This is a genomic window from Haloferula luteola (assembly GCF_014201715.1).
In the GTDB taxonomy this organism is placed as follows: domain Bacteria; phylum Verrucomicrobiota; class Verrucomicrobiia; order Verrucomicrobiales; family Akkermansiaceae; genus Haloferula; species Haloferula luteola.
This window is the reverse complement of sequence record NZ_JACHFD010000013.1, coordinates 1-57,671: the sequence shown is the minus strand read 5'-3', so window position 1 is coordinate 57,671 and position 57,671 is coordinate 1. Positions and strand designations below refer to the sequence as shown.

At 58.9% G+C, this 57,671-nt stretch carries 42 protein-coding genes (1 of these 42 running past the window's edge); 27 read left to right on the top strand and 15 right to left on the bottom strand.

Annotated elements, in window-relative coordinates:
* From HNR46_RS13270 to HNR46_RS13250, 5 genes are all read left to right on the top strand, one after another.
* A protein-coding gene (locus HNR46_RS13270; RefSeq protein WP_184019588.1) for a PAS domain-containing protein crosses the window boundary here: on the top strand, positions 1-1,183 show its 3' portion. It extends 1,100 nt beyond the left edge of the window; the window shows 1,183 of its 2,283 coding nt (coding positions 1,101-2,283); the start codon falls outside the window, past its left edge; the stop codon is at positions 1,181-1,183.
* Between the two features lie 33 nt (positions 1,184-1,216).
* The gene (locus HNR46_RS13265; protein WP_184019587.1) at positions 1,217-1,606 is read left to right on the top strand and encodes a response regulator; all 390 of its coding nucleotides are present in this window, start codon (positions 1,217-1,219) and stop codon (positions 1,604-1,606) included.
* Positions 1,607-1,666: 60 nt separating this feature from the next.
* Complete coding sequence (locus HNR46_RS13260; protein ID WP_184019586.1) at positions 1,667-2,632, top strand: glycoside hydrolase family 43 protein; 966 nt, start codon at positions 1,667-1,669, stop codon at positions 2,630-2,632.
* A gap of 69 nt (positions 2,633-2,701) precedes the next feature.
* On the top strand, positions 2,702-4,621 hold the full coding sequence (locus HNR46_RS13255) for a fructose-bisphosphatase class III (protein ID WP_184019585.1): 1,920 nt from the start codon (positions 2,702-2,704) through the stop codon (positions 4,619-4,621).
* Positions 4,622-4,722: 101 nt separating this feature from the next.
* The gene (locus HNR46_RS13250) at positions 4,723-6,060 is read left to right on the top strand and encodes a sulfatase-like hydrolase/transferase (protein WP_184019584.1); all 1,338 of its coding nucleotides are present in this window, start codon (positions 4,723-4,725) and stop codon (positions 6,058-6,060) included.
* Here the strand turns inward: HNR46_RS13250 and HNR46_RS13245 are convergent.
* Positions 6,038-7,237, bottom strand: a complete 1,200-nt coding sequence (locus HNR46_RS13245; protein ID WP_184019583.1) for a hypothetical protein — start codon at positions 7,235-7,237, stop codon at positions 6,038-6,040. The genes HNR46_RS13250 and HNR46_RS13245 overlap by 23 nt on opposite strands.
* A 141-nt stretch (positions 7,238-7,378) precedes the next feature.
* Between HNR46_RS13245 and HNR46_RS13240 the strand changes: the two genes are divergently transcribed.
* Genes HNR46_RS13240 through HNR46_RS13230 form a run of 3 tightly spaced genes read left to right on the top strand, consistent with a single transcriptional unit; the run spans position 7,379 to position 10,229 of the window.
* Positions 7,379-7,903, top strand: coding sequence for a rhodanese-like domain-containing protein (locus HNR46_RS13240; protein ID WP_221285161.1), 525 nt, complete (start codon positions 7,379-7,381; stop codon positions 7,901-7,903).
* Complete coding sequence (locus tag HNR46_RS13235; protein WP_184019579.1) at positions 7,903-8,586, top strand: response regulator transcription factor; 684 nt, start codon at positions 7,903-7,905, stop codon at positions 8,584-8,586. Before HNR46_RS13240 ends, HNR46_RS13235 begins: the two co-directional genes overlap by 1 nt.
* Positions 8,587-8,612: 26 nt before the next feature.
* On the top strand, positions 8,613-10,229 hold the full coding sequence (locus HNR46_RS13230; protein ID WP_184019577.1) for a sensor histidine kinase: 1,617 nt from the start codon (positions 8,613-8,615) through the stop codon (positions 10,227-10,229).
* Positions 10,230-10,236: 7 nt separating this feature from the next.
* On the opposite strand, the gene HNR46_RS13225 is transcribed toward HNR46_RS13230, so the two are convergent.
* The 4 genes from HNR46_RS13225 to HNR46_RS13210 all read right to left on the bottom strand — a co-directional run bounded on the left by HNR46_RS13225 (position 10,237) and on the right by HNR46_RS13210 (position 24,584).
* The gene (locus HNR46_RS13225; protein ID WP_184019575.1) at positions 10,237-12,072 is read right to left on the bottom strand and encodes a family 43 glycosylhydrolase; all 1,836 of its coding nucleotides are present in this window, start codon (positions 12,070-12,072) and stop codon (positions 10,237-10,239) included.
* An 85-nt stretch (positions 12,073-12,157) separates the two neighbouring features.
* A complete protein-coding gene (locus HNR46_RS13220) occupies positions 12,158-15,562 on the bottom strand; it encodes a thrombospondin type 3 repeat-containing protein (RefSeq protein WP_184019573.1) in 3,405 nt (1,134 codons plus the stop codon).
* A gap of 12 nt (positions 15,563-15,574) precedes the next feature.
* Positions 15,575-18,964, bottom strand: a complete 3,390-nt coding sequence (locus HNR46_RS13215) for a fibronectin type III domain-containing protein (RefSeq protein ID WP_184019571.1) — start codon at positions 18,962-18,964, stop codon at positions 15,575-15,577.
* A 19-nt stretch (positions 18,965-18,983) separates the two neighbouring features.
* Positions 18,984-24,584 (bottom strand): hypothetical protein, encoded by a 5,601-nt coding sequence (locus HNR46_RS13210; protein WP_184019569.1) that lies wholly within the window; start codon positions 24,582-24,584, stop codon positions 18,984-18,986.
* A 226-nt stretch (positions 24,585-24,810) separates the two neighbouring features.
* Between HNR46_RS13210 and HNR46_RS13205 the strand changes: the two genes are divergently transcribed.
* The 3 genes from HNR46_RS13205 to HNR46_RS13195 all read left to right on the top strand — a co-directional run bounded on the left by HNR46_RS13205 (position 24,811) and on the right by HNR46_RS13195 (position 26,763).
* Entirely contained in the window at positions 24,811-25,440 is a 630-nt protein-coding gene (locus HNR46_RS13205; RefSeq protein WP_184019567.1) for a flagellar basal body-associated FliL family protein, read from the top strand.
* Between the two features lie 156 nt (positions 25,441-25,596).
* Positions 25,597-26,298, top strand: coding sequence for a hypothetical protein (locus tag HNR46_RS13200; protein ID WP_184019565.1), 702 nt, complete (start codon positions 25,597-25,599; stop codon positions 26,296-26,298).
* A gap of 75 nt (positions 26,299-26,373) precedes the next feature.
* Positions 26,374-26,763 (top strand): hypothetical protein, encoded by a 390-nt coding sequence (locus HNR46_RS13195; protein WP_184019563.1) that lies wholly within the window; start codon positions 26,374-26,376, stop codon positions 26,761-26,763.
* 236 nt (positions 26,764-26,999) lie between these two features.
* Here the strand turns inward: HNR46_RS13195 and HNR46_RS13190 are convergent, their stop codons facing one another.
* The 6 genes from HNR46_RS13190 to mce all read right to left on the bottom strand — a co-directional run bounded on the left by HNR46_RS13190 (position 27,000) and on the right by mce (position 32,872).
* Positions 27,000-28,493: a butyryl-CoA:acetate CoA transferase gene (locus tag HNR46_RS13190; RefSeq protein WP_184019561.1), complete on the bottom strand. Its 1,494-nt coding sequence runs from the start codon at positions 28,491-28,493 to the stop codon at positions 27,000-27,002.
* A gap of 32 nt (positions 28,494-28,525) precedes the next feature.
* Positions 28,526-29,989, bottom strand: a complete 1,464-nt coding sequence (locus HNR46_RS13185; RefSeq protein WP_184019737.1) for a sodium ion-translocating decarboxylase subunit beta — start codon at positions 29,987-29,989, stop codon at positions 28,526-28,528.
* Positions 29,990-30,092: 103 nt separating this feature from the next.
* Entirely contained in the window at positions 30,093-30,482 is a 390-nt protein-coding gene (locus tag HNR46_RS13180; RefSeq protein ID WP_184019559.1) for a biotin/lipoyl-containing protein, read from the bottom strand.
* 39 nt (positions 30,483-30,521) lie between these two features.
* Positions 30,522-30,884 (bottom strand): OadG family transporter subunit, encoded by a 363-nt coding sequence (locus tag HNR46_RS13175; protein WP_184019557.1) that lies wholly within the window; start codon positions 30,882-30,884, stop codon positions 30,522-30,524.
* Positions 30,885-30,890: 6 nt separating this feature from the next.
* A complete protein-coding gene (locus HNR46_RS13170) occupies positions 30,891-32,444 on the bottom strand; it encodes an acyl-CoA carboxylase subunit beta (protein ID WP_184019555.1) in 1,554 nt (517 codons plus the stop codon).
* A 20-nt stretch (positions 32,445-32,464) separates the two neighbouring features.
* Positions 32,465-32,872, bottom strand: coding sequence for a methylmalonyl-CoA epimerase (mce, locus tag HNR46_RS13165; RefSeq protein ID WP_184019553.1), 408 nt, complete (start codon positions 32,870-32,872; stop codon positions 32,465-32,467).
* A 470-nt stretch (positions 32,873-33,342) separates the two neighbouring features.
* Here mce and HNR46_RS13160 point away from each other — a divergent pair, with 470 nt between their 5' ends.
* The 5 genes from HNR46_RS13160 (at position 33,343) to HNR46_RS13140 (ending at position 41,023) form a co-directional block, all read left to right on the top strand.
* Positions 33,343-35,499, top strand: a complete 2,157-nt coding sequence (locus HNR46_RS13160) for a methylmalonyl-CoA mutase family protein (RefSeq protein ID WP_184019551.1) — start codon at positions 33,343-33,345, stop codon at positions 35,497-35,499.
* Between the two features lie 15 nt (positions 35,500-35,514).
* Positions 35,515-37,680, top strand: a complete 2,166-nt coding sequence (gene scpA / locus HNR46_RS13155; protein WP_184019549.1) for a methylmalonyl-CoA mutase — start codon at positions 35,515-35,517, stop codon at positions 37,678-37,680.
* A 4-nt stretch (positions 37,681-37,684) separates the two neighbouring features.
* On the top strand, positions 37,685-38,821 hold the full coding sequence (gene meaB, locus HNR46_RS13150) for a methylmalonyl Co-A mutase-associated GTPase MeaB (RefSeq protein WP_184019547.1): 1,137 nt from the start codon (positions 37,685-37,687) through the stop codon (positions 38,819-38,821).
* Between the two features lie 63 nt (positions 38,822-38,884).
* Positions 38,885-40,066 carry a substrate-binding domain-containing protein gene (locus HNR46_RS13145; protein ID WP_184019545.1) on the top strand — a complete coding sequence of 394 codons (1,182 nt, stop codon included), beginning with the start codon at positions 38,885-38,887 and terminating at the stop codon, positions 40,064-40,066.
* A 168-nt stretch (positions 40,067-40,234) separates the two neighbouring features.
* Entirely contained in the window at positions 40,235-41,023 is a 789-nt protein-coding gene (locus HNR46_RS13140; RefSeq protein WP_184019543.1) for a PEP-CTERM sorting domain-containing protein, read from the top strand.
* A gap of 117 nt (positions 41,024-41,140) precedes the next feature.
* On the opposite strand, the gene HNR46_RS13135 is transcribed toward HNR46_RS13140, so the two are convergent.
* Positions 41,141-41,707 carry a DUF4256 domain-containing protein gene (locus HNR46_RS13135; protein ID WP_184019541.1) on the bottom strand — a complete coding sequence of 189 codons (567 nt, stop codon included), beginning with the start codon at positions 41,705-41,707 and terminating at the stop codon, positions 41,141-41,143.
* 175 nt (positions 41,708-41,882) lie between these two features.
* Here HNR46_RS13135 and HNR46_RS13130 point away from each other — a divergent pair, with 175 nt between their 5' ends.
* The 3 genes from HNR46_RS13130 to HNR46_RS13120 all read left to right on the top strand — a co-directional run bounded on the left by HNR46_RS13130 (position 41,883) and on the right by HNR46_RS13120 (position 46,098).
* Entirely contained in the window at positions 41,883-42,590 is a 708-nt protein-coding gene (locus HNR46_RS13130) for a TlpA family protein disulfide reductase (RefSeq protein ID WP_184019539.1), read from the top strand.
* Between the two features lie 85 nt (positions 42,591-42,675).
* Positions 42,676-43,368: an RNA polymerase sigma factor gene (locus HNR46_RS13125; protein WP_221285159.1), complete on the top strand. Its 693-nt coding sequence runs from the start codon at positions 42,676-42,678 to the stop codon at positions 43,366-43,368.
* 117 nt (positions 43,369-43,485) lie between these two features.
* Positions 43,486-46,098, top strand: coding sequence for a protein kinase domain-containing protein (locus tag HNR46_RS13120; RefSeq protein ID WP_221285158.1), 2,613 nt, complete (start codon positions 43,486-43,488; stop codon positions 46,096-46,098).
* Between the two features lie 32 nt (positions 46,099-46,130).
* On the opposite strand, the gene HNR46_RS13115 is transcribed toward HNR46_RS13120, so the two are convergent.
* Positions 46,131-46,574 (bottom strand): hypothetical protein, encoded by a 444-nt coding sequence (locus tag HNR46_RS13115; protein WP_184019533.1) that lies wholly within the window; start codon positions 46,572-46,574, stop codon positions 46,131-46,133.
* 131 nt (positions 46,575-46,705) lie between these two features.
* On the opposite strand from HNR46_RS13115, the gene HNR46_RS13110 reads away from it, so the two are divergent.
* Positions 46,706-47,500 carry an ABC transporter ATP-binding protein gene (locus tag HNR46_RS13110; protein ID WP_184019531.1) on the top strand — a complete coding sequence of 265 codons (795 nt, stop codon included), beginning with the start codon at positions 46,706-46,708 and terminating at the stop codon, positions 47,498-47,500.
* 11 nt (positions 47,501-47,511) lie between these two features.
* Here HNR46_RS13110 and HNR46_RS13105 read toward each other — a convergent pair whose 3' ends face one another.
* A complete protein-coding gene (locus HNR46_RS13105) occupies positions 47,512-47,880 on the bottom strand; it encodes a hypothetical protein (RefSeq protein WP_184019529.1) in 369 nt (122 codons plus the stop codon).
* 83 nt (positions 47,881-47,963) lie between these two features.
* Between HNR46_RS13105 and HNR46_RS13100 the strand changes: the two genes are divergently transcribed.
* The 7 genes from HNR46_RS13100 to HNR46_RS13070 all read left to right on the top strand — a co-directional run bounded on the left by HNR46_RS13100 (position 47,964) and on the right by HNR46_RS13070 (position 57,189).
* Positions 47,964-48,872: a cation diffusion facilitator family transporter gene (locus HNR46_RS13100; protein ID WP_184019527.1), complete on the top strand. Its 909-nt coding sequence runs from the start codon at positions 47,964-47,966 to the stop codon at positions 48,870-48,872.
* A gap of 118 nt (positions 48,873-48,990) precedes the next feature.
* Positions 48,991-49,539, top strand: a complete 549-nt coding sequence (locus HNR46_RS13095) for a sigma-70 family RNA polymerase sigma factor (RefSeq protein WP_184019525.1) — start codon at positions 48,991-48,993, stop codon at positions 49,537-49,539.
* Positions 49,536-51,047: a LamG-like jellyroll fold domain-containing protein gene (locus HNR46_RS13090; RefSeq protein WP_184019523.1), complete on the top strand. Its 1,512-nt coding sequence runs from the start codon at positions 49,536-49,538 to the stop codon at positions 51,045-51,047. The genes HNR46_RS13095 and HNR46_RS13090 overlap by 4 nt, the downstream gene beginning before the upstream one ends.
* A 110-nt stretch (positions 51,048-51,157) precedes the next feature.
* Complete coding sequence (locus tag HNR46_RS13085; RefSeq protein WP_184019521.1) at positions 51,158-51,649, top strand: sigma-70 family RNA polymerase sigma factor; 492 nt, start codon at positions 51,158-51,160, stop codon at positions 51,647-51,649.
* A 22-nt stretch (positions 51,650-51,671) separates the two neighbouring features.
* The gene (locus tag HNR46_RS13080) at positions 51,672-53,570 is read left to right on the top strand and encodes a vWA domain-containing protein (RefSeq protein WP_184019519.1); all 1,899 of its coding nucleotides are present in this window, start codon (positions 51,672-51,674) and stop codon (positions 53,568-53,570) included.
* Positions 53,571-53,641: 71 nt separating this feature from the next.
* Positions 53,642-55,795: a GH92 family glycosyl hydrolase gene (locus tag HNR46_RS13075; RefSeq protein WP_221285157.1), complete on the top strand. Its 2,154-nt coding sequence runs from the start codon at positions 53,642-53,644 to the stop codon at positions 55,793-55,795.
* 89 nt (positions 55,796-55,884) lie between these two features.
* Positions 55,885-57,189 (top strand): glycosyltransferase family 4 protein, encoded by a 1,305-nt coding sequence (locus HNR46_RS13070; protein WP_184019515.1) that lies wholly within the window; start codon positions 55,885-55,887, stop codon positions 57,187-57,189.
* Positions 57,190-57,199: 10 nt separating this feature from the next.
* On the opposite strand, the gene HNR46_RS13065 is transcribed toward HNR46_RS13070, so the two are convergent.
* The gene (locus HNR46_RS13065; RefSeq protein ID WP_184019513.1) at positions 57,200-57,496 is read right to left on the bottom strand and encodes a hypothetical protein; all 297 of its coding nucleotides are present in this window, start codon (positions 57,494-57,496) and stop codon (positions 57,200-57,202) included.
* Positions 57,497-57,671: the final 175 nt, after the last annotated feature.

Here is a 57,671-nt window from a genome sequence, read left to right as displayed (position 1 = left end):
CAGCCCGGCAGTCGTTTCGATGAAAAGCCGGACGGGCACCTACTTGATGGTGAATCGCGGTTTTGAGGAAATGTTCGGGCTCGATCGCCAAGTGGTTCTGGGCAAAACCGATGAGGACGTGCTTGGGGACAAGGAAGTCGCCCAGGCATTTCGCGAACGCGACCGAGAGGTGCTCGAAAGTGGAGAAGTGTTGCCGCTCGACGAGAGGTTTTATGTGGATGGCCATCCTCGCTGGTATGCCACGGTGAGGTTTCCTCTGCGCGATGATCGAGGAGAGATTTATGCGGTGGGTGGTGTGTCGACAGACGTGACGGACCGCCGCGAGGCGGAGGACTCCATGCGACGGCTCAATGAGGATTTGGTGAAAGTGAATCAGGATTTGCAGAGAGCTCAGGAGCAACTGATTCAAGCGGAGAAGATGGAATCGATCGGGCGGCTCGCATCGGGGGTCGCCCATGAGGTGAAGAATCCGTTGGCGATGATTGGGATGGGTTTGGAATTGCTGGCTCGCAAGGTGCCGGAAGAGGACGAAACGGCGCGGGAAACGATCGAGCGGATGAAGCGCGGCATTGAACGTGCCAAACGGATCGTCCGGGGCCTGGTGGATTTTTCCTCAGCCCGCCAATTCAAGTTGGATCCTGCCTGTCCGAACTCGGTGGTGAAGGACGCGCTGTCCTTGGTGGAGTATCAGTTGCGCAAGGAAGGAGTCACGGTCGTCGAGGAGCTTGGGGAGACTTTACCTCAGGTTCAGATCGATTTGCCGAAGCTTGAGCAGGTGTTGGTGAACCTCCTCATCAACGCCCAGCAAGCCATGGAAAAGGGCGGGACGATCACGGTGCGGACCTACGAAACCCGGCTTTCTGATGTCAAACGAGACGAAGGTCTCCGCACCCGTAGCCACTTGAGGATGAACGATCATGTGGTGTGCATCGAGGTGCTGGATACCGGGCCGGGGATTCCAGAGGAGAATCTGAAGAAGATCTACGACCCATTTTTTACCACCAAACCGACTGGAGTCGGCACGGGGCTGGGCCTCGCCGTTTCACGGAAGATTGTCGAGCTGCATCAAGGGCGGCTAGAATTGCTGAATCGTGAGGACGGTCAGGGGGCTTTGGCGCGCATCACCTTGAATGCCTGCCCGCCCGTGGCGGGAGAAGTGCATGCTGGCGAAGCCGCCTCTTGAATCCCTCCGCAGAAAAGGTGATAGTGCAACATCATGAAATCGACACGCCTCCTCCTGATCGACGACGAACCGGATTTCACCGCCCTGCTCAAGGCCAACCTTGAAGCGGCGGGTGGATTTGAAGTTCGTGAAGTCAATGACTCCGCCAAAGCCATCGACGAAATCTGGTCCTTCAAGCCGGATCTTTGTTTGATTGATGTGGTCATGCCGGGAATGGATGGCGGCGATGTGGTGGCCAAGATCCGTCAAGACTCGGCCTTAGCGACCTTGCCGATTTTGATGCTGACTGCCCTGGTCGAAGAGAATCCCGATAGTGATGACGGCGAGACGCTCACGGGCGGGTTGCCATTTGTGAGCAAAACATCGGATTTCGAGAGGATTCTCGCCTGTATCGAGAAACATCTCGAAGAAGCGGGCGTTTAGTCCGATTTCGGCGGAATACCGGGCGGGAAAGGGCCGTAGTAGGGGCATCCCAAGATGAACATGAAATCCCTTTTCCAAGCCACTGGCTTGGCTGCGCTGTGGCTTGCGAGTCCAGCGGCGGCCAAGAATCCGGTTTTCAAAGGCCACTACGCCGACCCTGAGGCCCTGATCTTCGGGGACACCTGCTGGATTTTTCCTACCTATTCCGCTCCGTATGACGAGCAATTGTATTTTGATGCCTTTTCGTCTCAGGACCTGGTTCATTGGAAAAAGCACCGCCACGTTCTGACGAACAAAGAGGTCAAGTGGGCGAAGCGGGCGATGTGGGCTCCGTCAGTGATCGAAAAGGACGGCAAATACTACTTCTTCTTCGGAGCCAACGACATCCAGAATGACGACCAGCTCGGTGGTATCGGTGTGGCGGTGGCGGACCAGCCTGAGGGTCCCTATCAGGATCATCTCGGCAAGCCCCTGGTGGATCAATTCTATCATGGAGCTCAGCCGATCGACCAATTCGTTTTCAAGGATACCGACGGCACCTATTATCTGATCTACGGGGGTTGGCGTCACTGCAACATCGGCAAGTTGAACGACGACTTCAGCGGATTTGTGCCTTTCGAGGACGGCTCGACTTTCAAGGAAATCACTCCGCAGGACTACGTCGAAGGTCCGATCATGTTCGTGCGCGGTGGAAAGTACTACTTCATGTGGTCTGAAGGTGGATGGACGGGTCCGGATTACCGGGTGGCTTATGCGATCGGGGATTCACCCTTTGGGCCATTCGAGCGCATTGGCACCGTGTTGCAGCAGGACCCGGAAGTGGCCACTGGAGCTGGACATCACTCGGTGATTCAGGTTCCTGGCAAAGACGAATGGTTTGCCATCTATCACCGCCGTCCATTGGGAGAAACCGACGGCAATGCTCGGGTGACCTGCATCGACAAGATGGAGTTCGACGAAAATGGGCGAATTTTGCCGATCAAGATCACCTTTGAAGGAGTCGATGAAACCGACTTGGGTGGTTGATTTGCCGGATTCCCGACGGAGTCTCGATGAAGGCTTGGGTTTTGACCCCGCCTGACGTCATGCTGGGGCATGTCCGGATGGATCCATCGTGCCCTGGCAGAACGCTTTCCTACCATTGAGTCGGCGGTCTCTGAGATCGCCGCACTCAAAGCTCAGTTGGAATTGCCCAAAGGGGTGATCCACGTGATTTCAGATATCCACGGCGAGGCGAAGAAGCTTCGGCACGTGATCAACAATGCTTCGGGCCGGCTGCGACCTTTGGTGTCGGAGTTGTTCGAAGAGGACTTGGATCCACGGGAGTTTCGCGAGTTTCTCAACGTGCTGTATTATCCGGCAGAGATCCTCCAACTGAAAGAGGAGGAACTGAGGAATGATCAAGACCGTTTCGAGTGGGTTCTGGCAACCTTGAGATGGCAGTTCGATCTGATCCGCCGGATCATCAGCCAACGGCGAAGAAAAACGGTCAAGCAGCTGGCGCCCAAAGAACATCGCGAGCTTTTTGAAGTGTTGCTGAACTTTCCGGCTGGTGGGCACGATCCGGTTTTTCTGGAAGTGCAACTGCGGGAAATGGTGCGTCGCCGGCTCGATTTCTCCGCGATTCGCAGTGCGTCTCGATTCATCCGGAATCTGACAGTGGAAGAGACCATCGTCGCTGGGGATTTGGGTGACCGGGGTCCTCGGCTTGATCGGGTGGTCGACTATTTGATGCGGCAGCCGAATGTCTCGTTGATCTGGGGGAACCACGATGTGAGTTGGATGGGTGCCTGCCTAGGGAATGAGGCATTGATCGCCTTGGTGATGAGGATTTCGTTACGCTACCGCCGCCTCTATCAATTGGAGGAGGGTTATGGGCTGTTGACCAAAGCCCTCGAACAGTTGGCGGAAACCGCCTACCGCGACGATCCCGCGGAGCATTTTCTGTCGAAACGCAGTGGGGAGCGTGATCCGTGGTTGATCGCTCGGATGCACAAGGCCGCAGCGATTCTTGAGTTCAAGCTGCAAGGGAGGATGATCGAACGTCACCCGGAATGGGAGATGGATGATCGAAATCTGCTTCCTCAAATCGACTACGAACGGGGTACTTTGTTCGTGGGTGGGAAAGAGCACCGGTTGCGTGACACCTATTTGCCAACGATCCATCCGGCCGATCCCAACCGATTGTCGCCGGAGGAAGAACATTGCATGAGCCGGCTGAAGGAGTCTTTCACATCCTCACCGCGATTGTGGGAGCACATGAAGTGGATGGCAAATCGGGGGGGCATGGCCGTCGTTCGCGACAGGGCGGTGATCTTTCATGCCTGCTTGGCAGTGGATGAGGAGGGGCAGCCGCTGCCGCTGGAGATCGATGGAGTTGAGTACCGAGGCCCTGAGCAATTCTCGGCCTTGAATCGGGTGATCAAGCGTGCTTTCCGGGCGGGGGCGCAGGTTGAGCAGGAAGATCTCGACCGATTTTACTATCTATGGGCGGGCCCCAAGTCCCCGCTCTTTGGCAAGGACCGCATGGCGACTTTTGAAACGTATTTTATCGAAGACAAGGCGACCCATAAGGAGACGAAGAACCCATGGTTTCGGTGGATTCACGACTTTGAGTTTTGCGATCGCATTTGCAGGGAAATGGGAGTTCCTGAAGGCGGAATCATTGTGAATGGGCACGTGCCGGTGAAGGTCGAGGAAGGTGAGAGCCCAGTGAAAGGTGGCGGGAATGCGGTGACGATTGATGGCGCGTTTTCAGAAGCGTACGGAGATCGTGGATATACCTTCATTCTTGCACCTGAGGGAGAGGTGCTTGCGGAACATCATGCTTTTCCAGATCCCGTGGCGGCGGTTCGGGAAGGAGGAGATCTGATCCCGACCATGCAATGGGTGCGTGCCTATGATCGACCGAGAATGGTAGGGGATACAGAGCAGGGGAAGAGCCTTCGCGCTCAGATTCGAGCTTTGGAAGAGCTGGTCGAAGCTTACGAAGAAGGGGAAATCCAAGAACACTAGCCAAGGCAAGAAGGGGATAGTCCCCCGTTCCAGTGGGGAGCGGAGGCTTGCTGGAGGAGCGCCGACTTGGTAGGGCATAGCCCCATCAACCCTACCCGCCTGTGTCCCTACGTACTGTTTTCCTCTGCGTTTTCTCTGCTCTTGTTCCTGTTTCAGGTTTTGCGAAGCCGAATGTGATCGTGATTTTCACGGATGATCAAGGCAGCGTGGATGCGGGGTGCTACGGTGCGAAGGATGTTCAGACTCCTGCTATCGATCACTTGGCAGCGCAGGGATTGCGCTTCACTCAGTTCTATGCGGCTTCAGCAATTTGCTCTCCGAGCCGTGCTGGATTGCTGACGGGGCGATATCCTTGGAAAGCGGGGATGGAAGGGAATGGACCGGCAGCACCGCCGGAGAGCATCGACGATCTCACCGAAAGCAAGAGTCGCGGTGGGCTTCCTGGCAGCGAGGTGACGATGGCAGAGATGTTTCATCAGGCGGGCTATGCCACGGCTCACATTGGGAAATGGCACCTTGGCAGTGGTCAAGGATCCCGGCCCCTGGACCAAGGGTTTGACTACTCGTTCGGGCACATGAATGGCTGTATTGATAGTTGGTCTCACTTCGTCTACTGGGGCGGGCCCAATCGGCACGACCTGTGGGAGAACAATCAGCGGGTGCGGATGTCGGGTCGTTATTTCCCTGACTTGATGGTCGATAAGGCGATGGATTTCATCGAGGAGCATCGCGACGAACCGTTCTTCATGTACTTCGCAGTGAATCTACCCCATTATCCGTACCAAGGGGATTCCAAGTGGTTGGAAACGTATGAGTCGTTACCGTTTCCCCGCCGGCTCTATGCCGCGGCCCTATCGACCATCGACGAGCGAATTGGCCGACTGGTGGAGTATGTGGATCGCATTGGGTTGAGGGATCAAACGATCATCGTCTACCAATCCGATCAGGGGCACTCCACGGAGGAGCGAGCCCATGGAGGTGGTGGCAGTGCCGGGCCTTATCGTGGAGCCAAGTTCAGTTTGTTTGAGGGGGGCATCCGCGTGCCGGCGATCATTTCCTGGCCGTCGACCTTGGCGTCGGGAGAGACGCGGGATGCTTTGGCCCATGGGTGCGATTGGTTCCCGACCTTGGCGGGGCTGTGTGACATTCCATTGCCGGGGACTTCACTCGATGGCATGGATTTGGGTGCCGTTTTGAAGTCAGGAACTTTGCCTTCTCCTCACGATCATTTGGAATGGAAGATGGGAGATCAATGGGCCGTGCGCCAGGGGAACTGGAAGCTGATTCACCGGCCCAATCCGGTGGGGGGACCCGACCTCGAAGAAAAGGACAAAGAGTGGTTCCTTTCGAACGTCGTCGAGCACCCCTCCGAGCTTGAAAACGAGGTGCTCGACGAGCCTAAAGAGTTCGAAAAGCTTAAGGCTCTTCGAGGGGAGTGACGGAGCTTTGAGCGGAGGCAAGGAGCGAATCGATGCGGGCTTCATAGGCGGCGCCAAACCGGTCGATCTGAATCCGGTTCCACCATTCCTGTTGGAGTCGAGGATCGGTGGCGGTAGCCTGATGAAGCCAATCCCTTTCCTGGCGAGGGCGCAGAACTTCGGAGCGACCGACCAGGACGCGGACGACCTTATCGGGTGCGGGTCGTACTTCGAGGGGGAGGAGGGTTTCTGTCCGGCTTGGGGGCAGAACCCAGAAGACCCGCAGGCCGGGAGCTTCAAAGTAGCTTCTCCACCATGTTTGGACCATGGCCTCTGCTTCGGATGGAAGCAGCCCGAGTTCAGAGAGGTGAGAGGCGATCTCGCGGTAGAGGAGTTCATCGAAACCGGAAGGCCGGAGTTTCAGATCGCTCTCGGAAATGCTAAGGGTCTTGTTATGAGAAAGCGAGGGAGCGGCTTGATACCATCGGGAACCGCCGTCCGCGAGTCGTTCGAAGACGAGGAGATAAGGGATGTCTCCTCCTGTGAGGTTCTGCAGATGGAGGGTTTCATCCGTACTCACGGACGTGTGCAGACCGGGTTCAAACGATCCTAGTCCCCGATAGAAGAGGAAGCCTTCAGAGCTTCCGTCATCGGCTCTCACTCGATTGGCCTCGGGTACCCGGGCGCGCGTCCAGGTGAGCAGGTCATCAGGGTGGAACGAAATGGCCTGCTGGCTATCTTGAGGTGAAAGCACGTCGACGGACCATTCGATGGCTCCCTGATAAGGTTCAGCAAAGTCGAGCCATTGGCCCTCCTTCCCTTCGAACACCTCGCCACCGCTGCGTGAGGGATACCATTGGCTGATGGTTCCTCCCGAGAAGCCTACTTTGACTTCCGCTCGGAAGGCATCGGGAGAGTGGAAGTAGATCACGGGGGTTTCCATTTTGACCCGCACGTTTTTCACTGGGATAGCCACGCGTTTGAACCCGGGAAGCGTGAACGCAGACATTCGAGGGAGGTGCTTCACGTAGCTCGGCAACGGCTCTTCCTCCCGTTCAAGGCCGGTCAGCAGTTGTCCATCCGATCCGGCGACTGTTGTGAAGGTCCCCCATTCGTGAAGTTCGTAGGCCCTAACCGGAGGGGAGCAAGTGAGGCCTGCGGCCAAGCACACGGAAATCGATGCGAAGGATGTTTTCATATCATCCAGCAGCGTGGGGAGGGTCGGATGGGGGTGCAAGATTCGAGCGTTGCCTTGACTGAGAATTGACAGTGGCGGAATTGACGGAGTGTTGACGGACGTGGGAGGTTCCTTCGGGTAGGCTGGTGGTGGATGAAAGCGATGATTCTTCTTATCTCGATGTTCGGATTGGGCCGGTCTGCCATGGCAGATGAAGGCAATGAACGGATCGACTACCAGGGATTTCAGGAACTGGTCGAAAAGGTAGATGCGGTGCGCCAGAAGCAGCGCGTCGATGAAGAGGCGTTTCTGCGCATGGCCGCTGAAGAGGGCACGGTGATCTTGGACACTCGCAGTAAGGAGAAGTTCGATGCCCGGCATGTCAAAGGGGCTCTCCACCTGAATTTCTCCGACTTCAGTGAGAAGTCCCTCGCCGAGCTAATTCCGGACAAATCGACGAGGATTCTCATCTACTGCAACAACAACTTCGTTGGAGATCCCTATGCGATGTTCGGAAAACTCGCTCCGTTGGCGTTGAATATTCCGACCTTCATCCATCTCTACGGTTATGGTTATGAGCGGGTTTACGAGTTGGAGCCGGATCTTCCATTGGTCAGCACGCGCATTCCCTTTGAAGGGAAGATGGTCTTGCCTGGGCAGGCTGGGGAGATTTTGATCAAGGAGTGATGGAGACGACCGTGTTGGTCATTGAGGATGATGCGGCCGTGCGCCAAGGTGTCGTGGATGCCTTGGAATACTCGGGATACCGGACACTTCAGGCGGCAGATGGGCTCGCAGGTCTTGAGCTGGCTCGCAGGGGCAGCTATCAGCTCATGCTGCTGGATTTGATGATGCCAGGGAGGGACGGATTTGCAGTGCTGGAGGCGTTGAAACGGGATCGGCCTGGGCAGCCCGTCATCATCCTTTCCGCAAGAGGCGAGGAGGAGGACCGGGTGCGCGGCCTGCGTCTGGGGGCGGACGACTATGTGTTGAAGCCCTTCAGTGTCCGCGAGCTTCTGGCACGGGTGGAAGCGGTGTTGAGACGCAGTTGTGAGCGCCCAGCTCCTGTCGATCAGTGGTCCATTCCCGGTGGTGCCGTGGATTTTTCGACGGGGGAACTGACATTTTCCGATGGTGGGCGTGAGATGCTTTCTGAACGGGAAGCGGCATTGCTTCGGTATTTGTTGGGAGCTGAAGGTCGGGTGGTCACGCGGGCGGAGATTCTTCGACATGTTTGGGGCTTGGATCCGGCGAGGACGGAGACCCGAACTTTGGACATGCACGTGATGCATCTCCGCACGAAGTTGCGCGACGTTCATCAGTCTCTGTTGGTGACGGTTCGAGGCAAGGGTTGGAGGCTGAACGCATGAGACGACGTCCGGCACTTTTCGTAGGGATGTCCCTGGTCGCTTGTGCCGTGGTGATTCTGTTGGCGATGGGTGCGCTGACTCGCAGTGTCACTCAGGCAGAGCGCGAGCGATCTCAAGCCGAGGCGCGAGCCCGCATGGAAGAGAAAGTCCGGTTGTCTTTGTGGCGGATGGATGCATTGGCAGCGTCGGTGGCCATTGAGGAGAACCAGCGGGTTTTGACTTCTGGTTCTGGAGGAGCTTCTGGACCTTGGGTAAAAGCCCGTTTCCGTGTGGACCGAGCGGGCCACCTAGAGGCGATGGGCCAGGTCGAGCCAGCGGCTCTGGATGCCTTGACATCGATCTTTTTGGGCAAGGGCTCAGGTGCGCGGCTCTTCGGTTATCTAGGGGTGGAAATGGCCGTCGATAATCTTTGGTATGCCAACGGAGTGATGGCGGAGATGCCGAAAGAGGAGGTGGCAGATCCAGCTACGCCATCGGGTCAGACCGCTTGGAATATCAACGAACGCGCGATCCGCGCCAAGGCGGTGAACCGCACGGTGACGAAGGCTGGATTGGAGCAAAACCTTGCTGCACCGGGGACGGTGTTGGCTTCCAATTCCGGGGCGTTCCAGCCGGTGTGGGTCGAAGGGGATGCCTTTCTCCTCCGTGCGGTGGGGGAGTCTGGACGGGTGGTGGCCATCGAAGGAGTTTGGCTGGATGTGGAGGCGTTCCGGAAACTTCTACTCGGGGAAATTCAGGAATTGCTGCCGGATGCGACTTTGGAGCCGTCTACCCCCGGAGCGAATGACGAGATGACTCTCGCGTCGTTTCCGTGGAGGTTGATTCCCGGAGAATCGCCCGTGGCAGAAAGCTCGTTGCGCGCTCCGGTGCAACGGTCGCTGACTGCCGGGTGGGTGGCAGTGGTGGTGGCGCTGCTTGCGGGCGGATTTCTGATTGGGGGGATATCACAGTTGAGTGAAAGGCGGGCGACTTTCGTATCCGCAGTGACCCACGAATTGCGGACCCCTTTGACAACGTTCCGGCTCTATTCGGAGATGCTTGCTGGAGGCTGGGTGCGTGATCCGGATCGGCAGAATCTCTACTACGAAACGATGAAAAGGGAGGCAGATCGGCTTTCCCATTTGGTGGAGAATGTTTTGGGGTTCTCCCGGATCGAGCGTCGGTGCGGTTCGCCAGAGCTGGAGGCCATCGACCTCGTGGAATTTCTCGAAACCCAGCGAGAAGGGCTGGAAGGGCGGCTGAAGGGGAGTGGATTGTCCCTCGTGATGCACTTGAAGAAAGTGGACTGGGGGCTCGGCCACCGGGCGTCCATGGAGCACCTGCTATTCAACTTGGTGGACAATGCCGCAAAATACGCCGTGCCCAGTGATCCTCCTGAAGTGGTGATTTCTCTTTCTCAAGAGGGCACAAAAGTTGCGCTGTGCGTTGCGGACCATGGTCCTGGAGTTCCTGCTCGCGATCGACGGCGGGTCTTTCGCGCGTTTCACAAATCGGCTGCAGAGGCGGCGGGTTCCCGCCCAGGCGTGGGTCTTGGACTCGCCTTGTCGCGGCGATTGGCCAAGGGCATGGGCGGGAGTTTGGAATATCGGGATGGGCCGGGAGCTCAATTTGTGCTGAGGCTCCGAGCAACTCCATCCCCATGAGTGAAAATCAGGGCTTCGGCGGGCTAAGACGCGCCGAGGGAACGATTTCGCGGATCTGGCTGGGGCTTGACCATTCGAGGCGGGTATTGGCTCCGCCACGGTCTTCGTAGTATTCGTAGACGATGGGAACCCTCTTGCCGGCTTCAAGCCGTATGGTGCCGGATGGCGTTTGATCGTATGCGTCATTCCATTCATCGATCACCCACTTTCCATCGACGCGCAGACGTCGGCCATTGTCGGATTTGGCATAGAACGTGTAGTCCTCCGAGAAGAGAGGTTCGATGAATCCCTCCCAACGGACCGAGAACTGATCGTTGTCGATCAGCGGATCCGGAGATCCTTCACCCCAATTGAAAGCGATTTCCGGGTCGATCCGACGCAAGGTTTCATTCTTCAGGTCACGGCCGGTATAGTAGGTGCCCAGAAGTCCTCGCAGCCCTGCTTCGGCTTTGCGGATGGCGGCGAAATCCAAGGCGACTTCTCCGTTGTCGCCTGCTTCACGGCGAAGTTCGATTTGATTCTGGCCGGCTTTCAACGGGACGTTTTCTCCGTGGAGCATCCAAACATCCCAGCTGGTGGTGCGATGGAACTCGGCGCGGCGGATTCGCTCTCCGTTGACTCGGAGAGTGAGCGTGCCCTTGCCTGGGGGATACGCGGTTGGATGGGATTTCTGTTCTGCGTCGATCTTCACCCCATTGGCGTGGCGGAAGACGATTCGATAGACTCCGTCCTCGGGGACTTCGACTTGGAAGGCCGCCGAGGCTCCTTCTTCGTCAAAGCCGCGGATGGCGCCTTTGGCGGTGATGTTCTTCGCCTGAGTGAGAAGCTTGGCTCCCCCGCTGAGTTTCCAGTTTTCAGCCGGGATGGTCTTTCCAAGTCCAGGATCGCCGGACGGCAAAGCCTGAAAATCTGCCGGTCCCGGAGGCTTGCCAATCGTGGGGTGACCGTCCGCATCGTAAGTGAATTTTTTCACATTGGCGGCACGGATGCCATTGTCATCGGCGGGGAAGATCTTCGAGTGGTACATGATCCAGTTCTCGCTGCCGTCGGCCGAGACAGTGAAGCTTGCTCGGGACGGGCCCCACACGTCGTCGGTGGATTGCAGCAGGGTGCCTATTGGCTTCCAGGCGTCGCGGTTATCAAGGGGGCCAAGCTGGGGATCGTATTGGAGTGCGGTGAGGCAGTAGTTCTTGGAGGCGAAGCCCCCTTCCGCACCGGTGAGGATCAGATCATTGCCATGAATGAGAAAGCGTGGGCCTTCGGCATGGTGGTTGGTTTCTTTGCGAAAAGCGGTGATCTGGGTAGGGCTGTCCATCGGCGCCATGACCGAATTGCGGATCTTAGGGTCCCCGAGAGAGCCCCAGAATGCATACAGCTTTCCGTCCCAGGTAACGGTGGTGAAATCGTTGGCCTGGGCATTGCCATTCTCGTCACCGGTGAAGAGGATGCCTTTGTAGGAGAAACCCTCGAGAGGATCGTCGGTGTTCGCCTCCAGAACGACGGCCATGTGCTTCCAGTCGTATTCCTCGGCATCGGCGCAGAAGTAGATGTACCATTTTCCTTGGATGAAGTGGAGTTCCGGGGCGAAGACGCGACCGAAGTGATCGGCATCCTCCCAGACTTTCACTTTTTCTCCTCGTTCGATGAGAGTTTTGGACTTCGAAACGTAGACGGCAGTCGGATTGAGCGGACCCGAAGTGCAAACGTAGTAGTCCTCCCCATGGCGAATCACCCAAGGGTCTTCTGCCTGATAAAGGGGATTGGTGAAGTGGGGTTCACTTTCTGCGAAAAGGGGCAGCGCGAATGCCAGGGCAGCCGGTGCAATCCGGCAAAATGAGTTCATAGATGGGTTGATGAGCAAGGGGTTGACGCAGGGCCCTTACGGATTGCGAATGCCCTCTCTATCTTCCATCTGACCGCTCCTTGTGTCATTCCGCGAGGGTCAATCGGACACGATAAAATTGGAGCATTTGCGCCTCGGGAACCACCGGCAGGGTGATGCGGTAGAGATCGGGTCCCACGGAAGTGAGAACGGCACCAGGGACCACGACGAAGCTTCCGGGACTCATGTCGGGGGAGCCTTCGACGATGAAATCCATGGCGTCGAAATATTCATCCGGCCAAGTGAAATCGATGGTGAACTCTCCGGGATTGGCTGGGGCAATGGCGAGTTCGGGAAGGGCGAGGACTGCAGGAGTGCCAGGAGGATCGGAGCCGCCACGGGGGTCGCTCCCTGCCAGATAGTGCTCAAGCAATGTGAAGCTCGAATCCATGGGCACTGAGAATGGATCGTGCCCTGTGATTCCGAAGAAGAAGCGTTCCCATTCGTCGTCGAGAAGGTTGGCGTCTTGATCCCGGGCACTCACGCCAGGAAGGGCCTGGTAAACCAGTCCAGTCACCTCAAGAGCGGGAAGTCCGGTGGGAGAGGTGACGTCGGTAAAGCCGGTGACGGAGAGTGTGGTGCCTTCGACGATGCCCATGCCTTGTTCCAACAGGAAGGGTTCCCCAGTGGAGCGCAGTAGAGCCACATTCGAGGTGGCTAGAGGACGGTAAACCACACCTGGGGAACTGGACCCCTGAGGGAGCACTTCTACCGCCCAAGTGGCCATCGGTCGAAAAGCTTCGGCTGACTGACCGCGGATCGTGGCGATCGCGGCGTTGGCACCGGTCCAGATGGCTCCCGTCACGACTCCCGCATAGTCGTCGGGGAGGTTGCCGGTGGCGATCCAGGTGCGCAGGGCGGCGAAAGGGTGGGGGAGTGCCGGATTTGCCGGAAACTGGGAGAGATGATGTTGATAGACCGCTTGAGTTGCGGTGCGCAGATGCGCGGCGTTTGCGTCGGCAGCTTCGACTCCTGCTTCAACGATCTCGATTAGCTGGGAGAAGTCATAGCCTGCGGACGCGAGTGGGGAGGTCATCGAGCGATCAACGGGAAGCCGGGAGGCATCTTGCGATCGCCAGGGGAACGCCGTGAAGGCCTCTAAGGGGGGTGCGGGATCTCCGAGGAGATCTCCCGCGGTCAGCCGGTCGAAGAGCATCGCTTCACCCAGCAAAGCCTCCATCGTGTGGACGGGGCGCATGTCAGTGAGTTCACTGACTGGAGACCAACTCGCATAGGCGGCTTGAGCGGTGGTGATCCAAAGCGTGGCGTCATTGGCGAGATGGCTCCCCGACGGGGTGAAGGGAATTTCGGGACCGCTTGGCTGAGGGATGGGGACAAGGCGAATGATCTCGCGGCCGTCATCTGCCGGAGTGACTCCGGTATGAAAGAATGCTGCTGTGGAAAGGGCGGCCCACTCCGTTTGGGACGGGCTATGGCGCGAGCTAAGCTCGGCGGCGCGTTGGCTACCCAGGGTGGGATGGGTGACATTCTCGACCTCGTGGCTGGCGAGGAGGGATCCGGTGAGATCGTGGGCCTCGATCATTTCTCCGGCGGAAATGCGAGTGGTCGAGACGGATGTGAAAGCAGCGGCTAACCATTGAATACCTTCGCCTTGCGGGAGGGGATTTCGAGGTGAGGGAAGGCTGGTGGCGTCGTTGGGAAGGCTGCCCTGAAGAAGTTCCTCCAGATCGGACACCCCATCTCCGTCGCTATCCGCGCCGCCAAACGGATCCAGCCCGGCGTGAGCCTCGACGAAATCGGGAACCCCATCGGCGTCCGAATCGGTGGTTGCCAGTGAGTCGGAAGCAACGGTCCACTGGCGGGAAGAGACGGGGCCCGGGACGCCCGTGACCTTGTCCCGAAGGTAAAAGTACCAGGTGGAGGTGTAGGTGACGGCGAGAGAGCCTGGCCATTCTTCCCAGGAGCTGGAACTACTGGAGTCGCGGTAGTAGAGGGTGAAGCGAGAGGCGTCGTAGAGGGCGCTGACCTCGATGGTGGTTGGTGAGGATCCTGATGGGGGTTGGAGGGTGAGCGAAGGGGTGAGGATCTCATCATTGGAGCGCAAGGCCGAGATGCTCAGCGTGGGTTCGTGCTGGTTCGCGAGGACATAGCCTGCACCGCTTGGGGCCGAAAACGATCGGGAAGTGGGGTTGCCGAGGCCAGTCGAGGCGGAGAGATATCGTTCCCCTGTAACGGTCGCGGGAAAGGGCGAGGTGGTGGAGCCCGTGGTCCAATCCGGGAGGATGTCGAGCCCGAGTAGGGAGGCGGTATCCGTGAGAAAGGGTTCTCCGTCGAAGTAAAACAAGGTCGCGAAGTCGGACCCCGTTTCGAGGAGTTCGGGAAGCGCATCTTGGTGGACGATTTCCCAGGTGCTGCCGTTCCAACGGCGGTGAGTGAAGTACTCGGATGGCCCTCCCTTCTCAAGGCCATCCAGTTGAACGATGCCCTGTCCTTGAATGGGGACCAGTCCATTGAGCCGGAGGCCCTTTTCGGTGGGAGTGAAGGTTTCGATGACGACCAGTTCTTTGCCCTGGATCACTCGAGCGAGGACTCCTTCTGAGCCATCTGCTGAGACGGCGAGGAGCCCATCGGTCGCGCCGGGGATCTCCACGCGTTGGATCGCTCCGATGCCACCGGCGAGTTCGAGTCCGGATTCCCCCGTGAGGGTGAGGGTGGACGCGGCACCAATGCCGCCACTCAAGGTGTAGAGCATCACCGCTTTGCCGCCGGTCTGCCAAGCCGCCACGAGAGTTCGTCCATCATCGCCGAGAATGGAGGGCGCGATTTGCCAGTCTCCTGTGAGATCGGCCTGAATGGTGAGAGGGATGGAGCTTGAAGATCGACGGGCGAGGAAGATCTTGGTGGAAGAGCTCACGAAGCGACCCACGGCGATGCGGGGGCCTCCCACGGTTTCAAAGAGAGGCTCCAGTTGGGAAACGCGGGCAAATCCGCCGGATTGGGCGATGTCCTTTCCGCCATCAGGAAGCAGAGTGAGGGCATTGAGGAGGGCACCGCTGCCGCCGCCCTCCAGCACCGAGGCGAGTAATAGTTCAGGATCCGTGGGGCGAATTTCACCCACGGCAGCGGGCCCGAGGTGAGGGAGAATGAGGTCGTCGACCGGAAGCTGTGGATCATCGATTTCGACCATCGCGACGCGATTGGTCCAAGGATTGGCGAGGGCGATTCGCTCTCCCGAGGTTCCGTCCAGGCCTCCCGTGACATCACTTGGAGCGGCAAGGTAGGTTCGGATGGGCTTGCTCCAATCTAGCTTCCCGGATCCATTGCTGAGCGCTCGCCGAATCTGGCCGGTGGTGCCATCGATCAGCACCAAACCGCCATTCTCAGCAGGGATCGACCATTCGCCAGAAGGGAGCCGAGTGGCGGGCAGGGCGAGGACAGGAGTGGCCAGCCACCCGAGGAGGCTTGCAAGAAGGGTGAGGTGTCTTTTCATCGGGAGCGTCGGTCAGGGGTTCACGATGTTGGTGGGAATCACACGGGAGATTTCTCCATGATCGGGATCAAAGCAGACGATCAGGTATCGATAGCTGGCGTCTCGGATGTAAGGCATGGGATCGACCCAGACGATGAGGCCTTCACGGTTCTCAAGGTAGGGAGGCAGAACGTTGCTCGCACTTTCGGCGGGCATCACCACGGGTTGTTCGTTCGGGCCATATTTGCCGGCGACGGCGATGGGAACGCTGCTGCTTCGCAGCGAAGGGTATCGGAAAAAGGGATCGCGGACGGTCGCGATGTTCTGGCCGCCGACATTTCCGGTAAGGTAGGCCATGCGATCGATGCGGGGCGAGACCTGGACCAAGTTCGGGACGGCCTCGGGAAAGGTCGAGTTGGGAACCTGATAGCGGTAGACAACAAAAGGAGCGAGAGGCCGCAGGTCGCTGGTACTAGGACCCCCTTGAGCTCGGAATCGGAAGAGCTTTTCGAGCGGTGGCGGATCGAGGTCCATGTAGCCGACACTGCCCTTCGAATCGAATTCGTAGGCACGTTTGTAGGCCCCCATCACGATCCCTCCGGCCGCCTCCAGAAGAGATGGCAATCGGGTGGCGAGGTATGGGCCCTCACCTTCGGTATAGTCGAGGATATCGATCCCCGTTTTTTGAACCGAGGGCAATGGACGGGCGGGCCATGGGATGACGGGTTGGGGCTCGTCGTCGGGGGTGATCCAAGTGGTCTCCACTTGGTTGCTGAGGTCTCCAGCGGAACGCGCTCCAAAGGCGCCATCTCCAACGGCTCTTAATGCGAAGAATAGCTTCTGGCCGGTGGGGATGTTCACCACCGTGGTGAATTCGGGTCCCGGGAGAAAGCTTGGAGAACCAACCTGGCGGGTTTGGTGAACGGCAACCGCACGGCCGTCGAATTCCCCGTCGAGGACCAAGGTGGCCTCAGGTCCCCCGAGGGGTCCAGAAATGGCCTGCCCTTCGATGCCCGGATCATTGCTGGTCTCCGAGGCGACGAAGAGCTCGAAGCGCTGGACGCCCACGGGATCACAAAACCAGGTCAATTTCGCCTGCGCTTCGCCCACGGTTCCGGTTTGGAGGGCGACTTCGGCAAGCATCGGTTGGGGAAGATGGTCGCGCTTCAGTCGAACGCATGCGACCCTGACCAGCGGGCTGGGATTGTTGTGCTCATCGAATGCCTGGAAGTAATAGCAGACGATCGCATCGGCCTCGGCAGGGAGCGCTTCATCGATCCAGGGGGCCGGCGAAGGAAGGCTGTCACCTTCCGCCTTGGCGATAAGGGTGAGGGGACCGGAGAGGTCGACTCGACGATAGACCCGCCACTCAGCGGTGGTTGGAGGTAGGGTGATCGTGCCAGAAACTCCTTGGATGGTGCCGTCGATCAGGACGGCATCGTGGTCCTCGATGTCGACCCCGCCGGGACGGCTGTCTTTGCAGTCGCGGCGGGTGAAGGTGGCGAAGGCATAGAGGTTGAAGGCTTCTTTGATGGTCTCACCCTGAATGCTCGAGCAAACGAAATTGCTCCAGATGCCGGTCGAGGTGACGACCTGAACGCAGAGGCTAAGTCCGCTTTTTTCTGGGCGCTCGAAAAGGGAGTCCACGAAGTCCTCGTCCGAAAAGACCAGCATGCGGGTTTCCAAAGCGGAGCCATCGGCCGTCCGAAGTTCGACCCTGGCACCTTTCACCGCTGGTGAGTCGCGAGCCACGCGGACTCCAAAAACTTCGCGTGGATCGTCGATGCCGTAGTCTGCGAAGCGCACTCTCTGCGGACCAAGAGGCTCCAGTGCCGCGCGGTAGCGGCATACCTCGACGGTTCCGGTCGGTGCACCGGGTCCTGCACGGTCGCGCAGCACACCGTAAACCGGGCTACTGTGAGCACTGTAGTTTTTCTCAACGCAGGAAGTGTTGTCCTCGGCGCGAACTGTATACCAGTAGGTGATGGAGGCGTCATCCGGTAGTGACGGTGCGCCGGAGCCGATGTCGTGGAAATCGACGAATTCCTGATCTGGCATATGATCAACGACGCCGACGTGATGACTCATGGGGTCGGCACCGTCGCGGAGGGGTTCGCGGGCGTGAGCCCAACGATAAACGTGATAGCGAGAGGCAGCTTCTTCGGAATTGGCGTTATCGAGCTGGCGGATGCGAACTTTCAAGTGCTGTTGGCCATTCAGGGTGTCCCAGTCGGAGGCGCTGGCGACGCCGTCAAAAACGTTCTCGACCGATAGGATTTGTGGCGGAAGTGGGGGCTGTCGATCGCACATCACGACCCGAGTTCCTGGAGAAAGATGACCCGGTCGGCCGCATAGGTCACGAGCGGCGACGAAGTAGTAGAACGTCGCTCCGTCTTCAAATGGCTGCCCCCCTTGGGCGAGGCCATTGTCGTCCGCACAATAGAAGTTTTCCCGGTCGGTAGGATCCGCGGCTTCCGCGAGGGTGAGGGGCGGATCGATCATGATGGGCAGTGTGTTGACCCGGGCAAGGTCCGCCGTGGGAGGAGGCGATCCCCCTATCCACAAATCGAGGAGTTCGTCGCGGCTGGGAGGCGTGGCATCCCAACCGAGAGTCGTGGCGAAGTCCTCACTGACGCGGAAGAGATCGAAGCCAAAAGTGGCGGGCATGGCCCGGCGTAGATCGGCATCCTGCCCCCAGCGTAGGCGGGCATTGAGGTGGTCCTTGGCGCTGTGGACGTAGGTTCCCTGAGTGAGTTCGTGCAGAACCTGGACGGGAGGGCCCGGAGGAGGGGGGAAGACCGGCGCCGTAGGATCGAGCTCGACTCGCCCAATGACTCGCACATCCTGATCGGCGGAGTTGAGTTCGCGGACCTCAAAGGTCTGGGTCGTTGCTTCAGGCATTGGGATGACGAAGGCGTGACCCAGTGCAAGCATGACACCGGGGTGGGCGCGACCCAGCAGGAGAAGCTGATTGAGCAAAGGAGGATCTTCGGTCGCAGCGGAGATCAGGTAGGAGAGTTTGGATGCTGCCCCGAGAGGTTCGTCCGGACCATTGTTGAGCTCACTGCCGGTGACGGTGTCACGATAGATGCCGGTGATTCGCTGAATCAAAGCGGGTGCGTTGAAGTCAACTTTGGCGCCGAGTTCGAGGAGGGCACGAACGGTTTCTGGGTTCCCTTGAAGCACGGTAATCCCGGCCCTTTGGTAGGGGTTGGCTGAAGCGATTCCACCGTCTTTGCGGTAAATGCCGAAGCGCATGCCAAGGGTGGTCGTAATATCTCCCGGCTGCCAGGTGATGTAGGCATGGGTTCGCCCCTCCCTTTCGTAGGAGGTGCCGGAGGTGACGACCAGCTTATCGGTATTCTGCGCGAGGGCCGTTGCCACGAGGGCGGTGGCGATGAGCAAACGTCTGAGGAATTTCATCGAGAAAAAGGGTTGGGCATCAAAGGTCGACATCCCACGAGCCACCTTGGTAGGTGACCGTAGCGGTTTTCTTGAACTTCAGGCAGAAGGGACACCAGCCGGCTTTGCCCGTGAGCGATCCTTTGCCTCGCATGCGCAACTCGCCGCCTTGCATCAGGCCAACGAGTCGCACCTCGCCTTTGATGGAAACCACGCAAAGGGCTTCGCCACTGACGCCGAGGAGCATTTTCCCGCCAAAGGTGGGGCCTTCGACGAAGTAGAAGGCTCCGGCGCCGACTCCGGCAGAAATGTTGAAGAAACAAGAGGCGGGTATCCCAAGGACGACTTCGGAAACGGGCACCCAAACTTCGCCGTAGACGTAGCCCCCGGTGAAGGGGGGAGAGCCAAGGAGTTCGGCGACGTCTTTGTCGATGAGCAACAGGGGCTCAAGAGTGCAGGTCCGGCCGATGAAGAAGGCTCCAGCGGCCTCATAGCCACTGATGCCCATGCGGATCGAAGCACCGAGGTAGGCTTCGCGACCATCGACGCCGTCTTCGAGGTTGGGATCGATGGTGAAGCCCACGGTCGCATTCAATTCCTGTAGCTGAAAGCTTTGGAAATTGAGTTGGCCGGTCATGACAAAATAGCCGGCGATCCCTTTGGGGTAAACCGAACCAGTGGTATTCATGGCGAACTTCAAGCCGATGCTGGCTCTCAATTCGGGACTGATCCACCCCAGTCCAACGTCTTCGACGCCGATGCGAACTTCCATGGCTTTTTCTCCCGGTGCGAGGCACGCCGATGGTGCGAAGTCGTCACCGGAATCGTAGCAAAGGATTTCGACATATGCATGGAACTCCAAGTCGTCGGGAATCTTCATCTGCCAATGCGCGTCGATGCGCAGGCGCTTGAGAGAATCGCCTTGAACATGGGCATAGCCGTCGATGCCTCCAGCCCCCGTGAACTCGTTGATGCTCCCTACGAGCCCATTGATCGCATCGTCGAGGGGCCCGAGGGATTCTTTGATGAGATCCTTGATGACGCGGTTGATTTCTTCAAAGACGGAATCGACCGCAGAGCGCATGGCCAGCTCCAGATCGTAGACCTGCTGGCGCAGGGCATATTGGATCTGGCGCATGAAGTCGCTAGCGAGGAGGGCATCGCGCAGCTCCAGGCGAAGCTGGAGAGCGAGATCCTCCGGAGAGAACTCCGCGAAGATGGAGAAGGAATAGAGATTGAGGGGGAGGTCGAGATCGAGTCCCGCGGCGATGGCCTGATCCTGAACCCATGCATGGGCGGCGGATTCGAGTGAGGCCATCATTGATGCGATTTCATCGAAGGGCATCAGCGCTTCATCGATGATTTCGTTGAACTGGTTGAAGATCTCGGCTCCGTCGGAGAGTCGCCCACGCATCTCGGCGAGGACGTCACGGATTTGTCCGAGGGTCTCACCGATGCGGTCGAGCGCGGGTCGAACTTCATCGAGTAGGGCGCTGATTTCCTCGTCCGCTCCACTGAGGATGGCATTGACCAATGGTTGCAGGGCGGGACCGATCTCGGGGCCCAGAAGATCTCGCATCAGGTAACCCACGAGATTGCGAAGAATCTCATATTCACCTCCATTCTGATACAGAAGCCCAGGAAGAAGGTCGTCGACTTCAGGCGGATCGATGGCGGGTTCACCCTGGTAGATTTTGACCTGCCCTGAGACGGAATCGATGGCGAGGATGGCACGCACCAAGGCCTGATCGACTCGATTGAGCATGCTGGTGATGTCTTGATTGGCGTCCCTCAGGGCGCTGAGTCGGTCGCGGACGGAAGTCACCGCACCACCGCTAGTGGCAAAGGCTTCGTTGATGATGGCATTGGCGCTGTCCGCCGGGAGAGTTCGCCATTGGTTGAAGCTCAAGCCCGCGTCCTTGGCATTTTGGTAGCTGGCTGAAAGGCGGGCATGGAGGGGGAGGAGGACGTCGAGTTCGACACCGTCCAGGGCCTCGGCGAGGACGGCATCAAGGTTGTCGCTGACGAGATTCGAAAGGTCGTCGATGCCATCGTTGAGCGCTCCGGTGACTGCCCCCGTGGCGGCGTCGGTGAGGGCACGGGCAGCGCCGAGTTGTTCGTCGACAAGGTCGAAGGCCATGTTGGCGAGGCTGATTTGTGGGAGCCCTTCATATTGGGCTCCGAAGCTGATTTCTGCGTCTTCGGGACCGAGAAAGTCCACTTGGTTGTAGGCATCGCGGAGAATGAACAGGTCCCGCTTGTCCGGCTTCATGGTCCGGAAGTAGCGGCCGACCGGGCTCCAACGCAGAGGGTAGTCGAGGGGGATCACACCGAAGAGAGATTGCTCGGCGTGAACGAGAAAGGCATTCGAGGTGTTCTCGTCGGGATTGAGGTATTCGGATTTGTCGAGTGAAGGAGGAAACCCGCGATGGGTTTCATCGAAGCCTTCATGATTGAAAAAGGTATGGGGACCGTCGCTCCAGCCGCCACAAAGGTAGATCGGAGCATTGGGATTCGGCTGAGCACTGCTGAGGAAGTGCACCTTCAGGTCTTCGAAATAGGGAACATCGAGGAGCCCTGCGAAGGCGGCCTGGCCGATGCCATCCGGTGCCGCCAGTGGGTCGGTGAAGTAGAGCTGGGTGGAGGCGTGAAGGGTGTATTGTTTGTCGTCAGGCCCATCGATGCGGATGGACGAAGGGATGCCGAGGCGAGAATTGTAGGCGGGGTTGCCCGTGACTGCCGTGCCCAGTTCTCCGGTAGGGAGAAACTCCAATTGACCGGCGAGGAGTCCGGGGATGTGGGCAACCTCGGTGGTGGCGCCTACGATGAGTGTGCGATCAGGGTAGCATTTTCCCGGACCCGGGTCGGAGACTGGTTCGAAGGCAAACGCTTTGGGTTGGAAGACCGAGTTCCAATCGCGTAGCGACTTCTCCCCTTTGTCCGCGGGGTCGATCCCCATATCGCCGGTGATATCGCCGGTGCAGGTGAGCATGAGCCCCTGAAATTGCTGAGTGAAATCGGCGGGTGGGGGAACGACCAACAAACCGTCGAACCAGGAATCGACGTTTTCACTGGAGAGAAAGGTGAGCTGGAACTGAGCCACTGCAAAATCGAAGCCGTAAAGGGACATGGAAGGATCGAAAGTTCCGTCCGTGGCGACGTGGCGGCCGCTGATTCCGCTGAAGCGAGCATAGTATTTCGATGCCGTCGGAAGGAGATCGTAGGCGTAGTCGGAGGTATTTCCCGCGATCTTGCTGGCGCCCTGATGGCCGCTGTTTTCGACTGTGTAGGTGAGGCCGGCGTAGTCGCCGAAGCCCGTGCGGTAGTCGGGTGTTTCCGGTCGCACGAGTTCACCGGGATGGTTTTCGTTGTCGTAGCCTTCGAGGAGCAAGATTCCCGGGGCGAGGAAATCTGAGGTCGCCTGATAGGGTGCCAAGTCACGCAAGGGGTTCTGGTCGGACGTCAGGTGATAGCCCGGCATGTAGAAGCGAGCGGTGGTAAAGTCGTTGGTGCGGTGGGTGTAGTCGGTGAGGTTGCCGAGGCCATCGCCTTTCCAGCCCCAACTCAAACGGGTCGATCCGGCATCCCCAGTCGCAGTCACACCTCCACTGGGTGAAAGGGCGAGCCGACCGTCATACGGGGTAAGGGAGAGCGTGGTGAGGCTGGCGGCACCTGCGGTGCAGGGGTCGTCACCACAGGCGAGGTCATATTCGAGGTCGACTGGATCGGGGTTGCTCAGACTGCCGTAGGTGATGCGACCTTCGTTGATTTCGATGGCATCCTGGCCGCTCCAACTGAGCAGGGCGCCCAGGGGGAAGTGGGCTGCGAGTTTCCCCGGAAGGGTATCGATGAGGGCCGTAGTGCGAGCCGAGCCGTCATGGGCAGATCCGGTGACGGTGATGGTGCTCCCGCTCGAGAGGCTGGTGAAGCGGAGGAAGCCATCGTTGCTGAAGCGTTCGCGCATGGCGACGGGATCATCGAGTTGGGCGGCGGGCAAATTGGCCAAAGCCGTGTAGGCCGCCTGCGCCATGTGTTCACAAGCTGAGGCAACGAAATCGATGGTGCCGGAAAGATCGACGGAGAATTCCGATACGGTGAAACGAAGGGGGTGGCTCTCGTCGAACATCCGGGCATTGGCGCCAAGGGCGGCGTAGAGGGGAGAGGCGAGCTGGATTTGATGGTTCAGGCTGAGGCCGGTGGAAAAGAGCCAATGGTTTTCGGCGTGGTAGGGGTCGATGGATACGTCCGTGACGACTCCGAGGCCCTGGGGGAAATGCAAGAGGGCTGAGCTGACTTGAGGACCGGAAGGGGTGACTTGTGGGGTGCCGAACTCGACTTGCAGATGTCCAAGTTCATCGAGGACCGGGCCGGCACCATCGACGCGGACGATTTCCTCACTGCCGGATTGCACCACGGCGAGACCGGAGTCCTTGAGGAGGGCCGAGAGAGCCACACCGGAGCCGAATCCCAAGTCGGGACGATCCGGGATTTCTCCACCCAAGGGAGACAATTGGATCCCGGTCATGACACCGCCGGGATCGAGACTGGAGACCCCCGGATCGTTGGCGACGTCGATCATGTGGGTCGTCAAAGATCCGAACTGGAGTTCTCCGTTGAAATGGAGCAACCGCTCGGCGGGGAGTGTCTGCGACTCGTCGGGGGCGTAGCTTGCATTCGCCTCAAGGTGCTCGATGTGGACGGTCAGTTCATAGGTCTTGGAGCGCGATTCGAGCTGAACTAAAGGGATCAAGGAAGCGGTGATCTGGCGGTTGCCAATCAAGTGCGCCACAGGACGTCCGCCGATCTCCGCATGAGTGAGTTGTTTGTTGTTGAGGGTGACGATGCCATCGTCGGCGAGAGGAATCTCGGGCCCGCCACCGGCCTCATGGAGATCGAAGTCGGCTCGGATCTGGGTGACATCCAAGGCGGGCGCTGCTTCGAAGTCGTCGTAGCGGCCCAAAGCGAGGGTGGCGACGGCTTGGAAGGTGTCTTTGTCGGGATCGGTGGCGATGAGGGACGACCGGGTCCATTGAAGATCGGTCAGGGCGGTGAGGATGTTGAAGGCTTTGTCCTGAGGATCCGTGTTGGTGAAATGAAATGCCGGAAGGTTTTCGGTCAGAGGGCTGCCGGTGGTGGCGACCGTGGTCCAGATGCCTCCGACCTGGCGCTGCAGCGCGCATTCGAAATGGTAGCGTTTTCCCAACTCAAGAGTGGCGACGGGGTCCGCTGATAGGATGAAGTCGAGGGTGCGGGAAGTGAAGAGATTGACGCTGAAGGTCTGAGGGAGAGAGAAGACTTCCTTGGCTTTGCCTCCGCCGTTGAATACGTCGGTCACTGCGACCTCTGAGCCCGTCTCGTCGTAGAGGGTCGCCGCGACGCGGAACGTACCGGATTCGCTGCTGAAGCTATTGGAGGAAAAATTCAGACGTGCCGTCGCGGTGACTCCGTGGCGATACCATTGCGTGGGATCGGCCTTCGCCTCATCGGCATCGAGCACGGAGAATACCGGCTCGGGGGAGGCATAGTCATCCCCGGGAACGATTCCAGCGAAGCCGCTACTGATCGTGGCCGAGGCGGGAGATACCAGGCAGAGAAGACCGGCGACGGCGGCCGACCGAAGGAAGGTGGTGCGCTTTTCCATGGACCCTGAGGTTGGTCCTCGCATTCAGGCCCCGTGATCGCGGGGGGATCAAGTTCAAAGGAGAATGTGACCGGATTGTGAACGAGGTATTGGCAAACCATCCCCGGAATCGGGGAGCAGGGGGGCAGGGAGGAGATCCCTCGTTTGGCGTTCCAATGGGGGAAGGATTTTCCATCGATGGATCTTTGTTTTGCGTTGAGCGAGTTGAGTGTTAGAAAGACGGCCTATGTCCGAAGAAACTCTCCCACCCAAAAAGAAAGGCTCCTGCTTGCTGATCGGGCTCATCACCTTGTTGGTTGTCGGGATTGCTGGAGCAGCGATCTGGTGGTGGTCCAACCGCCCGATTCAACCGGTGAACTTGTCGGCGACCGAACGCCAACAGGTCGAGGAGAAGATCGAAGCCATCCAGGGGGGGGAGGTTCCTGCCGCTGGACGGGTCGACCCGACCTATGAGAAGGGCGTTCGGGAAATTGTGCTTACCGAGAAGGAGTTGAATGGGCTGCTCCATCAAAATACTTCTTTGGGAGACAAGCTGAAGTTCGAGCTCGTGAAGGACGCGGTGCATGCCCGGTTGGAAACCGATCTCGATCCCGATCTGCCTCTGGTGGGTGGCAAGCGTCTCAAGGCGCGGGCACGGTTTCTGATCACTCAAGATGAGTCTGGACCTCATTTCGTGATCGATGATGTGACGGTATGGGGGATCTCCCTTCCCAATGACTGGTTGGCCGGATGGAAGGGGCGAGACTTGGTGGGTGAATCGATCGGGCAGGGTCCTTCTGGAGAAAGGCGAGGCCTCGCGGGGGTTGAATCGATGCAAGTTCGCTCCGGGGAGATTTGTATTCAGTTGAAAGAGTAAGGCATGGGAGTTGCCTCGAAAGTTGAGTATTTTGGCGAAATATCGAATTTCAGAAACACGATGAACGTTCGAATGAATCGATTCCTCCTAGGGCTTGATGGCTTCGGCCGATGCAGTGGAATGCGACCAGCGGTAGGCGCGGCTTGTTTTCTTCTGATGATGATGTCCGGAGTGAAGGCGGCCGATCCTTTGATGCTGACGGACAAGAGCGGGACGACGATTGAGGTTCAGGTGGAGGCCTGTGATGGAGTGAATGTTGAAGTCACCCGAGTATCCGATCGGAAGACCTTCACCATCCCCATGAACCGGCTGGATCAAGAATCCGTGGTGCGCCTTCAGGAATGGCAGGCACGGGGTGGAGGGTTGATCAAAACCTTTGGCATTGAGGTCAATACGGGAAAGAGCAATGGAACCAAGTCGGGAGACGATTTTGATGATAAGCGGGTGAATCTGGACCCAGTGGTGGCATTATCCAATCCGCACAACTCGATGAACACCTGTGCCTGCAAGATGACGGTGGTGTTCTATGGTCGCCCGGTCGTGGACCGATCCGCGATGCATATTTTCAAGACCATCACTTTTGAGATTCCGGAGATTCCACCGGGAAAGACTCAAGAGTTCAAAGTCGGAAAGATTTCGGCGGCCTACGACAACCGTGGGTATTCGAAGTTTGGAGCTCGCTATGCGGGATACGTGGTGGTGCTCCACGACGGTCCGGGGACGACCTGGTTTTCGACCCGGTCCGTGCCGAGTTCATTGGTGACGGGCAACGAGTTGGCTTTCTTGAAGGTCCAGACGGGCAAGGACTACGATAAGGCCTTCGAAGAACTGGAGCTCGCCCGATATTCGGACGACTGAGGGTCGGATTTTTTGGGATTCGCATTTGAAGTCTTTTGACATTCCGAAGGAATTTTGGAAAAATGCGGAGTTCCCATGATTTACAGGCATATCTACCAGGAAGTGGTGATGTATTTGAACGGGGAAACCGGCGCCCCGCCGACCAGCTGTGCTTGCCGGAGGCTCTGCCGAGCCTTGCCGGAGGGACACAAACCGAAGTGCTGGAGTCTATGCCAACAGATTGTTTTTGAGTCGATTGGCCTGGAGAAGTTGATCGGCAGTGGGGACTTTGAGGAAAAAATGCGGATGGCTCGCCATATCCACGAGATGCTGATCGAGACGTGGATGCTCTCGAGGGACGTCGAGACCCGGAGCGATCTCCTGGGATACGCCAACCGGATCCTGGATCATTGCCGCGATATGGAGCGCCGCGCCCAGCTCGGAGCTTCTTTCCATCCTCCAAGTTTGGGCGAGTCGCCCAACTAAGCCGGGATGGGAAAAGAGGTAGCGCCTCGCTGGGGCTACCGATGGGAGGCGCGGCGGCACCCAATCGAGGGGATTGGCGACTTTCGGGAAATGGGCAAAGCTTCGTTCGTCTTCAGGAAGTCCCCCGACGCTGGCGACGCCCCCCAATCACCAGCGCCCGCCCCCCCAAATGGCCCCAACCTTTCTCTTCCCCTCTGGAGAGGTTTGGGGCCCTTCCCGTTTCAAGCGGGAAGCAATCAGCGCCGCATGGTGCCGGTGGCAAGGAAGCGTTGATGGAATTCGAAGGCCATCTGGAGGCTCTGAGGAGTGTGGCCGGCGATGACTCCGTGGAGGTAAGCATCGAGTTCATCGCGATAGTCGGGATGGACGCAGTGAGCGATGATTTCCTCGGCCCGTTCGGTGGGGTCCTTGCCACGAAGGTCGGCGATGCCTTGCTCGGTGATGACAACCTGGACGCTGTGTTCGCTGTGGTCCATGTGACTGACGAGCGGGACAATGGTGCTGATGTCGCCACCCTTGGCGATGGACGGGCAGGTGAAGATCGAGATGAAGGCATTCCGGGTGAAATCCCCGGAGCCACCGATGCCGTTCATGAGGTCGTTGCCCATGAGGTGGGTCGAGTTCACGTTGCCGAAAATATCGATCTCGATGGCGGTGTTGATGGAGATGATCCCGAGGCGGCGGACGATTTCCGGATTGTTGGAAATCTCCTGAGGACGAAGGACGATGCGATCCTTGAAGTAATCCAGGTTGGCATACACTTGGGACAGGACCGGCGGGCTGAGGGTGAGGGAGGTGCCGCTGGCGAAGGTGATATCTCCCTTCTCCATGAGGCCGATGACGGAGTCTTGCACGACTTCCGAGAAGAGCTGAAATGGAGGGATCTCCGGGTGGCTTCCCATGGCCCCGAGAACGGCGTTGGCGATGTTGCCGACGCCGGACTGGATGGGGAGAAATTGTTTCGGAATGCGTCCGGCGCGGAGTTCCGCGGCGAGGAAGGTGGCGACGTTCTCGCCAATTTGCAGGGTGGTGGCGTCGGGCTCTTTGAACTCGGCGACCTCGTCGGGCAGATTGGTTCGGACGATCCCGATGATCTTGCTGGGATCGACGCGCACGGAGCGACTGCCAATGCGGTCGTGAGCCGTGGTCATCGGAATGGGCAGGCGGATGGGGGGATCGTAGGGTTCATAGATGTCGTGGATGCCCCGCAGACCGACCGGGTGGAACTCGTTGAGTTCGATGAGGATTTTGTCGGCTTCCTGGCAGAAAGTGGGAGCGGCTCCGACCGAGGTGGTGAGAACAATTTGACCATCGGCGGTGACGTCGCAGGCCTCCACGACGGCGAGGTGGAATTTTCCGAGAAAGCCGTAGCGGATGTTCTGCGGCAGCACCGAGAGGTGCATGTCGAAGAAGTGAGTTCGGCCTTCGTTGATGGATTTGCGGAGGGCACCGTTCGATTGATAGGGGGTGCGCCAGGAAATGGCGTCGGCACGGGCAAGTTCTCCATCGAGCGAGTCGCCCGTGGAGGCGCCGGTGACGACGCCAATTTTGAATTCCCTTCCGGCCGCATGTTCCTCGCGAGCGCGAGCGGCAATGGCTTTTGGGATGGCCTTGGCCGCCCCGGCGGGGGTGAATCCGCTGAATCCGATGGTCATGCCGTTTTGGACATATGCGGCGGCTTCACCGGGACTCAGTTCCGGGAAGTTTCTGGGCTTGAAAGGATGAGTCATGGCTCGTGGAGGGTTCGATTTCGACGGGAGTTTTAGTGGCCACCCAGGAGGGCGAGGAAGTAGCCGGCGGCGAGGGCGGTTCCGATAACCCCGGCGACGTTGGGTCCCATGGCGTGCATGAGGAGGTAGTTGTGAGGATCCGCCTTGAGGCCTTCGGTGTGGCTGACGCGAGCCGCCATCGGCACAGCGGAAACTCCTGCAGAACCGATGAGCGGGTTGATCTTGTTTTTGCTGAAAACATTCATGAGTTTGGCCATCAGGACGCCACCTGCGGTGGAGAAGCCGAAGGCGATGACGCCGAGTACGATGATCATCATGGTTTCCAGGCGGAGGAATCGGTCACCTTGCATGGTGATGCCGACGCTGGTGCCGAGGAAGATGGTGATGATGTTGATGATTTCGTTCTGAGCGGCCTTGGTCAGTCGTTCGGTGACACCGCATTCGCGCAGGAAGTTGCCAAGCATGAGCATGGCGATCAGCGGAGCGACGGGCGGAACGAGCAGGATGCAGAGGACAGTGACGGCCAGGGCGAAGATGAGCTTCTCTAGGCGGCTGACTTTGCGCAGACTCTTCATGCGAATCTTGCGTTCCGCTTCATTGGTGAGGGCGCGCATGATGGGCGGCTGGATCACAGGGACGAGCGCCATGTAGCTATAGGCAGCCACTGCGATGGGAGCCATCAGCTCGGGAGCCAGTGCGTTGGAGAGGAAGATCGAGGTAGGACCGTCGGCACCACCGATGATGCCGATCGAGGCGGCTTGCTTCGCGGTGAATCCCAGAGCGATGGCGCCGAGGAAGGTGACGAAGACGCCCAATTGGGCGGCAGCACCGAGGAGGAGCATGCGTGGGTTGGCGATGAGGGGGCCGAAGTCCGTGAGAGCGCCGACGCCCAGGAAGATGATGGGCGGGAAAATCTCCAAGACCACGCCAAGGGAAATCCAGTGGAAGAATCCACCAGTATGGTGGCTGGACAGTTCGGTGAGGGTTTGGCCTTCGATGACGGTGGTCCCGAGAGGTGCCGGAGCATCCACGACGCGGCCGGAAGAGGGCGACCAGACGAGGAAATCATCGCGCGTCACCTCAATCTGCCCCCCTGCGAAAGGAACACGGACCGGGGTGGATGTCGCGGCCGGGTTGGAGTCGTCGGTGGGCGTCGGAGTTTCGGGCCGAATGACGAAGAGGAGGGCGCCTTCTCCAGCTTGGTAGCGGGCGGATTCGGCCTGGAACAAGGCCTCGATTTCGTCGGGTTTGAGTCGAATGAGGTGATCGGGTCGTTCGTGAGGAACGCGTTCGATGGTCACCACCTCACCAGGTTGAACCATGGAGGCGACGATGGAGCCGGTGGCCGGGCTGCGGACAGGACCGGCGGGTTTCTCAATCAGGTTTTCGGTCGGGAGGTTGGCGAGCAGGGCGCCGAAGGCGATGGGGATCAACAGCAGGGGTTCGAAGCCTTTGTAGACGGCGAGCCAGAGCAAGATGAGGACCACGCCCCACATCACGATCATGCGCCATTCAAGGCCTCCGAATCCCGTGAGGTGGACGAGTTGCTGGAGTTGTTCGAGCATGGGAGTGGGTGGTTGAGGTGAAAGGATGAGGACTTCAGGCGATGACGAGGAGCTCCTGGCCTTCGTCGACGGCGTCGCCGGCTTTGACGGCGATGGATTTCACGGTGCCGGCCTGAGTGGCACTGACGACGGTGTTCATTTTCATGGCCTCAAGGGTGAGGACGGGTTGACCGGCGGTGACTGTTTGGCCAACGGCGACTTCGACTGAGACCACCACGGCGGAAAGCGGACTGAGCAGGGCACCGCCGTCGCCAGACGGGGTGGCGACCGGGGCGGTGGGCGCGGGCGCGGCTGCAGGTGCGGCCACGCTGGCGGCGCGCACCGGTGTGCCGATGAGGGGTTGAACAGCGGTGGATTCTTCGCCGAGAAGCTCAACTTGAACGTCGTAGCTCTTGCCGTCGACGGTGATGCGGAGATGTTTCATGGAATCAGGGGTAGAGTGAAAAATGTTAGATAAAGTGGATTAGCGAACACGGTGGGACGAGAAGATCTGGCGGCGGCCTTCGTGGGCCCATCCGTCCCGACTCGGGGCCATGTAGACGATCTGATGGGGTTGCCCTTCGAGGGCGATGTGGACTGCGGCGGCGATGACTGCCGGGATGGCTTCGTTGCCCGTGACGGGAACGGGCGCCGCCAGGGGGGCGGAGGCCGTAGGGGCCACCGCCGGTTTGGGCTTGGGCGCACGACTGAAGGCGAGTCCGTTGAGCGTGATGAAAAGCATCAGCACGCCGAGGACGAAGAGGACGAGCACCTGTCCGACGAGGAGGAACTCGAGGGACTGATTGATCGTGGGGTGGGTCGGAAGATTCGCGAGGATCGGGATCATGGGATCTTAGAGTGGGATGTTTCCGTGTTTTTTGGGTGGGCGGGTATCGCGCTTGGACAAGGTGGCTCGCAGGGCGAGGGCGATGCGGGTGCGCGAACCGGCAGGGGTGATCACATCGGTGATCATGGCGCGTGCGGCGGCTTGATACGGGGATGCAAACTCGTCGCGGTATTGTTCGATGAGTTGGGCAGTAAGTGCGGCGGGGTCCTCGGAGGCTTCGATTTCTTTGCCGAAGAGGATCCGAGTTGCGCCTTCCGCGCCCATGACGGCGATCTCCGCAGTGGGCCAGGCGAGGACGAGGTCCGCCCCGAGGTCCGCGGAACACATGGCGAGGTAGGCCCCCCCATAGGCTTTGCGCATGATCAAGGTGATCTTGGGGACGGTGGCCGCCGCGTAGGCGAAGAGCATCTTGGCTCCGTGGCGGATGATTCCGCCGCGTTCCTGGGCAAGACCCGGCATGAAGCCAGGGGTATCGACGAGGTTGACGATGGGAATGTTGAAGATGTTGCAGGTGCGGATGAAGCGCGCGCCTTTGTCGGAGGAGTCGATGTCGAGGGTTCCGGCGCGGACGGCGGGCTGGTTCGCGACGATGCCGACCACGACGCCACAGATTCGGGCAAAGCCGACGACGAGGTTCTTCGCAAAGTCGGGCATGATTTCCATGAAGCTGTCGGGGTCGACCAATCGATCGATGACCAACTGCACGTCGAGCGGGGCTTTCGGGTTGTCCGGCACCAGCTCGTTCATGCCGAGGTCCGGCGTGGTGTTGATGGGTTGGTCGAGGTCGTGGGGGGGATCGGCCACGTTGTTCGCGGGCAGGTAGGAAAGAAGCCGCGATGCGAGGGCCATGGCGTGAGTGTCGTCACTGGCCACGAGGTGGATGTTGCCGCTGACCGTGGCATGGGCTGCGGCGGAGGCGAACTGGGCGAGTTCGGCGTTTTCCCCGGTGGCGGCTTTGATGACGCCCGGACCGCAGATGAACATGTTGGCGTTCTTCTCGGTCATGATGAGGAAGTCCATCAGGGCTGGGGAATACGCGGCACCCCCGGCGCAGGGTCCGGCGATGATGGCGATCTGGGGAACGACGCCGGAAAGGAACACGTTTTTGAAGAAGACCTTGCCGTAGCCAGAAAGGGAGTCGACGCCCTCTTGAATGCGCGCTCCGCCGGAGTCATTGACTGCCACCACGGGGATGCCGACGTCGTGCGCGTAGTCCATGAGTTGGCAGATTTTGCGCGCATGGATGCGCCCGAGGGAGCCGCCGCTGACGGTGAAGTCTTGGCTGTAGGCGGCGACGGCGCGTCCTTCGACAAAGCCGGTCCCACAGACCACGCCATCATAGGGCAGTTGTTTGGTTTCCATGCCGAACGCGGAGCAGCCGTGCTGGGCGTGCATGCCGAATTCTTGGAAGGTGCCCGGGTCGAAAAGGGTTTCGAGGCGCTCGCGGGCTGCGAGCATGCCCTTCTCTTTGCGCTTGGCGAGTTTGTCCAGGCCTCCGGCTTCGCGTGCCTTTTGGCGGCGATTTTCGAGGTCTTCCAGTAGTTTTGGATCGATGGCCATGGTCGTGATGGGTGGGGGTGTCAGGAAGGTTTCGACATGCAGAACTCGGTGAGCACGCCGTGGGTGGACTTTGGATGAAGGAAGGCGACGAGTTTGTTGGCGGCGCCTTCGAAGGGGACTTCGTGGATCAAACGGATGCCACTTTGGGCGGCCTGGCCGAGCTGGCCGGCGATGTCGTCTGTGCGGAAAGCGATGTGGTGGATGCCCTCACCATTTTTCTCGAGGAACTTGGCAATCGGGCTTTCTTCGGAGGTCGGCTCGAGCAGTTCGAGATGAACGCCGCCACAGTCAAAGAAGGCGGTGCGGACTTTCTGGGACTCGACTTCCTCGCGGCCGTGGCAGTGCAGGCCGAGGGAGTCCTCATAGTATTGGCAGGCTTCGTCCAGGTTGCGGACGGCGATGCCGAGGTGGTCGATTTGCTGGATCATGGATCGAATCAGTCGATGGTTGATAAGAACATCTCCATCCGGAAGCCGGCGTCGGTTGCCGTGCCACCCTCACCCCGGTCGGCCCTTGCGGGCTCCGCGCCACCCATGGTGGTTCCCTTCCTCAGGAGGTTCACGTCACCACGCTTGCCGAGACCTTGATCCGGGCCAAGTCCCGTCCCTGCGCCTAAACTCGGATAAGCCTCGCATTTGCTGCGATGGCGGCCCGGGAGCTACGACGATTCTCATAATTCACGCAAATCCTGCGGGTGGAACGCAAGCTGCCTGCAGCCAGGGATTCGGCGGATCGAAGCGGTGCGACGGCATTTCTTGCGCGGCTTTTGGGATGGGACGGGATGAGGAAATGGGACGGATGAGAGATAGATTTCCCCGTGCCGCCCGGATGGTGGCTGACGAGTCAGAGGGTCGATGCCCTCGCTTCCTCTCCCCGAACTCCCATTTCCAGTCCTGCCATGAGTTCCACTGAAACGCCTGTTGCTCCGCCTGCTCCCGTTGAGTTTCCTCCGGTCAGCGAAACGGAGTGGAGATCCGCCGCGGAAGCCCTCTTGAAAGGGGCGCCGTTTGATAAAGTGATGCTGACGCCGACGGCGGAAGGCATCACGTTGCAACCCATTTACCGGCGTGAAGTGTTGGAGGGGCTGCCAGGGGCTGCGACTTTGCCGGGTCTCGATGGTGGCCTGCGTGGGCATCATGCGGAGGGATATCGATTGCAGCCTTGGGAGATCGCGCAGGAGTTGCCCTATGGTGATCCGACGGAGTTCAACCGGGCGCTGCTGATGGATCTGGCACGCGGGCAGAACTGCGTGAATGTTTTGCTGGATATTGCGACGGTGAACGGTCGCGATCCGGACTCCGCTCCTGCTGGAGAGGTGGGAGCCTGTGGACTCTCACTGGCTTCACTCGCGGACATTCGGAAAGCTTTTTCCCAGGTACTGCCGGATGCCGTGTCTTTTCATTTTCAGCCCGGTTGTGGGGGGTTGCCCGTCATGGCCTTGTTTGAAGCGTGGCTGGAAGAGCGGGGAGTGGACCGTGCCAACGTGCGAGGTGCCCTGAACATGGACCCCTTGGGCATGCTGTCTGCCTCCGGATCGTTGCCCGGATCGCTCGGGCAGATCTACGATGAAATGGCGGCATTGGCCCGCCACCATCTGGGGGCGATGCCTGGATTCACCTCAGTGGGAGTGAGCACGATGGCAGCTCACGGAGCGGGAGCGAGTGCCACTCAGGAGCTGGGGATTGCCTTGGCGACTGGGCTTGCCTATGTAAAAGCTCTGGTGGATCGAGGCCTGTCGGTGGATGAGGCGGCATCCCAGATTTCCTTCACATTCTCCATCGGAGGGAACTTCTTCATGGAGCTTGCGAAGTTCCGCGCGTTCCGACCTCTTTGGGCCCGTGTGGTGGCGGCGCTCGGCGGGGCAGAGTCGTCGGGCAAGGCGCGCATTCATGGACGGACCGGGATCTATAATAAGACGCGGCATGATCCTTATGTGAATCTGCTGCGTACGACCACAGAAGCTTTGTCCGGAGTGCTTGGAGGGGTGGATAGCTTGTGTGTGGGTGCCTTTGATGAGTGCCTGCGGGTTCCCGATGATTTTTCTCGGCGGATCGCACGCAACACTCAGGTCATTCTGCAGGAGGAATGTGAGATACCGGCGGTCGTGGATCCTGCGGGAGGGTCGTGGTTTGTGGAATGGTTGACCGATCAGGTGGCCCAAAAGGCATGGGAGGAGTTCCAGAAAATTGAGAAGCAAGGGGGGCTGCTGTGCGCACTTGAAGGGGGCACATTGCAAGTGGAGGTCGCGAAAGTTCATGGAGGGAGAGAGAAGCTGCTCGCCCAGCGGCGGGCGTCGCTGGTGGGGACGAATCAGTATCCCGATATCGGAGAGAAACCCCTGGCCGCCCGGGGCTGTGATTTCGCCACCTTGCGGGAAAAGCGCGCTCAGGAGTTGGCCGAATTCCGGACGGGAGCGGATCCGGAAACCGATCTGGATGTGATGGCTCGCCTGTCCCATTTGTTGGATGGGGCCGAGCTCTCATTGCTGCCGTCCATGGTGGCCGCCGTGAAGGCAGGGGCTACCATCGGGGAGATCACGCGTGCGTTGCGAGCAGGGGTGGCGGAAGGCCCAGTGGTGGCACCATTGACCTCGACGCGCCTGGCGCGCACTTACGAGGAACTCCGCCAGGCAGCGGATGCATTCAAGGTGGCAACGGGAAGCCTTCCTGCGATCCATTTGGCGACTTGCGGTGTGCTAAGGCGCCACAAGGCGCGGGCGGATTTCACGCGCTCGTTTTTTGCCACTGGCGGATTCGAATGCGCCTATGCTGAAGGTTCGTCGGATGCGGCGGAGATCGCCTCCCGCGCCCTGGCTTCGGGAGCTCGCCTGGTGGTGATCTGTGGCCACGATGAGGACTACCCCAGCTTGGTGCCCGATGTGACGACTCGGATCAAAGCTGCGGATCCGGGTGTGCAAGTTCTCCTTGCCGGTTTCCCCGGCGATCATGAAGCGGCCTATCGCGAAGCCGGTCTCGATGACTACATTTTTGTCAAATCCAACAACTACGAGGTGAATCGTCGTTACCTCGTGAAGCTCGGAGTCCTCCATGGCTGATCCAGCCCTTTTACCATGAATCCCGTTGATTTTTCTACGCTTCCGTACAAGCCCGCGCTGCCTGGCAGCGAAGCGGCCCGCTGGTCCGCTGCCGTCACCGATGCTACCGGCCGCACGCCGGAACAATGGGTGACGGAGACGATGGAACGCATCCCGGTGAAGCCTCTCTACACGGTGGCGGATTATGAAGGGATGACCCACTTGGATTACTCTGCCGGTTTGCCGCCGTTTTTGCGTGGGCCGTACGCGACGATGTATGTGTTTCGTCCGTGGACGGTTCGCCAATACGCGGGCTTCTCCACAGCAGAGGAGTCGAATGCCTTCTACCGCCGGAACATCGCTGCTGGGCAACAAGGTTTGTCGGTGGCGTTCGACCTAGCCACTCACCGTGGATATGACAGCGATCACCCACGGGTGGTGGGAGATGTCGGGAAGGCAGGAGTCGCCATCGATTCGGTGGAGGACATGAAAGTCCTGTTCGATTCGATCCCGCTCGATCGGGTGTCGGTTTCGATGACGATGAACGGTGCGGTGATCCCAGTGCTGGCGTTTTATATCGTCGCTGCGCTTGAGCAGGGCTGCACGCTCGATCAGCTGAGTGGAACGATCCAGAACGACATCTTGAAGGAGTTCATGGTGCGCAACACTTACATCTATCCTCCGACACCATCGATGCGGATCATCGGGGATATTTTCGCCTATACCTCCCAGAAGATGCCGAAGTTCAATTCGATTTCGATTTCGGGCTACCACATGCAAGAAGCGGGAGCGACAGCCGATCTTGAAATGGGCTACACCTTGGCGGACGGCTTGGAATATCTTCGGACCGGAGTGAATGCCGGGTTGGATATTGATGCCTTTGCGCCGCGGCTTTCGTTCTTCTGGGCGATCGGAAAGAACTATTTCATGGAGATTGCCAAGATGCGTGCTGCCCGTGCGCTTTGGGCTCGCATTGTGAAGGGATTCCATCCGAAGAGTTCGAAATCGCTGGCCCTGCGCACGCACTCCCAAACTTCGGGGTGGTCGTTGACGGAGCAAGATCCGTTCAACAACGTGGTGCGGACGGCCATCGAAGCGATGGCAGCGGCGTGTGGTCACACGCAATCGCTGCATACCAATGCGCTGGACGAGGCGATCGCCTTGCCGACGGATTTCTCGGCGCGCATTGCTCGCAATACGCAGTTGTTTCTCCAGGAAGAAACCGGCATTTGCAAGGTGATCGATCCTTGGGGCGGGAGCTATTATGTCGAGTCGCTGACTCGTGAGTTGATGGACAAGGCGTGGGCTCACATTGAGGAGGTGGAAAAGCTCGGGGGCATGACCAAGGCCATTGAGGAGGGGATCCCGAAGTTGCGGATCGAGGAGGCGGCTGCTCGTCGCCAAGCGCGGATCGACAGCGGCAAGGAGACGATCGTTGGACTCAACAAATACCGCCTCGAAAAGGAAGAGCCGCTGGATATTCTCGATATCGACAATTCGGCGGTGCGTGAGTCCCAGATCCGTCGCCTTGAGCAGATTCGAAACACTCGAGATGCCGATGCCTGCCGCCAAGCGTTGGAGGCGATCACCCGTTGTGCTGAGTCTGGAGAGGGGAACCTGCTCGAATTGGCGGTCACGGCTGCCCAAGCGCGGGCCACGCTGGGTGAGATTTCCGATGCGATGGAGAAAGTCTTCGGCCGCTACAAGGCACGCATTCGCTCCATTTCGGGGGTGTATGCGAAGGAATTTGGAACCGATCCTACGATGAATACCGTCAAAGAGCTGATCGAGAAGTTCGAGCAGGAAGAAGGTCGCCGCCCCCGGATCCTCATTGCCAAGATGGGGCAGGACGGCCACGACCGCGGCGCGAAGGTGGTGGCCACGGCCTATGCCGATTTGGGATTCGATGTGGATATCGGTCCGCTATTCCAGACGCCCGAAGAAACAGCCCGGCAGGCGGTGGAGAACGACGTCCACGTGGTCGCAATGAGTTCGCTGGCGGCAGGGCACAAGACGCTGCTTCCCGAATTGGTGGCGGAGTTGGCGAAGCTCGGTCGCGATGACATCATGGTGGTGTGTGGCGGCGTGATTCCCGCGCAGGACTACGATTTCCTGCTGCAACACGGTGCGAGTGCGATCTTTGGGCCGGGCACGGTGATTCCGGAGTCGGCCAAGCGGATGCTTGAGCTGTTGCTCGCTTGAAGCCGTGAACTCGGAGTCCAAACGACCGGAGTGGGCACCGGAGGACGATCACCATGGCGTGTTTGCCAGTGAAGTCCGTCCGGGTGTCCGCGGGGGGACAGCGGTGACGGGAGCGGCCCGTCGCCGTCGCCCTCCCTTATCGGCGGCGGAGGCTGTAGAAGGAGTGCGGGCGGGAAACCGAACGTTGCTGGCGCGGGCGATCACTTTGATTGAGAGTCGTGCTGCGGCTCACCGAAAAGTGGCGGCGGAAATCCTCAGGGACTGTCTGCCATGGACGGGGAATTCCATTCGGATCGGCATCACGGGAGTCCCTGGGGCTGGCAAAAGCACGTTCATCGAGCGATTTGGTCTCGATTTGTGTGAGGCGGGGCACCGCGTGGCAGTGCTGGCGGTGGATCCGACGAGTGCGGTGAGCGGGGGAAGTGTTTTGGGGGATAAGACCCGCATGGAGGATCTTTCCCGGCATCCCGGAGCCTTCATCCGCCCGTCACCAGCGGGGGGTACCTTGGGTGGCGTGGCTGCGCGGACGCGTGAGACCTTGCTCCTGTGCGAGGCGGCGGGGTACGATGTGATTTTGGTGGAAACGGTGGGGGTGGGTCAGAGCGAGGTGGCCGTGCGAACGATGGTGGACTTTTTCCTGCTGCTGCAGATTGCCGGTGCGGGGGACGAGCTTCAGGGAATCAAAAAAGGCGTGATCGAGATGGCGGATGCCATCCTGGTGAATAAGGCGGATGGGGAGAATCAGATTCGAGCGGAAATTGCGCGCGGTGAGTATGCGCGAGTCCTTCATTATCTGAGCCCCTTTACTCCAGGTTGGGTGCCTCAGGCCCTTGCTTGCTCGGCCCTCGATGGGACTGGGGTGGCCGCAGTTTGGGAGTTGATTGGGAATTTTCGTGAGGTCCTCAAAGAGAAAGAGATGTGGGAAAGTCGGCGCCGAGAGCAGAATGTGCAATGGTTCCATTCTCTGCTGAAGGATGCGGTGCTGGCCCAGTTCTATGAATCGGCAGTTGCGGAAGAGTTACCCAGACTGGAAACGGCCGTCGCGGGAGGCCGGGTGTCCGTGACGGAGGCCGTGCAATCGCTTGTGGACCCCGGAGCCACGAGGAATCGTGAGGAATCGGGATACGGGGGACTACCCTAGTTTGGTACCGGGAGCTGGACTCGGGTCGCGGTACGATTTATGCTGATTGGGTAGCTGAAAGTCATGAACCTCGCCTTCTCACCAGAGCCATCTCCCCGGCGGCGCGTGCTTTACGTGACGGATTTTCATGAGGAAGAAATGCTGTTGGGGATTGCCGACTTTGCGCGGAAGGCGAACTGGGAATTGATTTCGAACATGCGCTTTCACGGGGCATTTCCCACTGAGAGTGAGGCCGACGGGTTGTTGGTGACCTGCTACAGTGACCGCGTGAAGGATTGGCTGAAGGCCTGGAAGGGCACACCGACGGTTCACCTTGGCATTCCGCATCCGGAGATGAATCTGCCGTTCGTGCAGCCGGATCTTGAGCTGGTGGGGCGCACGGGGGCTCGTCACCTGATGAATCTTGGCCGGGTTCAGCATGCCTTTTACAGTCTCCAGCCGGGACCGGATTCGCGATTGATTCGCGATGCCTTCGAGCGGGAGCTCGCGGCATCCGGTTTGTCATCGGACCGCCTGGAAGTGAGTTCCGCGACCGGAGGCTCGCCAGCCAAGAACGTGCGATTGCCCTTGTTGGCCCAGCAGCTGAAGTTGCTGCGGAAGCCCGTGGCGATCATGACCTGTGATGATCGTCGTTCGTTGGATTTGTTGGAAGCTTGCGACATGTTGGGTCTGCGAGTTCCGGAGGATGTGGCCATTCTCGGGTGTGAAGACCGCAAGGTGGAAGTGAACCTTGCTCGGGTGGCGTTGTCTTCGGTTGATTTTGACAAACATTATATGGGGAAGCGGGCTGCGCAGATGCTGCAGACCGCGATGGATGGCCAGCGGCTCCCGAGGCATTGCGAATTGGTGGCTCCTGCTGGTGTGAAGCAACGCGCTTCGACGGCCACCTATTCGACGCCTGACAGCCATTTGCGGCGCAGCGTTTTGTTTATCCGTCGGCACTATTCGGAGCCTCTGCGTCTATCCAGCCTGGCGAGGATGGCTGGCATGTCCGAACGGGTGTTCCGCGATGAATTCAAGCGTTGCGTTGGGCATGGGCCCAAAGAGGAAATCATCCGTGTCCGCTTGGATGCCGCTTGTCGATTGCTACGGGATACGGATTACAAGCTCGAGGCGATCGCGATGGAGAGCGGATTCGGCTCGGCCAAGAAGCTGTGCGAAGCTTTTTCTCGCGTCCATCAGACGACACCGGGTCGATGGCGTGAGCTGGCGCAAGCTGGAAAGCTCTCGACAGCAGAGAATTAGGTCGAGGCTGGGAGCTCCCCGGAGAAACGGGGAATGCATTCGCCGATTCCGGGAATACGCCCGCATCGCCATATCGCGGTGGAGTCGGGTAGATTCCCGATCAGCCGCCTCGATCAACCCAAAACCTATCCGATGCAGGGGGCGGCTAATCCAAGGTAAACTGAACGAATGAATTCGATCGCATTGTCCCTCGGCGCATTGTCCATCCTGGCTCTCCATGTCCAGGCTGCCTCCTCGATTGCAACAACCGGCGCCAACGCCGATTTGATCTGGGAAGGTGGTGATTCCGCCGCAACGGCGTTCGATTTCCCGAACAGTTATACCTACATTGCCGACACTGTCGGCTTTGGTGGTGAGGTCGGAAACCCAGGAGTTCCTCAGAGCTTCACGAGCGTTTCCGACTCCACCATCGATTTTTCGTTGTTGGGCGAGTTCAATGAATTGAATGCGCTCCAAATGGGGCTCGGAGGATCGGGTACGCTCACAGTGAGCAGCCCAGCCGCCTATTCCTCGCTGTATCTGCTCACCTCTTCGGCGCAGGGATCGGCCATGGGAACGGTGACGATCACCTTCTCCGACACGTCGACGCTGGTGCTCGATTTCCAATCCCCGGATTGGTACACGACCGCTGAAGGTGCTGCCGCGATGAATGCGGAAGTGGCGTGGGCGCCTCAGAGTTCTTCCCGCAGCATCTTTGTGAACACTTCGAACGGAGGATATTACTACAGCGGTGGTGATACCGACATTCGGCCTTTCATCTACTCGTATGAGCTGGAGATTCCAGAGGCGTATCAGGATTTGGATGTGGAGTCGCTGGCCTTCAGCATGAGTTCCACCGGTGGTGCGACGGTCTCCACCGCTATCTTCGGTGTGAGCGGAACGATGGTGCCGGAGCCGGCCACCACGCTGTTTGCGGCCCTTGGCGCGTTGGGATTCCTGCGCCGCCGGCGGGCTTAAGTTTTTTCGATAACCCCTTTCTCAGCGAGTTGGGAATGGCAACGCCGGTGGCGACCTTTTGGGGAGGTCGCCACCGGCCTCCCCCTCGCTTTTCCGGTCCACCCCGGGGCCGGTGAATCAGATTGTCAGTGAAGCGCGGAAACCCCGGGCGGCATAGTAGGATTGGGCACCGTTGTGATAAACAAAGGTGTGTCCAAATCGGTGATCGCCGAATAAGGCACCATCGAGTTCCCGAATGTCGTCCGGGGTTTTTATCCAACTGGAGGTCTTGCGATCGACTGGACCGAGTTTCTGGAGGTGACGATATTGGGCTTCGTTGAGCAGCTCGACCCCCATGGATTCCGCGAGGTTCATGGCGCTGTCCCGCGGCTTGTGTTGTTTTCTCGCGGCGAGAGCCTCCTTGTCGTAGCAAAGACTGGTTCGGCCTTTGGGACTTTCGGGAGAACAGTCGAAAAATGTGCAGGTTCCTGCGCCGGCATTCCATTCGACCACATCAGGTTCCCCACCGGTGGATTCCATTTCGAGGAGTGATCGAAGCTTGCCCGGGTTTTTGAGAAGATGGGCCTTTACCTCTTCCCAGGCGATGCCGGGATGGCGGTGAGGATTCTTTTCAAAGCGGGTCTCCAGGATTTCGAAGAGTGCGTCGCGGTCGGCCTGGGCGAGTTCCTTCTTGGGGGCTTTCATGATCGAGCGGTAGCCAGACAACTCGGAGAAACCCGGGGATGACAAGCGAATCCTTGGAGTTTGGGTGAGGAGCGACTGTGATCGGCGACGCAACCGGTGCTTTCGAAGATTTCCGTAGGATTCCGGAATGGAAAAGCGTATGAGGACATCGGTTTCAATTTGACGCATTTCGATCATGAAAACCTTTCTCATTTCCATTTTGTCGGCCGCCGCAGGTGTAGGGATTCTTTTTGCCGAAGATGAGGCAACCCCGCAGGGCAGCCTATCACAAGTCAACTTTGGTGAGTTGGTCAACGGGGTGAAGTTTGAGAAGTCCGATCTCGAGGGGAAAGTGGTGGTGGTCGAGAAGTGGGGAACCCAGTGTGGTCCTTGTTTGGCCTTTCTGCCGGAACTGGCGAAGATTGCCAAACGTTACGAAAAAAAGGGGCTCGCGGTGATCGGGATGGAGGTGCAGCAGAGCCAGAAGGATGCGATCAACAAGATCCTTGATAAGTCGAAGGTCAAATATCCGGTCGTTGCCGGGGGCGCGACCCCGGTGAATGAGGGTTATATTCCCCACGCCCAAATCTTCGGTGTGGATGGTCAACTTTTGTGGGCGGGAAATCCCCACGATGATGAGTTCCTCCGGACGATCAAGAAGGGACTTAAGGACGTGGGTGAATCGACCTTGGTTGCCGAAGAGGAAGATGAAGTCGAAGGAGCACCTCTGATGGCGACTCGCGAGTGGACGAATCTCGAGGGCAAAACGATTCGCGCGGAAGTCGTTCGCGTTGAGGAAGAGAAAGTCATTTTCCGGATGAATGGACGTGAAGTTCCTTATGATCTCGACCAGCTGGTGGAAGCCGATCGGGAGGCCATTCGCGAGGCAGCGGATGTCGAGTGATTGAGTGAAGGGGCTTGGGCCCTTGAACGGGGATTTCTGTCGTAACGACTCTCTGCTTTTCGCGAATTGCAGGGGTGATAGGACGATGGAGATGGCAGGAGAAAAGCGAGAGCCCTTGTTTTTGACAACGCGCTGGTCATTGGTGGCCGGCGCGGCCAGGGAGGCTGAGGAATCTCTGGATGCTTTGTGTCGGCAGTATTGGCAGCCGGTTTATGCGGTAGCTCGGCATGCAGGTCATGACGTGGAGACTGCGAAGGATCTGACTCAGGGATTTTTTGCGCGCATGCTGGAAAGGGGGGGCATCGCTCAGGCAGATCGAAGCAAGGGAAGTTTCCGGACGTTTCTAGTGACGGCGCTGAAGCGTTACATGGTAAGTGAGTGGCGGCGAGATCACGCCGCCAAGCGTGGTGGTCACTCTGAGTGGCTTCCTTGGGACGAAGCTCTGGCTGAGAGGATCCCTCTGGAGGGACGAGACGGTTCCCCCGATGCGCTGTTTGATCGGCGATGGGCGCTGACTCTCTTGGACGCGGCGCTACGTCGGCTCAAAACCGAGCGAGATTTTGATATCCTGAAGGAGGCCCTGACCGCGGGGAGAGGGGAGACGGATTATGCCTGGGTCGCCCAGCAACTGGGTCGCAGCGAAGGCGCGGCGCGAGTGGCTGTTCATCGTTTGCGCAAGAGCTATCGAGCCGCGATTCGAGAGGAAGTGGCCCGGACGGTGGCCAAGGATGCCGACATCGATGAAGAAATGCGGACATTGATGTCTGCGCTGGCGTAACAAGCATCTGCGAATCGCGAATCCCCCGGCATGAATGAGATGAAATCCTGCGGACGCTGCGGTGGTGCATTTTCGGACGAGAGCCCTGGGGGATTGTGCCCGCGTTGCCTGATGGCCATGAATTTTGAATCGCAGACGATGCCTGAGGGCGAACGATCGGTGCAGGAAGCTCCATGGTCACCGGAAGAGATGCGGGCGCATTTCCCTCAATTTGAATTGCTTGAGTATCTCGGTCGGGGGGGCATGGGGGTGGTCTACAAGGCGCGGCAGAAAGCCCTGGATCGAGTGGTTGCGATCAAGGTCCTCGCGGGCGAATGGCAAGGAGACCCCGGATTCGCGACGCGATTCGAGGCGGAAGCCAAGATTCTCGCCCAGATGAGTCATCCGAATATTGTGACGGTGCACGATTTCGGTGAGGTGGATGGTCTCTATTATTTGGTGATGGAGTTCGTCGATGGGGTGAATCTGCGTGATTTGTTGCGCGAGGGGCGGATGGCTTCTGAGCAGGCATTGGCGATCGTGCCGCCGATCTGCGATGCGCTGGAGTATGCCCATGGAAAAGGGGTGGTTCACCGGGATATCAAACCGGAGAATTTGTTGTTGGATCGTGAGGGGAGGGTCAAAATTGCCGATTTTGGGATCGCTTCGATTGCGGGATCGGGTGGAGAGGCTTCGGGGACTCCGCCATACATGGCGCCCGAGCAGGAGAGGGGACGGGTCGACCGCCGTGCAGACATCTACGCGCTGGGAGTGGTGCTTTATGAGATGCTGACAGGGGAGCGGCCGACATCGGAGTGGGTGGCTCCTTCACGCAAGGTGCAGCTCGATGTGAAGATTGACGAGATGGTCCTCCGGGCGCTGGCATCGGAGCCTGAGCGGCGCTATCAGACGGCTGGTGAGTTCCGCACTGTGGTGGAAACGTTGGCGGCGACGGCGACGACACCTGCGGCCGGAGAGGCGGAATGGTTGGACGTAAGCCAACTCCATGAGCTTTCCGCAGATCGGAAGCATTGGAAGCTGGGGATGGGGATTTATTTTTGTCGGAAGGACCCCCGCCTGGTCGTTCCTAAATGGAAGCCGGGTTGGGGATGGACGTTGAACTTCGCGCATGCTTGGGCGTGGCCCTTTTTGGCGGCTTTGATTGTTTTGAGCGTGGGGGTTCTGAAGGTGGCGAAAGCATGGGAACTGCCGATGTTGGCAGTGGGGCTCGGCTGGCTGGCGGCGGTGATCGGGGTGTGTCACGTGATGTCACGGGGACCGGTGAGGACCGGAGCGACGCCTTCAATGGGCACACGTTCCGCCATTACGGGTGCGTTGGCAGCAGGGTTGGTCTTGATTCTTCAGGGCCATGAGGTGGCCCATTGGCATGCGCAGGCCTTGAGCCGGGAAGGGTGGTCTTTGTGGAATCAGGGACGGTTTGACGAGGCTCGGGAGAAGTTTACGAAGTCGCTCCAGAGGAATTCGGAAGTGGCGGAAACTTGGAACGGGTTGGGCTGGGCGAGCTTCAATGCGGGCGACGGGGAGTCGGGTGAGCGCGCTTTCCAGCGGGCGATTGAACTCAATCCTCACCATCCGGGTGCGTGGAATGGATTGGGCCAAATTCACTTGGCGCGGGGGGAATGGGAAGCTGCGGAAAAGGAGCTGTTAAAAGCTGCCGAAAGGAATGCGACGGCTGCCTGGGCAGGATTGGCTAGGCTCTACTGGCAGCAAAAGCGATACGCGGAAGCCGAAAGGTGGGCTCAAAAGCTTACTTTGGTGGGGCAGGGAAATGGTGCCACTCAACAGATTTTGGATGCCGCCAGAGAGGAGCGGGAATGGTCAGCGGAGCAAGAGAGGAGGTCGCAAGATCACGCGGAGGACGTCGGTGGAGGGGTGCCTGACGAGAAAGTGGCCTCGACCGAGGAATCGGACCACCGCCTCGAAAAGACGGAGGCGCTCGAACGCACGGCGGATCAGGTTCAGCTGGAGCAGGCGGCGATGGATCTGATTGTTGCCATTCGCGATGGCAACGAGGCTACGCTGACGGCACTGGCCGGGGATACTGTCGAGGATTGGCCGAGGCGCCTCCGTGAGGTCGCACGGGAGTTGCGAGAGAGATTTCGCGAAAGTGCCGGGAAGAAGGCCTTTGATTTCGAGGTCGCGAACTCTGCGGTGGCGGACAGTTGGGGGCTGGTGCGATGCACGGGCGGTCCCGAAGGAGTGGGGACCTGTGTGGTGATGTTTTTTGTGAGAACTGGAGAAGGTTGGAGGAATTGTCTGCTGAGAACTTCGACTGAAGAGGAGAGCTTGGATGCGCATTGGGCCTATTGGAACGAATTCCTTGCGGCGGCCGACCGAAAGCGATGGGAGGAAGGTCCCGACGAAGGTCCGACCATTCAAGCGAACGAGTTTCTCGACCGTGTGGAGGAGTCGGCCTATCTGGCTGGAACAGGTCTTGGAGAAGCTCATCCCCAGAGGAAAATGGCTGCCGTGATGTTGGCGAAGTGCCAGAAGCAATATCCGGATTTTCCGAATGCCCGATGTCGGAAGCTGGCCGCGGAGCGTCTCGCCATGCGGCGCAGTGAGTTGAAAGCGCTGCGGGAAAAAGGTTTGGGCGAAGCTCATCCGCAGTTGCAGCCACTGAAGTCCGTGATCGCTGCTTTGCAGGCGGTGATGGAAGAGTCAGATGTTGAAAAATCAGGCATGAGGGCGCCCGAGGAGGAGGGGGCAATCGATCCCGATTCGCCCTGAAAGGGATCGTGCTGGTTTCCGTTGGAAAGCCTTTACCGGGGATCTCTTGTCGAGGATCGGATCGGGAATCCGGCCAACTGAATCCGGACGATTTCGACATCGGAGAACTCGCCGCCTTCTTCGAGGTAGATGTTGGAAAGATGAAACTCAGCACCCGCCAACTGGGCACGAGAAAGGCGGAACTGGAAGGTTGAGACCCCCCATTCGTCATAGCGAGCGACCGGGACTTCAGCGACCAGTTCTCCCTCAGACCAAATTTCCAGGATCCCTTCCAGGCTCAGGTCTTCACCCGCCTCGCACTCGACGCCAGTAAGGATCGAAACGGCCACGTTGATCTTGCGACCCGCGGGAGAGGTAAGATCGACCTCAATTCCTAGAGGAAGCTCGTTTTCGGAAGCTGCTTCCATCATGAAGGTCCGAGCCTCGGCGGCGAGGAGCGGAGCGAATGATAGGAAAAGTGGCAGCAGGAATTTCATGGTCGGAGACGGCGAGGCACCCGGATGGCGGGCGCGACTCTATCCAACCCTGAACCATTCGTCACTGGGAAAGCTGCGCGAAAAGTTTCCGCTGGGAATCGCACGATTTCAGCGCATGGATGCCTTCCGCGATGGGCGAAGAGTTCTTGAATCTGCAGCAGGTGAATGTGTGGCGGGGTTTGGAGGCGGAGGTGCCGGCCTTGCGTGAGGTGAATCTGACGCTGCGAACTGGTGAGAGTGTGGCGATTCTTGGGCCCAACGGCTCGGGAAAGAGCACTCTGCTCAAGCTCTTGACCGGGGAGCTGAGGTCGGAGGTGCGGGATGGCTCGGGGTGCTGGCTGTTTGGGGAGGATTTATGGAGTATCGAGGAACTGCGCCATCGGATTGGCGTGGTCATGCCAGAAGAAGTGGCGCGCTTTGATCCCGAAGAGCTGGCCTTTGACGTGGTGCTCTCGGGTTTTCGTGGCGCCTACGGTCGAACGGCATTCATGCGGTTCTCGCGGGCGGAGCGCATCCGAGCTTCGCGGGCGGTGGATCGGATGGAGGTGGCTGAGTTGGTGAATCGTGAATTCTCGGCTCTCTCATCGGGCGAGCGACGACGATTCCTTATCGCCAGGGCGCTTGCACATGAGCCGGAGGTGTTGGTCCTCGATGAGCCATCAACAGCACTGGATTTCGCCGCTTCGACTGAGCTGACCCGGCTCCTGAGGGATTTGATTCTCCAAGGGACGACGGTGGTGCTGGTGACGCACCACCCGGGTGAGATCCCACCGGAAATGGAACGGGTCGTGACTCTCAAGAACGGTCAGGTTGTCGACGACGGACCCAAGCGGAAGGTCATGACCACGGACCGGTTGACCGATCTCTATGGCCTGCCATTGAAGGCGCGTTGGGCAGGAGGATGGTGCGAAGTTCGCCCATGCTGAAGGCGACCCGATCAGGCAGATTTTTGGCGAACTCGCTCGACCGGATCGTCGCGCCACATGAACAAGGCTTTCACGACATCCATGAAATCCGAGCTGGGCACATGGTGTTCTCGTTCGATCTGAACGGATTCCGCGATGACCGATGCGTCTTCTTCTGTCCGAGTGGGGCCCGGGATGGAAGAGGGCGTGAATCTTTCGAGGAGACTTGAGCGAATCTCTCCGTGGATTTCGAGGAGCTTTCGAGCCGGTTCTGCGAGGACGTGATCCGGATCCGTGGCCTTGAGTGCCGACCTCGTCTCTGTTTCTGCTTCCTGAAGACGGATTTTGAGGATTTCGAAAATGCGAGCTTCGTCTTCGGGGGTCTCAGGGTTGGGGCGCATGGATCAAACTCGCATGAATCGAGGTCCTCGCAAGAGATCGATGGTTGCGCACGATTGCGAGACGGTGAATGGTCGCGCCTCCGATGAGCCAAGCACCGAGTGATGACCAAACCCGTGTGATGAACTGGTCCCTGGGGATCGCCATCGTTTTGCTGGTGCTCAAGGTGGTGGCGGCGGTGATGACTGGATCGTCCGCAATTTACTCCGATGCCGCCGAATCGGTGGCGCACGTTTTGGCCGTGGGCTTTGCGGCATGGGCCCTCCGATTTTCCCACAAGCCCTCGGACGATACCCACCACTTTGGTCATGATAAGGTGGCCTTCATTTCCTCAGGCTTGGAGGGGGCGATGATTTCTGCGGCGGCGTTGCTGATCGGCTACGAGGCTTTGAGGCAGTTTGTCGCCGGGGTTGCCCTGGAATCGTTGGGCATCGGCATGGCGTTGACGGGGGGGGCGGCGTTGGTCAACGGCATCTTGGGACTCACCTTGATCCGAGTCGGGAATCGTCGGAAATCCAAGTTGATCCGGGCAAACGGCGAGCACGTCCTCTCAGATGTCTGGACAAGTGTGGCGGTGCTGGTGGCACTGGTTTTGGTGTTATTGACCCAGTGGCCGGGATGGGATCCGATTTTCGCTTTGCTGGCCGCGGGCAAGCTTTTGTGGACCGGGATGAAGCTTCTTCGAGAGAGCTTTGCTGGACTGATGGACGAGGCGGACCTGGAGGTGGAGAAGCAATTGCGAGAGTTGCTCGATGCGGGTTGCGAGAAAGACGGGCTTTCCTATCATAACCTTCGGCATCGTCACTCGGGCCGGACCCATTGGGTCGAATTCCACCTCGTTTTTCCCGATGAAATGTCGGTGGCGAGGGCGCATGAGATTGCCACGGCGATTGAAGCGGAAGTTGCTGCGACCTTGGAACCCGATGGCCGGGTGATCACTCATTTGGAGCCCCGCTCAGCGGAGCATCACGAAGAGGACTGGGAGGTGAGGTGATTTCAGCCGCTAGGTGCGGCCACCCATTCTTGGGATTGCATGGGAAAAGGGAAAAATCCGAACGTTTTGGATCTTTTTGAGATCTTCCATCAGCCCTTGTTCTCGGGATAACGAATTGATGGCCCGACCCCATTCACCAGAAGCCTCCGATCAGGGAGAGTTTGTGCGCCTTTTGCTCCAGCATCAGGATGCGCTGCTGGTTTTTATCTGTCACCTCGTTCCCAATCGGGATGTTCGGGATGATGTCTTGCAGGAGGTGAACCTATTGCTTTGGGAAAAACGTGAGGAATTTGAACTGGGGACGAATTTTCGGGCTTGGGCGTATGCGTTTGCGAGGTATGTGGCGATGCGGTCGCGGACGAAAGCGATCCGGGAAGGCAAGGTGGCTTTTGGGCATGAACTGATTGAGACGCTCGCGGATGAATTTGAGGAGGAGGATCCGTTGCTGGCGGAAGGCATGCCTGCGTTGCGGGAATGCCTCGAGAGGCTGACGGAGGAGGACCGCGCTTTGCTCCTGATGCGTTACCGCAAGCATGGCGCCGTGGAACAATTTGCGGAGTCGACAGGTAAGAGTTCCGCGGCGGTGCGGGGAGTGCTTTTTCGGCTGAGGATCGCATTGAGACGCTGTGTCGAGCGAGGCATGAACCCAAGCTTCCCACTGGGATGAACGGACGAGAATTCGAGCTTCTGGTGCAGGCCGCGATCGAAGGGGAGGCCAGTCGTGAGGAAATTGCCTTGCTGGAGGCGGCACTGCGCGGCTCTCGCGAACGAAGGGCGCTATTTCGGAAGTCGTTTCTTTTGCATCAGCGCTTAAGCTCCGAGTTGGGTGCAGGTGGTGGGTCTGGGGAGGCGCGTCCAAGACCGGCGACGGTAGAAGAGATCTTGCAACGGCAGAGATCGAAGATTTTGCGGTCTTCCTGGCTCGCTGCCGCGGCGGTGCTGTTGCTGTTGGCGGGAGGGATGCGCTTGATTTGGACTCATGCGAATCCGCCGATGTTGAGTTATGAGGTGGCCCCTAACACGGATTTTGCCGTGGTGGGAGGGGATCCCTCGCATCCGCGCCTGGAGCCGGGAACGAGGGTCAAGATCCGCCAAGGAAGCATGAAGCTGGAGTTTGGAGCGGGCGTTTCCGGAATGGTGCTGGGGCCTGCTGAGTTCACGCTAAAAGGTCCTCTGGAACTGTTGATGTCGAGAGGCACGGCGAGATTTCGTGTGGAGGAAAAAGCGCGGGGATTCAAGGTGGTTTCCCCGAGGGTGGAGGTAGTGGATTTGGGTACGGAATTCGGGCTCACGACGGATGGAGATGCGTTGCCCCAAGTCCACGTCTTTGAGGGACGGGTGAGTGCTTCGGCACAGAGAGGGGTCCAGGAAACTCGGGTGATTCGGGCGGGCGAGGCATTTGAGGTGTCCGAGCAAGGAGAGTTCGGGAGAGTCCCCTTGGAACCTGGGAAATTTCTGAAGTCCCTACCGGAGGACCTCCCGTATGTGTGGATTCCATTTGAGGCCGGGAAAGCAGGTGAACTGATCGCCAGAGGGACACATCCTGTAGCGGACGAGATGAAGTTGGAGATCGATCCGCGAGGAGGGAGCTTGGTCGCCGGGTGGGAAGGGGACGGATTTGAGTTTCCTGGGAAGGCGACGCCGGTGCGGACCAACTGGATGGGGGTCCGAGGCGATGCTCCGCGAACCATTGCCTTGTGGGTGAAGCCGGATCCACGTGCGGATTTTCGACGCTTTCGATCGCTGATCACTTGGGGGCGACAAAAGCGCTCGGCATCGACCATGTGCGAGTTGTTGCTATCGTCGGAGGGACCAGGGGAGCCGGTTCGATTGTGCTTCGCATTCAACAATGTCTTCTACGTGGGCAGTCAGACTTTGGCGGATGGGAATTGGCACCATGTGGCGGTGGTGTTCCGGGGTGGTGAAGTGAGGCCGGGTGAGGCGATCACGACACTTTATGTGGATGGGAAACGGGAGGATTTGGCATCCAGTGTTCTGCGGGAGCCCTTTGCAGGCTGGACTCCGGATTTTGAGGGAGAACTGGCCTCTCCCTTATTGATTGGATCGGTGGCGCGTCCTGGCTTTGACAACGGATTCAAGGGCCGGATGGACGAACTTTTCATTTTCGAGGCCGCCCTCGATGATGCGCGCATTCGACAACTTTCAGGGGAATAGGATCGAAAACTTCAAGGTGGCGGGATTTTCATGTCACAATCTTGGAGCACGGCGTCAATGGCGCTTGAAAAGCCATGCAAGCCGCTTCCGTTATTGCATTCTCCCCACCCATGGATCGTGCTCGATTTTCTGAACTGATTCGCGGTCATCATCGAGGACTGCTGGCCTATGCCACGGCATTGGTGAAGTCCGACGCGGCAGCCAGAGATTTGGTGCAAGATGCCTGTGTGGCAGCATGGCAAAGCCTCGGTCGCTTTGATGCGACGAGGGATTTCGGGATATGGATGCGCGGGATCATTCGCAACAAATGGCGGGAGTATTGCCGTCGGCATGCCCGGGAAGTGGCGCTGGATGAGGAGACTTTGGAGCGGCTTGAGGCCCCGTTCCGGTCGGTGTCAGGAGATGGAGAATTGTTTGATAGATTGGAAGAATGCCGGGGGAAGCTGCCGAGCCCGATGGCTGATGCGGTGAGATTGACCTACGATGAAGGTAGGAGTTCGGAAGAGGCGGCGGCCTTGCTCTCTACCTCGGCGGCCGCGCTGCGCAAACGTCTCGAACGAGCGAGGGAGGCACTGCGTGAATGCCTTTCCCGGCTGGCCTGAAATTCCTGGACCCATCGAAACCATGAAACACGAAGATGATCTGATGGATGCTCTCCTGAAAGAGCAGTCGAAGGGACGCGCGGTGGATGACGCCCTGCTGGCTTCCATCGAGAAAGCTCTCGATGGGGATGGGGTGAGTTCGCCTCGCCGGTGGATCTGGCGATTCGGGGGCGCGGTGGCAGCAGCAGCGGCCGTGATGTTGGTGGTCAATCTGCTCACCGCGCATCGCCGGGTACCGGACGGTCAGGGATTGGCGTGGGAAGCGCACCCTGGTGCTGGCGATGGATCGGCACGCACCCCGTCGAGCGCCGCCGCCCCATTGCAGCCGCAAAGCGCGTCCGCTGCTCGGCCTCCAGAGATCGAGGCAGAAAGGAGGTTGCCTGCACCAGAGATGGCACTGCGTTCCACGCAGTCTCAGGATCTGATGAGGAGCACGCAAGGGCTGGAAATGGGATCCGCACCGATGATGCAAAAGATGTCCGGGCCTCGCGAGGCTCCGGGTTCCGATCTCGGACGAAGCAGCGATGGGTCCTGGCGGACGCCCTGGGAACATCCTCTTTCATCATTTCCCGTGAACGTGGAAACGGGCTCTTACTCCGTCATCCGCCAGGCGATTTTCGAGGGGCGGCCGGTTCGCCCTGAAATGGTTCGCATCGAGTCATGCATCAACGCTTTCCAATACGGAGATCCGGAGCCGAAAGATGGACAGGTGATGGCGCTGTCGACCCAATTGGCGACCTGTCCTTGGGATCCGGAACATCGGTTGCTTCGGGTGTCGCTCCGGGGGAAGGACGTCGTCAACGTGAAGCGACCTCCTTCGAACTGGGTGTTTTTGGTCGATGTTTCGGGTTGGAATCAGGGGATGCCTTCGTGGGCATGGCTGAAAACTTCGATGGAGAAATTGATCGGAGCTCTCGATGATCGCGATCGGATGGGGATCGTGATGGATGCGGGGCGAGAGGAGGTGAGCTTGGAATCGACTCGCTTGGACTCGGATGGGAAAGCGAAGGCAGTGGGCGCCTTGGCTTCATTAGGAGCAGGTAGGGGGGGGGCGGGGAGTGAAGAGGAGGCGCTTGCGCGGGCCTATCGGATGGCGCGGGAGTCTTCGGTAGATGGGGGTGTGACTCGAGTGGTTCTAGCGACCAGCGTCGATTCGGACGCCAGTGAATCCCCGTTGGGAGCTTGGGTGGAAGCCATCAAAAGACATCCCGACGAAAAGGTCGACCTCACGGTTTTGACCTTTGGGTCCCATCTGCTTGACGATGCCATGTCAGACGCGGTGGCTCTTGTCGAAGATGGGCAGTACCATGCTGTGAAGGATGAACGCGAGGCGGAGGCGATCTTCCTCCAAAAGCTGAGTGAAGTCGAGGTGCCCCTTGCCAAGGAGGTGACGACACAGCTGGAGTTCAATCCGGCGAAGGTGGAATCCTATCGGCTGATCGGGGGGCTCAATCGGACTCTGCGGCATGATGATGCCTTCGAAGAGGGGGCGAGGATGGGAAATCTGGTTGCGGGGGACTCGGTCACCGTTTTCTACGAATGGGTGCCGGTAAAGGGTGAAGGGCCCGACGCCACTGCAGAGTTGCGGTATCAGAAATCGGCCACTCGAAGGGAAGTCGTGGAGAGCTCTGAGTGGTTCACTCTGAAGGTCGGCTATCAGCTTCCGGAGGGAAGTTCGAGATGGCAGATGGAATCCACCGGGGTGGGTGATCCCATCCCATGGGAAGATGCGGGAAGAGATTTTCGGTTGGGTGCTGCGGTGGCGGCATTTGGGATGAAATTGCAGGGGATGTCGGAGGTTGATGAATGGTCCTGGGAACAGGTCGAAGACCTCGTGGGAGGGGAGACGAATCAGGAATCGGATGAGCAGCAAGAGGACTTTCTGAAGTTGATTCGACGATTGGGTGAATCGGGTCGATGACAGGATGGACTTCTTGGTAGGGGAGGGCGATAGGGGTCTTGGTCCGAGTCCTGCTGGAGAAGCGATTGGAGATGATGGAGAAACCCACCGACCTGCCCCACGTGGCGTTGGTAGATCCGTTTTTGGGAAATGCGGAATCCGACCTGCCGAAACCTGAAGGAATCGCCGCCACCTGGTGGCGCGCCAAACCTCCCGTGGGGAATACTCATCCCGGTGCGACGCTGCCATTTGGGATGGTTTCGGCATGTGCCTACTCTGGAGCTTACGTGACCGGATATGGTCGCTATGGCCTTTCCCTTTCAGGGGGCTCTCCCCCGGTGGCTTTCGGCGCCCATGAAGCACTTGGGCTAGCCCATTTTCAGCAAAGTGGCACCGGGCGGATTCGGATGTACTACAATTATCTGCTGACGACCCCATTGGGACCAGCAGGATTGGAGGAGCGGACGGTGCGGCAACCTTTGGCTGATGAAGTGGCGTGGCCTGGCTACTATGCCGGTCGTTTGTGCGGAGTGAATGTTGGATTTGAAGTCACGCCGATGGAAAAGGGGATGAAGCACCGCTACCGGTTTCCCGAGGGAGCCCCAGTGGCGGTGGCGGTGGAAGTTTCGGCGGGAGGTTTGCTTATCGAGGAAATGGGGACTTATCCTCAGGGTGCCACACTGAAGGCAGACGGGAATGCCGTGTCAGGGGTGGTGGTGATGGAAGGAATTCCGGTGCACTTCCATGTGAAGGCAGGAAAGGCCGAAGCTTTTCTGTGGGAGGACGACGAAGAAATGGCGGCAACGAGTTACGAACTCACCCTTGAGAAGCAGAAGTTTCGTCCGACTTTCGGCTTCGGCTTCCGTGGAAGGGAGGGTGCGGAGTTGGAGTTGAGCTTTGGGTTTTCTCTCCAAGAGGCGGAGAATGCTCAGAGGTCCTGTGGGGCCGAATCCGATTTCGAGGAAGTGGTGCGAAAGGCCGCGGAAGCGTGGGAGGCGGTGCTTTCCAGAGTCCAAGTGGAGGGCGGAAGTGCGGAACAGCAGGAGATGTTCGCCAGCGCTCTCTATCATTCTTGCCTGAAACCTGCCGACTTCTCGGGGGAGAATCCATTCACCCGGAAGCCAGGGCCATTTTTCCTCGACCTGTCGACCTTGTGGGACCTCTACAAAACCCAGCTTCCTTTGATGATGACGCTGTGGCCTGAGAAAGGTGCGGCGTTTGTCGAATTCCTCGTGGAGGTGGCGGTCCGTGAAGGTGGATTTCCGGTCAGTTATCTCATGGACAATGTTCCCGATCGCTTCACCAAGCAAGCGACCGGGTTGTGCCATGCCATTCTGGAAGATGCCCGCCTGCGCGGAATCGAGGCCGATTGGGAACGGGTACTATCGTTGCTGTGGCGGACGAGCCAAAGCGGCCGTGGCCGGCGAAGTCGGTTCGGTGAATATGGGCGGAAGTTTCAGGTCGATCCGCTGTCCCACACCTTGGATATTTCCTATGCCCATTTTTGCATGGCGAGGATGGCTCGCGCGGTGGGGCACCAAGTCATCCATGATCGGGCCAGTGCGCTGTCACCCCATTGGCGGAATGCTTTTGATCCTGTGAGTGGATTGCTGCGTGAGGACTCCACCTATTATGAGGGAGAAAATTGGAACTACTCGTTCCGTTTCCAGCACGAAATGAAGTCTCGGATCGAGTTGGCAGGTGGAAAAACTCGGTTTGCGGCCCTCCTCGACAAGTTTTTCGGCTTCAGTGAAGCGTCTCATGGGGAGCGGTTGTTCCGTTTCGAAGGGCTCAACAATGAGCCGGATATGGAAGCTCCGTACGCTTACTTGTGGGCCGGACGGCACGACCGAACCGCACGCATAGTGAGGCGGGTGATGCAGTGCCAATTCACGACCGGTCCTGGCGGGCTCCCTGGCAATGATGATTCGGGTGGGCTGTCGTCCTGGTTTGTGTGGAGTGCGACAGGGCTATTTCCGGTTTGCGGGCAGCCTCTGATGCTGATTGGGAGTCCGTTGTTCCCTCTCAGTCGATGGCATCTGCCGGAGGGAGAGTTGGTGATCGAGTGCCTCCACCATGGGCCTGAGAATGTTTTCATTGAGGAGGCATTCTGGCAGGGGCAGCCGTTGGATCGAGCTTGGTTGCGGCTCGAAGAGTTTCGGAAGGGCGGCCATTTGCGGCTGAAAATGAGCGATTCCCCTACGGACTTTGGCAGTCGATTGCCGCCGCCGGACTTTGCTCCGTAGGCCTGCGGAGATCGCTGGACCGGCCTTGGCACGGAAGTTGCGACCGGGAGGGAAAGATTTCTTCCCAACAGCCTGAATCTACCCGTGCCATGACTTCCCATGACCAGCGACAGCAACGCATTCGGAACGCCGTGTTTCTCGTCCGAGCGGACCCGATCATTTGCGGCCATTCCACCGAGGCTCGCAATCTCGCCGAAGCGGCTTTGGCCATGGGATTGGAACAGGTCCATATCGTCAGCTACCCGTACGAAACCCTGGAATCCAGTGGTTTGCCGCTGAAGGCGCGGGCCACGGTGACTCCCTACTCCGACGGCATTGTGGTGGATCGGCCCGAACCTTTAGGTGATTACAAAGTTCTCGATGGGCGGCTCGGACTGGGAATCAGCGGACACCTTGCGGATCTGCTGCATCGCTTGCCCGGAAGGACCATGATGATGGATCTGTATTTGGTGCCTCATGGTCTCATGGTGATGCAAGCGGTCAACAGCTTCCGGATGTCGGGGAAATCGGCCTCGGTTTTCACCGTGGGAGAGGCTGTGGGTTCCGATATCACGAATGTCGTAGGGAATGCTCTTGCAGAAGGTCGCCTTGGCGCCGCTCAGGTGCTTTTGTCGAACTACTTAGAACACGACCTTCCCGTGGCCGTGAGTCAGTTCACCAAAGACCTTATCGTGGACGCGGGCCGTCGCGTGGATGCCCAGTTGGGCAGCGATTTCGGAAGTCGTTTGGAAAGGCGGGTGGGAATCAGCTACCCGGCGATTGATACCGCCGCTTACCTCGCGCTCGATGAGCAGACCGAAGCTGTGGAAACCATACTTTCCTCGCGTCAGCTCAAAAAGGATGGCTACGTGATGTTCCTTTCACGCATTGCTGCAGCGAAAGGAGTCGATGATCTCTTAGACGCGTGGAAGCGTTGCAAGCTTCGTGGGAGCAAAGAGTTGATCATCTGTGGAAACGGGCCGGCCCTGCCAGAAATTCAGGAGCAGGCGGCCGCGCTTGGCGATGTTCGGGTCATGACCGACGTCAGCGACGACGAGAAAGGAGCACTGATGCACGGTTGCTTCGCGTGGTGCCTTCCGAGCAAACCGCGCACGGAGTTTGTGGAAACATTCGGGATCGCAGTGGCTGAGAAGCTTCTCTCTGGTGGGTTGGGCCCTGTCATCACCACCCGGACGGGAGGCATTCCTGAAGCGAGTGGCGGGTACTGCCTTGAGCACGAGGCTGGTGACGTCGAGGGCTTGGTGCGTTGCCTCGACCGGGCCGCTGCGATGACCGATGCCGAACGCGCAGCTCTCTCGAAAGCAGGCCGAAACCACGCCCTCCAATTTGACCGGGCGGCCATTCTCTCCAGCCTGCTGAGCCGAGCGGTGCGCCGGGAGGTGGTTGCCGCTTGACCTTCCTCTCTCAAACCAAAGGGAACTCTCCCTCCTCATCACATCCAACCCAGCCGAGGGAGTCAAAAGCTCGATAGATGGGCGTCAGGTCCACATCGTCCTCATCTTCCCATTCGAGGGTCGCGGAGCTCGTCAGGCCGCGCAACGATTCGATGCTGATCACTGCTGGGCTCCCCTCGAAATGGATCCAATCCCCCCAGTTCTTCGCCTCATGAGAAGGCCGGAGTCCCTCTTTTCGAAGGGCTGAAAGCACATCGGTGAGGGTAGAACACTCGTTGGCTGAGGAGGGATGGAGTTGAATTGTCATGGGACCTTGGGGTGGATGCAGGAGCCTCGCACGATTCGAGAGCCCACCGAAGTGAGAAAGCCGGACCGGACCGATAGAGAGGGCTGAAAACCCCCACCACCCGGCATGGGAATGGCTAAGGGATTGGGATGGAGTGGATGAAACAGGGTCCGTGATGAGCGGAGCGGCGGGGGAA

Bases quoted from the DNA above. Each gene is read 5' to 3' on its own strand.
- HNR46_RS13215 (WP_184019571.1), bottom strand. From the start codon at position 18,964: ATGAAATTCCTCAGACGTTTGCTCATCGCCACCGCCCTCGTGGCAACG.
- HNR46_RS13130 (WP_184019539.1), top strand. From the start codon at position 41,883: ATGAAAACCTTTCTCATTTCCATTTTGTCGGCCGCCGCAGGTGTAGGG.
- HNR46_RS13190 (WP_184019561.1), bottom strand. From the start codon at position 28,493: ATGACTCATCCTTTCAAGCCCAGAAACTTCCCGGAACTGAGTCCCGGT.
- HNR46_RS13115 (WP_184019533.1), bottom strand. From the start codon at position 46,574: ATGAAATTCCTGCTGCCACTTTTCCTATCATTCGCTCCGCTCCTCGCC.
- HNR46_RS13135 (WP_184019541.1), bottom strand. From the start codon at position 41,707: ATGAAAGCCCCCAAGAAGGAACTCGCCCAGGCCGACCGCGACGCACTC.
- HNR46_RS13105 (WP_184019529.1), bottom strand. From the start codon at position 47,880: ATGCGCCCCAACCCTGAGACCCCCGAAGACGAAGCTCGCATTTTCGAA.
- HNR46_RS13065 (WP_184019513.1), bottom strand. From the start codon at position 57,496: ATGACAATTCAACTCCATCCCTCCTCAGCCAACGAGTGTTCTACCCTC.
- HNR46_RS13125 (WP_221285159.1), top strand. From the start codon at position 42,676: ATGGAGATGGCAGGAGAAAAGCGAGAGCCCTTGTTTTTGACAACGCGC.
- HNR46_RS13235 (WP_184019579.1), top strand. From the start codon at position 7,903: ATGGAGACGACCGTGTTGGTCATTGAGGATGATGCGGCCGTGCGCCAA.
- HNR46_RS13080 (WP_184019519.1), top strand. From the start codon at position 51,672: ATGAAACACGAAGATGATCTGATGGATGCTCTCCTGAAAGAGCAGTCG.
- HNR46_RS13205 (WP_184019567.1), top strand. From the start codon at position 24,811: ATGTCCGAAGAAACTCTCCCACCCAAAAAGAAAGGCTCCTGCTTGCTG.
- HNR46_RS13265 (WP_184019587.1), top strand. From the start codon at position 1,217: ATGAAATCGACACGCCTCCTCCTGATCGACGACGAACCGGATTTCACC.
- HNR46_RS13195 (WP_184019563.1), top strand. From the start codon at position 26,374: ATGATTTACAGGCATATCTACCAGGAAGTGGTGATGTATTTGAACGGG.
- scpA (WP_184019549.1), top strand. From the start codon at position 35,515: ATGAATCCCGTTGATTTTTCTACGCTTCCGTACAAGCCCGCGCTGCCT.
- HNR46_RS13140 (WP_184019543.1), top strand. From the start codon at position 40,235: ATGAATTCGATCGCATTGTCCCTCGGCGCATTGTCCATCCTGGCTCTC.
- HNR46_RS13225 (WP_184019575.1), bottom strand. From the start codon at position 12,072: ATGAACTCATTTTGCCGGATTGCACCGGCTGCCCTGGCATTCGCGCTG.
- HNR46_RS13170 (WP_184019555.1), bottom strand. From the start codon at position 32,444: ATGGCCATCGATCCAAAACTACTGGAAGACCTCGAAAATCGCCGCCAA.
- HNR46_RS13090 (WP_184019523.1), top strand. From the start codon at position 49,536: ATGAACGGACGAGAATTCGAGCTTCTGGTGCAGGCCGCGATCGAAGGG.
- HNR46_RS13210 (WP_184019569.1), bottom strand. From the start codon at position 24,584: ATGGAAAAGCGCACCACCTTCCTTCGGTCGGCCGCCGTCGCCGGTCTT.
- HNR46_RS13255 (WP_184019585.1), top strand. From the start codon at position 2,702: ATGTCCGGATGGATCCATCGTGCCCTGGCAGAACGCTTTCCTACCATT.
- HNR46_RS13200 (WP_184019565.1), top strand. From the start codon at position 25,597: ATGATGATGTCCGGAGTGAAGGCGGCCGATCCTTTGATGCTGACGGAC.
- HNR46_RS13175 (WP_184019557.1), bottom strand. From the start codon at position 30,884: ATGATCCCGATCCTCGCGAATCTTCCGACCCACCCCACGATCAATCAG.
- HNR46_RS13220 (WP_184019573.1), bottom strand. From the start codon at position 15,562: ATGAAAAGACACCTCACCCTTCTTGCAAGCCTCCTCGGGTGGCTGGCC.
- HNR46_RS13100 (WP_184019527.1), top strand. From the start codon at position 47,964: ATGAGCCAAGCACCGAGTGATGACCAAACCCGTGTGATGAACTGGTCC.
- HNR46_RS13160 (WP_184019551.1), top strand. From the start codon at position 33,343: ATGAGTTCCACTGAAACGCCTGTTGCTCCGCCTGCTCCCGTTGAGTTT.
- HNR46_RS13230 (WP_184019577.1), top strand. From the start codon at position 8,613: ATGTCCCTGGTCGCTTGTGCCGTGGTGATTCTGTTGGCGATGGGTGCG.
- HNR46_RS13070 (WP_184019515.1), top strand. From the start codon at position 55,885: ATGACTTCCCATGACCAGCGACAGCAACGCATTCGGAACGCCGTGTTT.
- HNR46_RS13185 (WP_184019737.1), bottom strand. From the start codon at position 29,989: ATGTGGGGCGTGGTCCTCATCTTGCTCTGGCTCGCCGTCTACAAAGGC.
- mce (WP_184019553.1), bottom strand. From the start codon at position 32,872: ATGATCCAGCAAATCGACCACCTCGGCATCGCCGTCCGCAACCTGGAC.
- HNR46_RS13120 (WP_221285158.1), top strand. From the start codon at position 43,486: ATGAATTTTGAATCGCAGACGATGCCTGAGGGCGAACGATCGGTGCAG.
- HNR46_RS13240 (WP_221285161.1), top strand. From the start codon at position 7,379: ATGATTCTTCTTATCTCGATGTTCGGATTGGGCCGGTCTGCCATGGCA.
- HNR46_RS13110 (WP_184019531.1), top strand. From the start codon at position 46,706: ATGGGCGAAGAGTTCTTGAATCTGCAGCAGGTGAATGTGTGGCGGGGT.
- HNR46_RS13095 (WP_184019525.1), top strand. From the start codon at position 48,991: ATGGCCCGACCCCATTCACCAGAAGCCTCCGATCAGGGAGAGTTTGTG.
- HNR46_RS13075 (WP_221285157.1), top strand. From the start codon at position 53,642: ATGATGGAGAAACCCACCGACCTGCCCCACGTGGCGTTGGTAGATCCG.
- HNR46_RS13145 (WP_184019545.1), top strand. From the start codon at position 38,885: ATGAACCTCGCCTTCTCACCAGAGCCATCTCCCCGGCGGCGCGTGCTT.
- HNR46_RS13085 (WP_184019521.1), top strand. From the start codon at position 51,158: ATGGATCGTGCTCGATTTTCTGAACTGATTCGCGGTCATCATCGAGGA.
- HNR46_RS13245 (WP_184019583.1), bottom strand. From the start codon at position 7,237: ATGAAAACATCCTTCGCATCGATTTCCGTGTGCTTGGCCGCAGGCCTC.
- HNR46_RS13180 (WP_184019559.1), bottom strand. From the start codon at position 30,482: ATGAAACATCTCCGCATCACCGTCGACGGCAAGAGCTACGACGTTCAA.
- HNR46_RS13260 (WP_184019586.1), top strand. From the start codon at position 1,667: ATGAAATCCCTTTTCCAAGCCACTGGCTTGGCTGCGCTGTGGCTTGCG.